This is a genomic window from Chromobacterium alkanivorans (genome assembly GCF_016937655.1).
In the GTDB taxonomy this organism is placed as follows: domain Bacteria; phylum Pseudomonadota; class Gammaproteobacteria; order Burkholderiales; family Chromobacteriaceae; genus Chromobacterium; species Chromobacterium alkanivorans.
This window is the reverse complement of record NZ_JAFHKL010000018.1, coordinates 1-56,939: the sequence shown is the minus strand read 5'-3', so window position 1 is coordinate 56,939 and position 56,939 is coordinate 1. Positions and strand designations below refer to the sequence as shown.

The following is a 56,939-nucleotide window of genomic DNA, read 5'->3' as shown; positions in this document are numbered from 1 at the left end:
CGCGCAATCCAACCTCAAGCGCGTCTGGCTGGAGCTGGGCGGCAAATCGCCCAACATCATCCTGCCGGACTGCCCGGACGTCGCCCAGGCGGCGCGCGCCGCCGCCGGCGGCATCTTCTACAATATGGGCGAAGTCTGCACCGCCGGCTCCCGCGTGCTGGTCCACCGCGACATCAAGGCGCGCTTCCTGCAGGAGCTGGAAGCGGCGGCCGCCCGCTATTACCCGCAAGATCCGCTGGACCCGGCCACCAATATGGGCGCCATCGTGGACCGCATCCAGTACGACAAGGTGCTGTCCTACATCGGCAAGGGCGACAGCGAAGGCGCGAAGAAGCTGTTCGGCGGCAAGCCGGCCCACGCCGACACCGGCCTGTTCATCGAACCGACGGCGTTTGACTGCCCCAGCGCCGACCTGACCATCTGCCGCGAGGAAATCTTCGGCCCGGTGCTGTCGGTGATCACCTTCGACGACGTGGAAGACGCCATCCGCATCGCCAACGACACCGAATACGGCCTGGCGGCCGCGGTGTGGACCTCCAACGTCAGCACCGCTCACCAGGTGGCGCGCCGCCTGCGCGCCGGCACGGTGTGGGTGAATTGCTATGATGAAGGCGGGGACATGAACTTCCCCTTCGGCGGCTTCAAGCAATCCGGCAACGGCCGCGACAAATCGCTGCACGCGCTGGAAAAATACACTGAGCTGAAGAGCACGCTGATCAAGCTGTAAACCGCGCGTACAGCGCCGCCGACAGGCTGCCCCTCCGGCAGCCTGTCTTGTTTTCATCCACCCTCGGCAAGGATGCGCCATGAGCAAGTACCTGCCCGCCCTCCTCTGCCTTTGCGCCGCCGCCGCGCATGCCGCTTCCGCGCCGCCCGCCTGCCCGGCGGAAGGGCTGAAGGTTGGATACTACCCAACGGCCACCGCCTATGAAAACGGCAAGGGCTACGACGTGGACCTGGTCCACGAACTGGCGCGCCGCTTGGGCTGCAAGATCCGCGAGGAGCGCGAATATCCGCGCTTGCGCGTGCTGCTGCTGGTGCAGCACGGCAAGCTCAATCTGGCCACCTCCACCATCCCCCTGCAAAAGCGGCTGCGCTACGCCTGGGTGCTGCCCTATACCCGCGACCGCAATATGACCCTGCTCAGTCCGGCGGTGCAGGGCAAGACGCCGGAACAATGGCTGAACGACCCCAAGCTGAAATGGGGCGCCGTCATCGGCTACCGCAACAGCCCGCTGCAGGACTATTTCCTGCAGCAGATGGCCAAGCGCGACAAGCTGATCTGCGCCGCCAACGAAGAAGACCTGCTGGACATGCTGCGCAGCGGCTCCATCTCCGCCGCCTTCTCCCAACCCCAGGTCTACGACCACTGGGTCAGCGGCCAGCCGCGCGCCCGGCTGCAAGTCAAAGTCATGGACCCCTTCGGCGACAGCAGCCTGGAGAACGGCCTGGTGCTGTCCCACCGCGGCTTCAGCGAGCCCCAGATGCGCCTCTGGCGGGCGGAGCTGGAAAAAATGCGCGCGGACGGCAGCCTGCAACGCATTCTGCGCAAATACCTGAGCGAAGACAGCGTGCGCGGCATGCTGGAATAACAATCACTCTCACGCGGCAAGACCCGTCGAATCCGGCTATAGCTAAACGGAACGCGTACGGGAGAACGGCATGAAAGCACACTGGGCGGCGCTGCTTGGCGGCGCGCTGGCCTCGGCGGCGGCGCTGGGCGATTCGCCCTGCCCGGCGGACGGCCTGAAAGTGGGTTATTACCTGATCGGCAGCGCCTACGAGAACGGCCACGGCTACGACGTGGACCTGGTGCACGAGCTGGCGCGCCGCTTGGGCTGCAAAATCGCCCAGGAAGACGTCTATCCGCGCATCCGCGTGCTGAAAATGCTGGAGCACGGCCAATTGAATCTGGGCACCTCCGCCGTCCCCACCGCGGACCGCCGCAAGTATTCGTGGATCTACCCCTACTTCTACAGCAAGAACATGATCTTGCTGTCCAAACAGATAGGCGCGCGCACGCTGGAGCAGCTGCTGGCCGAACCGGCCGTCAAATGGGGCGTGATCCGCGGCTACCGCCACAGCCCGGAGCAGGACGCCTTCATCGAGCAATTGGCCAAACGCGGCAAGGTGGTGATGGCCAACGACGAGCGCGACCTCTACGCCATGCTGTCCCAGAGCATCGTCACCGCCGCCTTCGCCCATCCTTTCAGCTACGACAGCTGGCTCAACTCCCCGGCGCTGTCCGGCCAGGTGACGGTGCTGGACCTGTTTCCCAGCTCGGAACGCATCGCCGGCGGCCTGATGCTGGCGCACAGCGCCTTCAACCAGCAACAGGCGGAGCAATGGCAGGCCGAGCTGCAGCAAATGGCCAAGGACGGCTCCCTGCGCAAGATTTTCGGCAAATACCTGAGCGCGGACGGCGTGGCCCAATTGCAACTGCTGCCCTGATCCTTGTCCCAGCTTGCGCCGCCGCCGCCCGCTGCGGGACACTAGCCGGGTTTCGACCCAACGGACCCCTCGATGAAACTCTCCCGCCTCTGCCTGTTGCTGGCCATGCTGGCCAGTCCCCTGCTGCACGCCGCCCCGGCGCCGCAGACCCAGACGCTAATCATGCTGCGCCACGGCGAAAAACCCGAAGGCGGCTACGGCCAGCTCAATTGCAAGGGCTTCAACCGCTCGCTGGAACTGGCCAAGCTGCTGCCCAAAAAATACGGCCGGGCCGACCAGATCTTCGCGCCCTCCACCGCCAGCCAGACCCGGGACCCCGCGGGCACCTTCAACTACATCCGCCCGCTGGCCACCATAGAACCCACCGCCATCGCGCTGGGCCTGCCGGTGAACAGCAACTTCGACATGGAAGCCGTCGCCGCGCTGCAACAGCAGCTGGTCAACCCGCTGCAGCACGGCAAAATCGTCTATATCGCCTGGGAACACAAGCTGCTGCGCGAACTCGCCGTCAATCTGATGCAGGATTACGGCGACAAGGGCGCGGCGGACAAGGTGCCCAAATGGGACAAGAACGACTTCGACAGCCTCTACGTCGTCACCCTCGACTACGGCCGCAATCCGCCCAAGGCCAGTTTCCGCCACGAACAGCAGGGCCTGGACAAGCTGGCGGACAGCTGCAAACTCCCCTGAGAACCTGTTCCAAGCCCGCAGCGCGCGGACGCAAAACAGCCGGCCCATCCAGGGCCGGCTGTCTTCGTTTGCCGCGGGAGGATTACAGCGCCAGCTTGGCGATGGCGTCCTTGGCCGCGTGGAGGGCGGTGGCGCGCTTGTCTTCGCCCATATTCACCGCTTCGGCGCGGACGAAGGCCACGTCGTTCACGCCCAGGAAACCCATCACCGTCTTCAGGTAGTCTTCCTGGAAGTCCATCAGCTGGCCTTGCTCGGTGCTGTAAACGCCGCCGCGCGAGGACGCCACGATCACCTTCTTGCCGCCGGCCAGGCCCACCGGGCCGTTCTCGGTGTATTTGAAAGTGCGGCCGGAAGCGGCCACGCGGTCCACCCAGGCTTTCAGTTGCGACGGGATGGAGAAGTTGTACATCGGCGCGCCGATCACCACCACGTCCGCGGCCAGGAATTCTTCGATCAGCTCATTGCTCAGCGCGGCTTCGCTGCGCTGGGTGGCGGTCCAATCCGCCTCGGCGGTGAAGTTGGCGCCGATGATTTCGCCGGACAGGTGGGCGATGGGCTGGCTGGCCAGATCGCGGTAGGCGGTTTCCACATTGGCGTGGCGCTGACGCAGGGTGTCGGCGACAACGGCGGTCAGTTGGCGGGAAACCGAGTTGGCGGCGAGGATGCTGGAGTCGAGATGCAACAGTTTCATGGTCGGGTCCTTCGTGTCTTGGTAGAGAAAGTGATTGCATGATAGTTTTCCGAACCAATCCGCACTAGACTGCAAAAATCGGAAACATTGTTCCATCAGCGAGACAATCATGCAGGACCTGAACGATCTGCTCTACTTCGCCAAAGTGGTTGAACACGGCGGCTTCATGGCCGCCGGCCGCGTGCTGGGCATCCCCAAATCCCGGCTGTCCCGCCGCGTGGCGGAGCTGGAGCAGCGGCTGGGCGTGCGGCTGCTGCAAAGAACCACCCGCCGCCTGTCGCTGACCGAGATCGGCCAACAGTATTACCAGCACTGCCAGGCGATGCTGGAAGAGGCCGAGGCCGCCGACGAAGCCATCGCCCGCAGCAGCGCCGAGCCGCGCGGCCTGATCAAGGTCAGCTGCCCGGAACTGCTGTCCAAGACCCTGCTGGCCCCGGCGCTGCCCCGCTTCATGGCCCGCCACCCGCTGCTGCGGGTGCAGCTGGACTCCAGCAACCGACGGGTGGACTTGATAGAAGAAGGCGTGGACGTCGCCATTCGCGTGCGCAACGTGATAGAAGACAGCGCCAATCTGGTGGTGCGCCGGCTGGCCACCGCCCAGACCTCGCTGGTGGCCAGCCCGGCCTTGCTGGCCGAGCGCCCGGCTCCCAGGCATCCGGCCGACATGGCCGGCTGGCCGGCGCTGACCATGAGCCGCCCCGACGGCCGCGGCCAATGGGCCTTGCTGGACCAGGCCGGCCACGCCTACACCGTGCAGATAGACAGCCCGCGGCTGATGACCGACGACCTGATCGTGCTGCGCGACGCCGCCATCGCCGGCCTGGGCGTGGCCGCGCTGCCGGAACTGGTCTGTCACGAGGCGCTGCAGGCCGGCCAGTTGGTGCGGCTGCTGCCGGACTACGACATCCCCTGGGGCATTCTGCACGCCGCCTTCCCCACCCGCCGCGGCCTGCTGCCGGCGGTGCGCGCCTTCATCGACTTCCTCGCCAACGAGCTGATTCCGCCGGACCACCCGGTTTATCAGGTCGCGCCTTAGAACCTGTTTACGATCTGCCGCGCGTCGTAAGACGTGACACTTCGAAATGCTCATGCACCACTCGTACATTCCGCTTTCTCAGCCGCAACGCCTTATCTCGCTCTTGCTCGCGAGATCGTAAACACGTTCTTAAGGCCTGCTCGAAGTCTCGCGAGCTAAAGCGTTTGAACCGATGCTCAGCCCAGCATCCACGGCCGTCTCCCGACGGCCGCCCCTCCGGACGGGCGCTCCCCGGCGGACGCCGCGCAGCCAGGATGATGACAGGCCCGCTCATTGCGCGCCGCGGCCCGGCTGGCCGCGCCCGGCAAGCTCAGCGCAGGCGCCGACAGCAGACGCTCCAGGCTGGACTGGCCGCAGCCGGGACAAACCGCCGGCTCGGCGCGTGCCGCCACCGCGCGCAGCAGCACGAAAGGACCGCAAACCGGACAACGGTATTCATAGCTTGGCATCGCGGCGTCCTCAGTTCCGGTCATAAGACAGCGGCAACGGCACGCCGTCCAACGGCCGCCGTTGCGGCCCGCCGGCCTGCGGCCGGATGTCGAAATCGAAGATGTCCGTCGGCAACCACAAGGTGGCGCAGGCATTGGGCACGTCCACCACCCCGCTGATATGCCCCTGCACCGGCGCGCAGCCTAAAATGCTGTAGGCCTGGGCGCGCGAATAGCCGAACTTGCCCAGATACTCGATGGCGTTCAGACAGGCCTGGCGATAGGCCACTTGCACGTCCAGATAATGCTGGCTGCCATGCTCGTCCACCGACACCCCCTCGAAAATCAGGTAGTCGCCGTGCCGCGGCGCCAACGGGCTGGGCTGGAACACCGGGTTGCGGATGCCGTAGGCCGCCACGCCGCCCTTGATCAGGTCCACCTTCAAATGGGCCCAGCCGGCCATCTCGATGGCGCCGCAGAAGGTGATTTCCCCGTCGCCCTGGCTGAAATGCAGATCGCCCACCGACAGGCCGGCGCCGTCGACGTAGACCGGCAGGAACACGCGGGCGCCGCGCGACAGATCCTTGATGTCGCAGTTGCCGCCATGCTCGCGCGGCGGCACCGTGCGCGCGGCTTCTTCCGCCGCCTCCCGCGCCGCTGCGCCGGCCAATTGCCCCAGATGGGCGCTGGAGGCGAAAGGCAGGTGGGCCACCGCGCGCGGATTGTCGCGCAGCAGCTCGGCCTCGCGCCGGTTCCATTCCCGCAGCAGCGGCCGGCTAGGCAGGCAGCCGATCAGCCCGGGATGGATCAAGCCGGCGAAACGCACGCCGGGGATGTGGCGGCTGCGGGCGTAAAGCCCCTGGAAATCCCATACCGTCTTTTGCGCGTGCTGAAAGTGCTCGCTGAGGAAACCGCCGCCGTTGCTGCGCGAAAAAATGCCGTTGAAGCCCCATTGCCGTTCCGGCAAGGCGCCGATGTCCAGCAAATCCACCACCAGCAGGTCGCCGGGCTGCGCGCCGGTCACGCCCACCGGGCCGGACAGGAAATGCACGGTGCTCAGGTCCAGGTCGCGGATGTCGTCGGCGCAATCGTCGTTGCGCACATAGCCTCCGGTCCAGTCGTAGCACTCCAGCACGAAATCGTCGCCGGGCCGCACCCAGCACGCCATCGGAATGTCCGGATGCCAGCGGTTGTGAATCTGCGGATTGTCGTACGGGGATTGATCGAGATCGATCTTGATCAGGGTGGTCGCCATGACGCTTGCTCCTGCACGGTCGGGGCCACGCGGGCCCCGATTGCGAATGCCCGCAACCGGCGGCCGCCGGTTACGGTCCGTCCCCGCGCCGATGGCGCTGACGCCACGGCAATCCGCGGCCTGCGCCGCCTTGTTTTCTTTGTCGTTCGCGCAGCCCAGCAGACAGGCTGGCGCCAAGCCTAACAAACCACGACTTATCGCGCCGCCTTGCCTGGCGAGTCCTCCAGACACGCCAAGGCCCGCGCCGCCAGCGGCGTCAAACCGCTGTCCCCGCCGGCGGCGCGCCAGTGCGCCAGCAGGGCTTCCCGCATCGCCGGCGTCCAGAAGCGCCGCAGATGCTGGGCGACTTCGGCCGCCGCGTCGTCGCCCTGCGTGTTCTCGAAGAAGCGCGCGATTTCGTTGGCCATCTTCACCAGCGGCTGCGGCCTCATTCCGCCTCGCTCCCCGCCCGCCTGGCGGCGGCCAGCAGCTTTTGCTGCTCGTCGCCGAAACCATGGAAGCGGCGCTGCCAGTCCGACGGCCGCCCGGTCTTGTTCACCTCCACCGCGGTGACCTTGTATTCCGGGCAGTTGGTGGCCCAGTCCGAGTTGTCGGTGGTCACCACATTGGCGCCGGACTCCGGATGGTGAAAAGTGGTGTACACCACGCCCGGCGCCACCCGCTCCGTCACCTTGGCGCGCAAGGCGGTGTCGCCGGCGCGGCTGCGCACCGCCACCCAGTCGCCGTCGACGATGCCGCGGTCCTCGGCGTCGGTCGGATGGATTTCCAGCCTGTCCTCGGCGTGCCAGACCCGGTTATCGGTGCGCCGCGTCTGCGCGCCGACATTGTACTGGCTGAGAATCCGCCCGGTGGTCAGCAGCAAGGGAAAACGCTTGCCGGCCCGCTCCGTCGTGGCCACGTAGCGGGTGAGCACGAAGCGCCCCAGCCCGCGGGAAAAACTGTCGACGTGCATCACCGGCGTGCCCTCGGGCGCCGCCTCGTTGCACGGCCATTGCAGGCTGCCCAGCCGGTCCAGCTTGTCGTAGCTGACCCCGGCGAAGCTGGGCGTCAGCCGCGCGATCTCGTCCATGATCTCGGACGGGTGCGCATAAGCCATCGGATAGCCCAGCGCCGCCGCCAGCGCCGCGGTCACCTCCCAGTCCGCCTTGCCGGCCAAGGGGCGCATCGCCCGACGCACCCGCGAGATGCGCCGCTCGGCATTGGTGAAGGTGCCGTCCTTTTCCAGGAAGGAGCTGCCCGGCAGGAAGACGTGGGCGTACTTGGCGGTTTCGTTCAGGAACAGATCCTGCACCACCACGCACTCCATCGCCGTCAGCGCGGCGGCCACGTGCTGGGTGTTGGGATCGCTCTGCGCGATGTCCTCGCCCTGGCAGTACAGGCCCTTGAAACCACCGTCCAGCGCCGCGTCCAGCATATTGGGAATCCGCAGCCCCGGCTCCGGCTGCAGCGAGACGCCCCAGTCCGCCTCGAAGCGCGCGCGCACGCCGTCGTCGGACACATGGCGGTAGCCGGGCAGCTCGTGCGGGAAGGAGCCCATGTCGCAGGAGCCTTGCACATTGTTCTGGCCGCGCAGCGGGTTGACGCCGACGCCGGCGCGGCCGAGGTTGCCGGTGGCCATGGCCAGATTGGCGATGGCCATCACCGCGGTGCTGCCCTGGCTGTGCTCGGTGACGCCCAGGCCGTAGTAGATGGCGGCGTTGCCGCCGCCGGCGTACAGCCGCGCCGCCTCGCGGATCAGCGCCGCCGGCACGCCGCAGACTTCGGCGACGCGCTCCGGCGCGTTGTCCGGTTCGGCGACGAAATCGCGCCAACGCCGGAAGGCCTCGGCCTCGCAGCGCCGGTCGATGAAGTCCTGATCCAGCAGCCCCTCGCTCACCACTACGTGGGCCAGCGCGTTAAGCACCGCCACATTGCTGCCGGGCCGCAGCGCCAGGTGCAGCGCCGGCGCCGCGTGCGGCGAATCCGCCAGATCAATGCGGCGCGGGTCGACGACGATCAGCCGCGCGCCCTCGCGCAACCGCCGTCGCAGCAGCGAGCCGAACACCGGGTGGGCGTCGCTGGGATTGGCGCCTATCACCAGGATCACGTCCGCGCTCAGCGCCGAATCGAAATCCTGGGTGCCAGCGGATTCGCCCAGGGTCTGCTTGAGACCGTAGCCGGTGGGCGAATGGCAGACACGGGCGCAGGTGTCGATATTGTTGTTGCCGAAGGCGGCGCGCACCAGCTTCTGCACCAGATAGGTTTCCTCATTGGTGCAGCGGCTGGAGCTGATGCCGCCGACGGCGTCCCGACCATAGCGCGATTGCAGCCGGCGGAACTCGCTGGCCACATGCTCCAGCGCCTGCTCCCAGCTCACTTCCCGCCAGGGTTCGTGAATGCCGGCGCGCAGCATGGGTTTGACGATGCGGTCCGGGTGGGTGGCGTAGCCCCAGGCGAAGCGGCCCTTGACGCAGGAATGGCCGTGATTGGCGCGGCCGTCCCGGTCCGGCGTCATCCTCACCACCCGCTCGCCCTTGAGTTCGGCGCGGAAGCCGCAGCCCACGCCGCAATAAGCGCAGGTGGTCGCCACGCTGCGCTCCGGCTGCCCCTGCGCGATCACGCTTTTCTCCACCAGCGTGGCGGTGGGACAGGCTTGCACGCAAGCGCCGCAGGACACGCACTCCGAGCCGAGGAAGTCCTCGCCGCCGGCGGCGCGGACGCGGGCATCGAAGCCGCGTCCGACGATGCTCAAAGCGAAAGTGCCCTGGGTTTCCTCGCAGGCGCGCACGCAGCGGTTGCAGACGATGCACTTGGCCGGATCGTAATCGAAATAAGGGTTGGACTCGTCCTTGGCCTCGGCCAGGTGGTTGGCGCCGGCCAGGCCGTAACGCACTTCGCGCAGCCCCACCTGGCCGGCCACGGTCTGCAGTTCGCAAGCGCCGTTGGCGGCGCAGCCCAGGCAATCCAAGGGGTGATCGGACACGTACAGCTCCATCACCCCGCGCCGCAGCCTGGCCAGCGCCTCGCTCTGGGTGCGCACCATCATGCCCGCGCTCACCGGCGTGGTGCAGGCGGCCGGATAGCCGCGCTGGCCTTCTATCTCCACCAGGCACATGCGACAGGAGCCGAACGGCTCCAGGCTGTCGGTGGCGCACAGCCTGGGCAGGCGCGCGCCCTGCAGCGCGGCGGCGCGCAGCACCGAGGTGCCGGCCGGCACGGTGATGTCGACGCCGTCTATGCTCAGGCTCACCGGCGCGCCCTCTCGCGCCGGCGTGCCCAGGTCCTCCGTCGGAACAAGCGTGGGGTCAAACTGGCAGCTCATGGCGCCTCCTCCTCGACGATGGCCGGGTCCAGGCCGAAATCCGCGGGAAAGCCCCGCGCCGCGCTCAGCACCGGCAAGGGCGTCAAGCCGCCCAGCGCGCACAGCGAACCGTGCCGCATGATCTCGCACAAATCGCGCAGCAAGGACCACTGCCTCCCTCGCTCCGCCGCGTCGCCGGCCGTCAGCAGCCGGTCTATCACCTCGACGCCGCGGGTGGAGCCGATGCGACAGGGCGTGCATTTGCCGCAGGACTCCTCTGCGCAAAACCGCATGGCGAAACGCGCCATGCGCGCCATGTCGACGCTGTCGTCGCACACCACCACGCCGCCGTGGCCCAACATGGCGCCAACGGCGGCGAAGGCTTCGTAGTCCAGCGCGGTGTCGAACTGCTCCGGCCTCAGCCAGGCGCCCAGCGGCCCGCCCACCTGCGCCGCCTTGACCGGCCGGCCGCTGGCGCAGCCGCCGCCGTAGTCCTCGATCAACTCGCGCAGGCTCAGGCCGAAGCCGCGCTCCACCAGGCCGCCGCGCCGCACATTGCCGGCCAGCTGAAACGCCATGGTGCCGCGCGAGCGGCCGACGCCAAAGTCTCGATAAAACGGCGCGCCGCGGGCCAGGATGGTCGGCACCGAGGCCAGCGTCAGCACGTTGTGCACCAGGGTGGGACGGCCGAACAGGCCGCTGACCGCGGGCAGCGGCGGCTTGGCCCTGACTTCGCCGCGCCGGCCCTCCAGCGACTCCAGCATGGACGTTTCTTCGCCGCAGATATACGCGCCCGCGCCCAGGCGGACTTCCAGCTCCAGCTCGCGGCCGCTGCCCTGCAGATCGGGGCCCAGGTAGCCGCGCTGGCGGGCGATCGCCAGCGCCTGTTCCAGCGTCGCCGCCGCCGCCGCGTATTCGGAGCGAACATAGATGTAGCCGCGGCTCGCGCCCACCGCCAGCGCCGCGATGGTAATGCCCTCGATCAGCAGGAAGGGGTCGCCCTCCATCAGCATGCGGTCGGCGAAACTGCCGGAATCGCCTTCGTCGGCGTTGCATACCACGTATTTGCGGTCCGCCGCCGCCTCGCGGACGGTTCGCCATTTGAGGCCGGCGGGAAAGGCCGCGCCGCCGCGGCCGCGCAGGCCGGACTCCAGCACGCAGTCCAGCGCGCCCTCTTCGCCCAGCTCCAGCGCGTGGGACAGGCCGCGATAGCCGCCGTGGTCCAGATAATCGTCCAGCGACAGCGGCCGGGTCAGCCCGGCGCGCGCGAACAGCAAACGCTGCTGGCCGGCCAGATAGGGCAAGCTCTCCAGCAGACCCAGCGCCAGCGGGTGCTTGCCGTCCGCGTGCAGCACGGCGCCCAGCACGCTGTCCGCCTGTTCCGCCGTCAGCGGGCCGAAGCCGACGCGGCCTTGCGGCGTGTCCAGTTCCAGCAAGGGCTCCAGCCAGTACAGGCCGCGCGAACTATTGCGCCGGATCTCCACTTCCAGGCCGCGTCGCGCCGCGGCGTCGGCCAGCGCCTGCGCGCTCAGGTCCGCGCCCACCGCCCGCGCCGCGGAATCACAGGGCAGATGGAAGCTCAGCATCCGTCGCCCTCCTCCAGACAGCCGGCCAGCAAGGCGTCCAACGCGGCGGCGTCGACGCGCGCGTGCAATTCGCCGTCCAGCAACAAGGCCGGCGCGCAGGCGCAGGCGCCCAGACAGTACACCGGCCGCAGTTCCAGGCCACCGTCGGCGCTGCGGCCGGAGTCGTCCAGGCCGGTGCGCGCGCGCAGCCTTTGCGCCAGCGCCTCCGAGCCCATGCTCTGACAGGCCTCCGCCCGGCATAGCCGCAGCTCATGGCGCGCCGGCGGCTCGCCGCGGAAATCGTGGTAGAAGCTGAGCACGCCGCGCACCTCGGCCTGGCTCAGACGAAAGGCGCGGGCGATGTCCGGCGTCGCCGCGTCCGGCACATGGCCCAACTCGTCCTGCACGGCGTGCAGCAAGGGCAGCAAACCGCCCGGCTGCGCTTGGTGATCCGATACCAGCGCGGCGATGCGCGACTGTTGTTCTGTAGTCAAGGGCATGGCGATTCCCAGTGAGTGCAAGCTGGCCCCCTGCTTCGCTTACCTGATCTGCTCGGCCAGACGCAGCAGCCAAGCCGAATTATAGGTTTACCGCGCATCGGGGCCGACCTCGTCCCATACTTTGAGGCTGTAAAGCTTTTGCCGGCTGGCCCAGCTCAGCTCGGACACCCGCTTGCCGGAGGGGGTGCTCCGGAGCTGAAAGCGGGCAGGATGGCCTCGCACGCTCATATTCATGTCTTCCCGCAGCGCCAGCACGCCGCCGCCGTCGGCGACGAAATCCCATTCGCTCAACACCAGCAACACGCCGTCGGGCCGGGTGAACACCCAGTCGAAGCTGCTCCAGGGCCCGCGCCGCTTCGGTCCCTGCGGCACGATGCCCTCGAGGCGGTAAGCGCTCAACTCGCTGGCGCGGATGTCGCTGAGCCGGGATTCAGCATGCGCCCGAATCGCCTCGGGATTCAAGAGGCGGCTCCGGTAGGCCCCGTAGACCAGCGCGGCTTCGTCCTCAGGCGGAGTGACGTCGCTCGTCAAGGGCGTTGACGGCAGCCCGGGACCCAGGCTCGCCCTTGGCGCCACAATGCGCTGCCCGGGCGCGATGCCGCCCGGCAGCGGGCTGGTCGCGGACAGGTCCCAGGCATTCGCGTCCAGGACCAGGCCGCCCATCCCCAGCCAACAAAGCAGACTAACGCAGCTGCCCATGCGGATCGATGACGAATTTCTTCGGCGCGCCGCCGTCGAATTCGGCGTAGCCCCTGGGCGCGTTGTCCAGGCTGATGATCTCCACGCCCACCACTTCGGCGATGGGGATGCGGTCCCACAGAATCGCCTGCATCAGCGCGCGGTTGTACTTCATCACCGGAGTCTGGCCGGTGAAGAAGCTGTGCGACTTGGCCCAGCCCAGGCCAAAGCGCACCGACAGGCTGCCCTGCTTGGCCGCCTCGTCCGCGGCGCCGGGGTCGTCGGTGACGTAGAGGCCGGGTATGCCGATGCGTCCGGCCTCGCGCGTCACTTCCATCAAGGCGTTGAGCACGGTGGCCGGAGCCTCCTGCCGCGAACCGGCGTGGCCGTGGCCGCGCGCCTCGAAACCGACGGCGTCGATCGCGCAATCCACTTCCGGCGCGCCCAGGATGGCGGCGATCTGCTCGCCCAGCGTCGCGTCCAGCGACAGATCCGCGGTTTCAAAACCGACGGCGCGGGCGTGGGCCAGCCGCGCCGGGTTGACGTCGCCGACGATGACCACCGCCGCGCCCAGCAGGCGCGCGGAAGCCGCCGCCGCCAAGCCCACCGGGCCGGCGCCGGCCACATAGACGGTGCTGCCCGGCCCGACGCCGGCCGACACCGCGCCGTGATAGCCGGTGGGCAGGATGTCGGACAGGCAGGTCAGGTCTCGGATCTTGTCCAGCGCCTGGTTCCGGTCCGGAAACTTCAACAGATTGAAGTCGGCGTAAGGCACCATCACGTATTCCGCCTGGCCGCCCACCCAGCCGCCCATGTCGACATAGCCGTAAGCGCCGCCGGCCCGCGCCGGATTCACCGACAGGCACACCCCGGTGTGCTGCTCCTTGCAGCAGCGGCAGCGGCCGCAGGCCACGTTGAACGGCACCGACACCAGATCGCCGATGCGCAGCGTTTCCACATCGCCGCCCGCCTCGATCACCTCGCCGGTGATTTCATGCCCCAGCACCAGCCCGGCCGGCGCCGTGGTGCGGCCGCGCACCATATGCTGATCCGAGCCGCAGATATTGGTGCTCAGCACCTTGAGAATGACGCCGTGGCCGAGCTTGCGCCCGGCCGGGGACGCCAGTTCCGGAAAGGGAATCGGCCGCACCTCCACCTGGCCCGGCGCCATGTACACCACTCCGCGATTGCCTGTCATCACTGTCTCCTCGCTGCCGCGCCGGCACGGCCGGCGTTCCGGCCGCCGCCCATCGTCACTGCCGGGCTCCAGCGGCATCTGCTCCCGATGCTAGGAAAAAACCCGCCGCCGGCCTTGAGTCAAAGCGACCTCTTTGCGATCAATCGCGCCATGCCGGCTCGGAACCGCTTCAAAGTCTCGCGAGCAAGGGCGAGACCAGGCGAGAGCCGCTGAGCAAGCGGCGTTTACAAGCGGCAAATGAGCAAAGCCGCAGCCATTCGCAACGCCGTATCGCCAACGCGCAGCCGCGCGTAAACAGCTTCTCAGAACATGTTTACGATCTCGCGAGCTAAGGCGAGACAAGGCGAAAACAGCTGAGAAAGCGGAATGTACATAAGGTACATGAGCATTTCGAAGTTGGTTTCAACGCGGTATCGCCGACGCGCAGCAGATCGTAAACAGGCTCTCAGCGCGCCAGCGCCTGGCCGACGACGCTCAGCCCCGGCCGGCCATCGAAAGTGTTGACCCCCGCCAGCCAGCCGGCCAGCGCGGCCGGATTCTTTTTCAGATAATCCCGCGCCGCGGTCTCCGGCCTGATCTTGTCCATGATCGGCCCCATCACCCGGTTCTCCATATCGGTGCTGAAGCGCAGATTGCGCAGCAGCCGGCCGACATTGGGACAGCGCGCCTCGTAATCCGGCGGCACCGCGGTAAACACCTTCGCCGCGCCGAAATTGGGGCCGAACACCGCGTCGCCGCCGGACAGATAGCGCAGCTTGTGCCTGACGTTCATCGGATGCGGCTCCCAAGCCAGGAACACCATCCACTTTTTCTGACGCACCGCGCGTTCCAGTTCGGCCAGCATGCCGGCCTCGCTGGATTCCACCAGCCTGAAGCCGCCCAACCCGTACTGCCGCGCGCGGATCATGCCGTCTATCAGCCGATTGCCGTCGTTGCCGGCTTCGATGCCGTAGATCTTGCCGTCCAGCTGCGCCTTGAAGCGGGCGATGTCCTTGAAGTCGCGCAGGCCGGCGGCGGCGACGTAGTCCGGCACCGCCAGCGTGTACTTGGCCCCGGTCAGATTGGGCTCGGCCAGCACCTTGACCTGGCCCGCCTTGAGGAAGGGCTCGATCAGCGGCGTCATCGACGGGTTCCAATACCCCAGGAAGACGTCGATCTGCTTGCTCTTGAGGCCGGAAAACGCGATGGGCACCGAGGCGATGGTGGTGACCGGGCGATAGCCCAAGGCCTCCAGCACCACACTGGCCAGCCCGGTGGTGGCGGCGATGTCGGTCCAGCCCACGTCGACGAAACGCACATTGCGGCATGCGGCCGGCTCCTGGGCCAGCGCGCCGCCGCAGGCGGCCAGCAACAACGCCGCGAACATGGCTTTGATTCTGTTCATGCATTCACTCCCCGGCAGCGAAGATGGCGAAAATCCGCGCGGCGGCCGCTGCCTCGCCGCGATGCGGCCGACCGTCGACAAGGCCTTAGAGCCTGTTCAAAATCTTGCGAGCAAGAGCGAGACAAGGCGAAAACGGCTGAGAAAGCGGAATGTACGCGTGGTACATGAGCATTTCGAAGAGGTTTTCAACGCCGTATCGCCGCAGCGCAGCAGATTATGAACAGACTCTTAGGCGATCGCGCCCGCCGCCACCAGATATTGCTGTCGCTCGCGGCTGGGCGGGTAGCCGAACAGCCCGCGATAGGACTTGGAAAAATGCGAGGAGGACAGGAAGCCGCAGGCCACGGTGACCTCCATCACGCTCATATTGGTTTGCAACAGCAGTTCCCGCGCCCGGCGCAGGCGGAGATCCAGGTAGTACTGCGCCGGCGTGGTGCTCAGATAGCGCTTGAACAGCCGCTCCAGATGGCGCAGCGACACCCCCAGCTCCGCCGCCAGATGTTCCAGCGAGCGCGGGTTCTCGATATTGCTCTCCATCGACAGCGCGGCGTCCAGCAAGGCCTCGTGTCCGGTGCCGATGCGCGCCAGCAGCGGGATGTGCTGGCGGTCACCGTCGTCGCGGAGCCGGTCCACGATGAATTGCACCGAGACATCGGCCGCCAGGCTCTTGCCGCCCTTGTGGCGGATCAAATGGCACATGAAGTCCAGCGGCGCGGTGCCGCCGCTACAGGTGAAGCGGTCCCGGTCCAGCACGAACAGGTCCGAGGTGAACTGGGTGCGGGGAAACTCCTCGCTGATGGACAGCAGGTTTTCCCAATGGATGGCGCAACGGTAGCCGTTCAGCACCCCGGCCCGGGCCAGCGCAAAGGTGCCGGTGCAGATGGCGCCCAAGGGCACGCCCTGGGCGGCGAAGCGGCGGATCAGCGACTGCACCTTGTCGGTGGCCGCGTCGCGCACCTGGCAACCGCCGCAGACGATGAGCATGTCGTACTGCTGCGGGCTGCCCGGCACCGCCACCGGCGACAGGCTCAGGCCGTTGCTGGCGCTGACCGGCTCGCCGTCCGCCGACAGCAGGCTCCAGCGGTACAATTTCTTGCGCGACAGGTAGTTGGCCATGCGCAGCGGCTCCACCGCGTTGGAGAACGCGATCATGGAGAATTGATCGAGCAGCAAAAAGGCGATATGCGACAACGAGGCGATCTGTTGCGGTCCCATCACGACCTCCAGGGTATGCGTTGCAAGGAGTGTTGCCGGCTCCCAAGCTGCTCGCGGCCTGCCGCGCGCGGTGGAGCCTGATACGGTGAGTACGCCTTCGGAACTGCTCATGCGCCACTTGATCGAAGCCGCTTTCTCGGCGGTTCTTGTCTCTCGCTCTCTCCGCTCGCGAACTGGCGAACAGGCTCTCAGCCGTCGGCATCGGCGCCCGCCGCCGGCGCGCGGCCGAAGCTTTCGGTGATCCGGTCCAGGATGATGGCCAACAACACCACCGCCAGCCCGCTCTCGAAGCCCAGGCCCACGTCCAGCCGCTGGATGCTGGCCAAGACATCGTTGCCCAGGCCGCCGGCGCCCACCATGGACGCGATGATCACCATGGACAGCGCCATCATGATGGTCTGGTTGACGCCCGCCATGATGGACGGCAGCGCGATGGGCAGCTGCACCTTGAACAGCAGCTGCCAGGAGGTGCAGCCAAACGCGTTGCCGGCCTCCACCTGTTCCTTGTTCACTTGGCGGATGCCCAGGCTGGTCAGCCGCACCGCCGGCGGCACTGCGAACACCACGGTGGCCAGAATGCCCGGCACCCGCCCCAGTCCGAAGAACATTGCCGCGGGAATCAGATAAACGAAAGCCGGCATGGTCTGCATGAAGTCCAGCGCCGGACGCACCAAGGCGTTGACCAGCCGCCGGCGCGCGCAGCAGATGCCCACCGGCACCCCCAGCAGCAGGCTGACGCAGGTGGCGGACAAGGTCAGCGCCAGCGTGGAGACGGTCTGGCTCCAGAAGCCGGTGGCCCAGATCAGGCCCAGCGCGGCGCAGACGAAGACGGCGAACTTCCAGCCCAGCCGCCACAGGCCGACGCCAGCGAACAGGCCGGCCAGCGCCAGCGGCGGCACGCCCAGCAACAGGGCCTCCACCTGGGTGGCGAACCAGTCGATGCCGCCGCCGATGGCGTCGAAGGCGCCGGCGTTGTTTTCCAGCAGAAAGTGGATGATCTGGTTGACCCAGCTGCCTATCGGCAGCGGAGTCTGGGGGCTGGTCTCGGCCATGCGGCGTGTTCCTCGTCTCGCCGGGCGCGTCCGGAACCGCGAAGGCCGTTCCGCCTCCGTGGCCGCGGCGCCCCTTGGGTTCAGTGATGGGCGGCCGCGCTCAGGCGGTGCTGGGACAGCTTGTTGAGCACGCTGCTGGGCGTGATCACCCCCAGACAGCGGCCGTCGTCGTCGCGCACCAGCAAGGGCTCGGTCTGGCCCAATAGCCGCTGCAACACGTCGGACAGGCTACAGGATGGCGCCACGTGCGGCGCGCCGTCGACGCGCGACGGCGACGCGGCCTCGATCAGGTCCTTGGCCTGCAGATAGCGCGAGGTGTCCACGCTCTTGAAGAAGTCGCGCACGTAATCGTCGGCCGGACGTTCGATGATTTCGCGCGGGCTGCCCACTTGCACCAGCCGGCCGCCCTCCATGATGGCGATGCGGCTGCCTATGCGCAGCGCCTCTTCCAGATCATGGGAAACGAAGACGATGGTGCGGCGCTGCTCGCGCTGCAATTGCAGCAGCAGGTCCTGCATCTCGGCGCGCTTGAGCGGATCCAGCGCCGAGAAAGCCTCGTCCATCAGCATCAGCGAGGGGTTGACCGCCAGCGCGCGCACCAGGCCCACGCGCTGCTGCATGCCGCCGGAGAGTTCGTACGGGTGCTTGCCGGCAAACGGCGCCAGCCCCACTTGCTCCAGCACTTCCAGCGCCCGCGCCTCGCGCGCCTTGCGCGCGACGCCGGCGATTTCCAGGCCGAAGGCGGCGTTGTCCAACACCGTCCGGTGCGGCATCAGCGCAAAGCTCTGGAACACCATGCTCATGTCGCGGCGGCGCAGCGCCACCAGCTGCCTGGGCGTCAGCCGGGTCAGATCCTGGCCGTCCAGCAGGATTTGGCCGGCGCTAGGCTCCAGCAGACGGTTGATCAGGCGGATCAGCGTGGACTTGCCGGAGCCGGACAAGCCCATCAGCACGAAGATTTCGCCGGCCTGCACCGAGAAGGACACGTCGTTGACGCCCACCACCGCCCCGGTACGCCGGAACACTTCGTCCTTGCGTTCCCCGGTCCGCAGCAGGCGCATCACTTCCGCCGTCTTGCCGCCGAATACCTTGTAGAGATTCCTGACCTCGATCTTGCCCGACTGCATCCCTGTCTCCTTCGGCGCGGCCGCTGACGCGGCGACGGTGGATAAAGCGACGAATGTTTAATGTAAATCAAGGTTCACGATAGGAAGTAAGGGCTGCGCCAAATAACGGTATTCCGACAACAAGCCGTCTGAATCCGACATCCGCCCGCAAAACCAGCCGCTGCGGGCCTCATCGCCCGCTTTCATCGCCGTCGCGGTCCTTGCGGCAGCCGACAGTGTCGTAAAAAAACCGCAATCCGCCGCCCGCTGCGCAAAAAGCAAACGCCTGCCGCGGCCGGAGCGGGCAGGCGTGGAAGCGGAGCGGCGGCGAACGCGTTCTCTACGCCTCGCCAAAGTCTCGCGAGCGGGAGCGGAGTCAGATGAAAACCGCGGAGGAGGCGAAACGTAGTCGTGGCAGATAGCGTTTCGAAGCCTGACTCTCCGCGCCAGGCTCCACGACGCGCAGCAGATCGTCAACGGCTTCTCAGAGCCTGTTTACGATCTCGCGAGCTAAGGCGAGACAAGGCGAAAACAAGCGAAAAAGCGGAGTGTACATACGGTACATGAGCATTTTGAGTTTGTTTTTAACGCCGTATCGCCGACGCGCAGCAGATCGTAAACAGGTTCTCAGGGCCTAGCGGTCGATCACCAAATCGCTCAACGGCAAGCTGCAGCAAGGCAGGAAATAGCCCTGCTCCACTTCGCGCGGCCGGATGCCGCCCTGATGCCGCATGTCCACCCGCCCCTCCAGCAGGCGAGTCTTGCAGCTGCCGCACACGCCGCGGGTGCAGGAGGACGGCAGCCGCATGCCCTGGGCCAGCGCCGCCGCCAACACCGTCTGCCCCGGCGCCACCGCCAACTCGTCCCCCATTTTGGCGAAACGAACCTTGAAGCCGCCGCCCTCGGCGCCGACCGGCGGCGTCCGCGCCGGCTGGTCCGGCTGCGCGGCGCCGAGTTCGGCGAAGCTGAAGCTTTCCTCGTGATAGCGGGCCATATCGAAACCGCACTGGCGCAACAGCTCGCGCACCGCGGCCATATAGGGCGCGGGGCCGCAGCAGAACACCTGGCGCGCGTGCAGGTCCGGCGCCAGGCGTTCGATCAGCGCCCGATCCAGCCGGCCGATCAGGCCGGCCCAGTCCGGCTCGCCCGTCCTGTGCTCGCAAATCACCGCCTGGCGGAAGCCGGGGTGGGCGCTGGCCAGCAGGCTCAGCTCCTTGCGGAACACGATGTCGCGCGGCGAGCGGGCGCTGTGCACGAACAGGATATCGGCGTCGGCGGCCAGATCGGTCAACGCCCGGCTCATCGACATCAGCGGGGTGATGCCGCTGCCGGCGGACAAAAAAAGATACGGCGCGCCGGCGTGGCGCGCATAGCTGAATTCGCCGGCAGGCCCCAGCGCCCGCAGCGTCATCCCCGGCCGCAAATGCTCGTGCAGCCAGCCGGAGACGACGCCGCCGGGAATGCGCTTGACGGTGATGGACACCCGGTCCGGCCGGGTGGGCGTGGACGACAGCGTATAGCAGCGGTTGACCGCGACGCCGGCGATGTCCAGCTCCAGCGTGACGAACTGGCCGGGCTGGTAGTGGAAACGACGCGGCGGCTCGGCGCGGAACACGAAGGTTTTCACGTCATAGGTTTCTTCCCGCGCCTGCACGCAGACGAGCGCGCTGTCTTCGCCGGCCCGCCACAGCGGCGGGTCGGCGGGCATTGGCCGATAATCCGGCTGGCCGGCCGACTGCACATGGTCCGTGCTCACGTTATCCTCGCTCCAGGCCATGGCCCAGCCGCTGCACATACCAGTCGGTGAATTTTTCCACCAGCGCCTCGGTGTACGGCGAGTAAGGCCCGGGGCGATAAGCGGAGCCGTTGACGCCGCGCTGCGACTCCTCCACTAGCCGGCGGTCCTGCAGATTGGTAGCCCGCCACACCCGGGTGAGATTGTCCACCTCGTAGTCCACGCCCTCGACCGCGTCCTTGTGCACCAGCCAGCTGGTGCGCACCAGCGTGCTTTCCGCCGACAGCGGCAAGGCGGCGAAAGTAACGATGTGGTCGGCCATGAAATGGTGCCAGGAGTTGGGCTGGGTCCAGAACGACAGGCCGCCAGACGCCGGGTCGCGCAGCTCGCCCAGCAGCTTGCGGCAAGCCGCGCCGGTGTCCACGGTCTGGGACTGGCCCTTGCGGTCCAGCGGCATGCGCATCGCGCGATAACCGGACGTCTCGGACAGGCGGTCGATTTCGGCCGACGGCAGCCCGCCGGCCTCCCAGCGCGCGTGGCTATCGGCGACGACGCGCTGGTAATCGGCCAGCCCGGCCGCCTGTTCCGCCCTGGGCGCGAAGCCGTAGCTGTAGGCGTACAGCGAGACGGTCAGCTCCGGATGGTTGCTGGTGCAGTGATAGCACTCGCGGTTGTTCTCCATCGTCAGCTTCCAGTTGCCGGTCTCGACGATGTCCACCTGGGCCGCCACCTTGCAGTCGTCGATGCGGTGCGGCGCGAGATAAGGCGCCATCCGGCCCATCATCTCGTCGATGTCCTCCGGCGGCTGTTCGGCCAGACAGATGAACAGCAGCCCTTCCAGGTTTTTCAGCGCCACCGGCTTGAGGCTGTGATGCGAGGGGTCGAAACCGTCCGCCATGTGGTCGGCGAAGATCAGCCGGCCGGACAGATCGTAAGTCCATTGATGATAGGGGCAGACCAGATTGCCCACCGAGCCCTGGCGCTCGGCGCACAGCCGCGAGCCGCGGTGGCGGCAGACATTGTGAAAGGCCCGGACGGCCATGTCGTCGTCGCGCAGGATCAGGATGGGGTCGCGGCCCAGTTCCACGGTCAGGTAGTCGCCCGGCTCCGGTATTTCCGCGCTGACGCCGACGTAAATCCAGTGACGGCGGAAGATGTATTCGAGGTCGGCTTCGAACACCTGCGGCGAATGGTAGAACGGCGCCTCCAGGCTGAAGCCGGGCCGGCGGCGGGCCAGCAGTTCGCGCAGCGGGGCCGCGGAAGGAACGGAAATGACGCTGTGGGACATGTATCTCACCTCCAAGGCGGGCCGCTCAAAAATCGACGAGCTGATGTTGCCGCAGGTAATCCAGCACCGCTTGCGCTTTCTCGACGGAATCCCCCTGTTTTACGACGCGCCCGCCGCCGGCCGCCTCGCCGGCGATCGCCCCCAGCAGACGCTCCAGGCCGCTGCCGCGCTGCGCCGCCAGCGCCCGCGCGCGCCGCGCCGGCTCCAGCCTGGGCGCGGGCATGGGCGCCCCCGCCGCCGTCCGCCGCGTCAGCACGCCGCGCTGCAAGCCGGCCCAGGACCAGCGCGGCTCCGCGCCGTCCGGCTTGACGCTGGCCAGCAGCGGCGCCTGGGCCGCCAGCCGCCGCCGCCGGCCCTTGGCCAGGCCCTGCAGCGCCCGCCACTCCCCGTCCGCCTCGCTCAGTTCCAGCACCCCGGGCAGCAAGGGACGGTCCAGGCCTTCCGCCAGCAGATAGGGCAGCAGCGCCGACGCCTCGCCGCCGCCGGAACGCTCGCCGCACAGAATCAGTTCGAAGCCGCCCAGCGCGGCGATCAGCGCCGGCGTCGGGTCGCTGTCCGCCGGCAAGTCCAGCACGGTGATGGCCGCCGCGCCCTGGGCCAGGTAGTCGGCCAGCGCGTCCTTGTCCGCGGCCCCGGCGTGCAGCACGACGAAGGCGCGGCCCAGGCGGCGCGCCAGCGCCAGCGCGGCCAGGTCGCCCGCGCCGGCGCAGGGCCGCCCGCTGACCGGATGCGCCGCCGGCGCCACCAACACCGCCGTTTTCGCTTCCGCGCCGGCGGCAAAGACTGTCTGGTTCATGAGCGCGCCTCCTTGCCTTCTCGCTCCAACAAGGCCTGCAAGGCGTGGATGAAGGACTGGCAGTCGTCGATGACGCTCAGGTCCGCCCGTTTGACCATGGGCGCGGCCGCGTCCAGATTGACCGCGATCACGTGGCGACAGGCCTTGATGCCTTGCAGATGCTGCACCGCGCCGGAGATGCCCAGCGCCAGATAGGCGCTGGCCTGCACGCTGCGGCCGGTGGCGCCCACTTGCTGCTCGCGGCGGAAGCGCCCGTCGTCCACCGCCACCCGCGACGCGCCCACCGCCGCGCCCATGGTTGCCGCCAGCCGCAGGAAGGCCGGCACGTCGCTGACCCCGTTGCCGGCGGCCAGAATCAGGTCCGCCTCCTCCAGCGCCAGCTGCGAGGCCGGGCTGACGACGCTGCCCAGATCCCTCACCCGCTCCGCCGCCGCCTCCGTCGCGCCGGCCTGCCGGCGTCCCAGCCCGACGAAGGGCAGCCGGGCATCGGCGACGCCGCGCGCCAGCAGCAGCGTCTCGGCGGGGGCGTGCACGCTGAAGCCCGCGCCCGGCCGGCGGCGGCGCGCGCCGTCGGCGGCGATTTCCACGATGTCGGTCAACACCGACAAGCGCTCGCGGCAGGCGAAGCGCCGGCCCAGGTCGGCGTCGTCGCCGCGGTCGGCGAACAGGATGTGACGCGGCGTCTCTTGCCGCCACAGCCGCCGCAGCAAGGCCAGCTTGGCCTCCGGCGCGAAGCCCGGGTCGGCCGGCGTCAGCGCGCGGTCCAGCGCCAGTTCGGCCAGTTCGGCGTCGGCGCAGCCGTCCATGCCGAACAAGACCGCCAGCACCTCCTCCCGCGGGCCGGCCAACAGGGCGGCGGCGGCGATGGCCTCGCGCGCCGCCTCGTCCAGCTGGCCGCGTTCGGCGTGCGCCACCACCAGCACCCGGCCGTCGAACGGCCCGGCGCTGCGCAAGGGCTTGGCCGCCGCCATGCTTGCCGCGGGCGGCGCGTCGCGCCGGCCGCCGTCCTCGCCCAGCACGATGCGCTTGAGCCCGCCCGGCGAGCGCACCCAGGGCCGCCGCGGGTCCACCCGCGGCGCGGTTTGCGTCCTGCTCTTCATACCACCTCCCTCTCGACCGCGCCTTGCCCTTGCGCCGGCTCATGGCCGGCGTCCAGCAGGCGCTCCGCCACCAGTTCCGCCAATTCCACCACCTCCGCCCGCGCGCCGCCGACGCCTTCCAGCATCGCGGTGCAATTGGGGCAGGCCACCGCCACGCGGTCGGCGCCGGCGGCGCGGACATCGTCCATGCGCATGTCCGGCACGCGGCGCGCCCCGGGAATATCGGTGAAGGCCGCGCCGCCGCCCCAGCCGCAACAGCGGGCGTCGCGGCCGGAACGCTCCATCTCCAGCACCTGGATGCCGATGCAGGCCAAAACGCGGCGCGGCGCGTCGTAAGCGTCGTTGTAGCGGCCGAGATAACAGGGATCGTGATAGCTCAGCGGCGCGGCCGAGGCGCGGGGCCGCACCCTGATCGCCCGCGTCTCCAGCAGCCGCGCCAGCAGCCGGCTGTGGTGCCAGACTTCGTAACGGCCGCCCAGCGTCGGATATTCATTAGCCAGGCAATGGAAGACATGCGGGTCCGGCGTGACGATGCGGGCGAAGCGATAGCGGGCCAGCGTGGCGATATTGGCTTGCGCCAGCCGCTGAAAACCGGCCTCGTCGCCCAGCCGGCGCGCCAGGTCGCCGCAGTCGCGCTCGGCCTCGCCCAGCGCCGCCACGCGCAGGCCGGCGGCCTTGAGTACGGTCAGCAAGGCGCGCAAGGCGCGCTGATAGCGCATGTCGAACGCGCCCTCGCCCGCCAGCAGCAGCCAATCGACGGCCTCGCCCTCGCGCAGCAAGGGCAGATCCAGATCCGCCGCCCAGTGGTAGCGGGCGCGCAGCGGATGGCCGCCGACGGTGTCGGTATGGCGCAGATTGGCCAGCGCCGCCGCGCCCTTGCCCGGCAGCTCGCCGCGCGCCAGGGTCAGATGCCGGCGCAGATCGATCACCGCGTCGACGTGCTCTATCAGCATCGGGCAGCTTTCCACGCAAGCGCGGCAGGTGGTGCAGGACCACAAGGTGTCCGCCGCCAGCGCGCTGCCGACGATGTCCCGGTCCGCGCTCGCGGCCGCCGGCCGACCCGGATGCGGGCTGCCGGCGTAGGCCGGGCCGCCGCCGCCCATCGCCGCCACCAGATCCTGGATCAGGCGCTTGGGGTTCAGCGGCTGGCCGGCGGCGAAGGCCGGACAGGCGGCTTCGCACTTGCCGCATTGCACGCAGGCGTCGAAGGACAGCAGGCGGTTCCAGGCGAAATCCTCCGCCCGCGCCGCGCCCAGCTCGCCGGCGGCCAGGTTCAAGGGCTTCAGGTCGGCGGACTTGCCGGCGAAGCGCTCGGCGCGCGGGTGGAAGGCCAGGTGCAGCAAGCCGGCCACCGCGTGCTTCATCGGCCGGCCCAGGCCTATGCCCAGCGCCAGCTCCGCGCCGCCCAGCGTCAGCAGCAGCAGAGCGACCGCGGCCAGACCTTGCCCGGCGGCGCTCAGCCAGAGCTCGCCGCCGGCCAGCGCCGCGGCCAACAGCGCGCCCAAGGCGAAACAGGCCAGCAAGGCCGGCAATTGCTGCCACGCGCCCTGCGACAGCCGGGCCGGCGGCGGGCGGCGGCGGGCACGCATCAGCGCCGCGCCGGCCAGCATCAGCGCCGCCGCCGTCGCCAGCAGCAGATCCAGCCAGCGCTGGTGCAGCAACAGGCCGTAATTGAGCGCGATCAGCAGCAGCGCCGCCGTTCCGCCGCCGGCCGCCGCCACGTGGGCGCGCGCCGCGGCCGGATCGCGGGCCACCACGCGGTGCAGATCGACGAAGTAGCGCCTGGGCGCGGCCAGCAGGCCGAGCCAGGACGCCGGCGCGGCGCGCCCCCGCCGCCACAGCCGCGCGCGCCGGAGCAGCCCGGCGGCCAGCAACAAGGCGCCCAGCCAGAACAGGCCGCTGAGGAGATGGGGAAAACTCATGTCAGAAATCCTTGACCAGCCGCAGCGCGTCGTAGAGCGCGCCGTGGATATTGTGCATGGACACGCAATCGCCTACGCGGAACAGCAGGAACTCCCCGTCCTCCAGCGGCCAGTCCAGACAGGGTTGCGGCTCGGCGGCGAACAGCGCCCGCACATCGGTCTGGCCGCGGTTCCTGGCCAGCGGCTTCAGTTGCCGGTACAAGGCGTCGTCGGGCAGCACGCCGTTGTCTATCACCACCTGGTCCACTTCCCGCTCCTCCAGCGCCTCGGTGTATTCATTGCGCAGCACGGCGATTCTCTTGTCGCCCTCGGCGTACACTCCTTCCAGCCAGACATTGGGGGTGGGGATGATGCCTTGCGCGTACAGCCGCCGGTAGAAAATGGGAAAGGTGGTGCCGCCGGTGTCCTCGCCCACTTTCACCTCCGGGGTGGCGATTTCCACCAGGCTGCCGCGGCTGGCCAGATAGTCGGCGACGCCGAAGCCGGCGTGGCCGCCCAGCGCGTCGTAAACCAGCACCTTGCCGGCCGGTTCCACTTGGCCGGACAGAATGTCCCAGCTACTAACGGCCAGCCCCTCGGCCACGCCCCAGGCCGGCACCTGGCCGGTGTGCGGACGGCCGCCGGTGGCCAGCACCACGATGTCCGGCCGCTGGTCCATGATCATGGAGCGGTCCGCCGCCGCGCCCAGCCTGCGGTCCACCCCCAGACGCTGGATTTCCATGTCCAGCCAACGCACGATGCCGGCCATCTGTTCGCGCTGCGGCGCCCGGGCCGCCAGCAGGATCTGGCCGCCCACCTGCGGCTGCCGCTCGAACAGCACCACCTCGTGGCCGCGCTCGCGCGCCACCCGCGCCGCCTCCAGACCGGCCGGCCCGGCGCCCACCACCACGACCCGGCGCTGCCTCGGCGCCGGGGCGATGAGATGCGGCATGCTGGCCTCGCGGCTGGTGGCGGCGTTCTGGATGCACAGCACGTCCTGGCCGTAGTACTGGCGGTCTATGCAGTAGTTGGCGCCCACGCACTGGCGGATCTGGTCCTCCCTGCCGTCGCGGATCTTGATCACCAGGTGCGGATCGGCCATGTGGGCGCGGGTCATGCCCACCATGTCCACCATGCCGGCGGCCAGGATGCGCTCCGCCTGCACCGGGTCGCGTATGCTCTGCGCGTGCATCACCGGCACCTTGGACACCGCCTTGATGCCGGCGGCCAGGTGCACGAAAGGCTCCGGCGGCAAGGCCATAGGCGGCATGCAGTTGGCCAGGCTGTTGTGGGTGTCCGCGCCGGAGCCTATCACCGACAGGTAGTCGATCAACCCGGTTTCGGACATGCGGGCGGCGATCTCCTTGAGCATGTCGTGGCTGAGGCCGTCTTCGTGGAATTCGTCGCCGCACATGCGCAGGCCAACGCAGAAGTCCGCGCCCACCTCGGCGCGCACCGCCTGCAGCACTTCCATGCCGAAACGCAGCCGGTTTTCCAGGCTGCCGCCCCATTCGTCGTCGCGCTGATTGGTGCGCGGGCTCCAGAACTGATCGATCAGGTGCTGGTGGGCGGCGGCGATCTCGACGCCGTCCAGGCCGGCGGCCTTGACCCGCCGCGCCGCCAGCGCGAAATCGGCGATCACGCGGCGGATGTCCTCCACCTCCATGATCTTGGCGTTGCCGCGGTGCACCGGTTCGCGCACGCCCGAGGGGCTGAGCAGATGCGGCCAGTGTTCGCCCTGATAGCTGGAGCGTCGCCCCATATGGGTGGCCTGGATCATGATCTTGGCGCCGTGGCGGTGCATGGCCTCGGCCAGCCGCGCCAGCGGCTCGATCACCGCGTCGCTGGCCAGGTTCACCGACTTCCACCAGCTCTGCGGGCTGTCGATGGACACCGGGCTGGAGCCGCCGCAAATCGCCAGCCCCAGCCCGCCCTTGGCTTTCTCCTCGTAATAGCGGATGTAGCGCTCCCCCGGCAGGCCGCCGGTTTCGGCGTAGACCTCGGCGTGGGCGGTGCTGACGATGCGGTTGCGCAAGGTCAGCCGGTTCAGGGTGATGGGTTCGAACAAATGCGGGTAAGACATGGCCGGCTCCTAAGGGTCTGTTGACGTATGTTTTCCCCGCCGCGCTGACCGAGAAAAGTGCGCTCTACAAGGGGTGGACCGTGAACGCGCAATGCGGCGCGTCCTGTCCGGCGCACTGGCTTTCGCGGCAGACGGTGCGGTAATCGCGCCCCAGGTCTTCCCCCACCCAGTCCATCGCGCCGGCGAACCAGCCGGCGAACAGATAGCAGGCCATGTGTTCGCTTTGCGGCGCGCCGGCCTCGCCCTGGGCCAGCACGAAACAGGAGTGGTCCAGCCGGATGTGAGCGTTGCCGCTGGCGGCGTCGGCCTCCAGAAGGCGGAAACGGCCCCAACCGCGCAAGGACAGCCGGCTCAGGTAGTGCTCGAACACCGCCAGGCCGGACAGGCCGTGGGTGGCCGCCTCGCTGGCGCACCAGAAATGAGCGGAGCGATAACCGGCCTGGTAGAGCGCGTCCGCGTACTGGCGGCGGCCCAGCGCCGCCTCCATGGCCAGGTGGTTGTTGATGAAGAAATGGCGCGGCACGTACAGCATGGGCAGGCCGTTGGTGCGCCAGACGCCGCTGTCCGGGTCCACGTCGATGGGAAGTTGCGGTTGCATGCCGTTCTCCTGTGCAAGCCGGGCGCAGCCCGTCATTGCCGGCATGTTGCCGCAGCCCATCCCGAGCCGGAGCCGCGGGCGCGACCGGTTTTTGCCCATGGCCGACACCGCGCGGCGCGAACGCAAAAAAGGCGGACCGCGGTCCGCCAAGGGGAGGAAGAACATTGAACACGCCCGGCTCAGGGCGCCCATTCGGCCACCCGCGCCGGGTGGGCCTGCACCCAGGACGCCGCCGCCGCGGCCGGCTTGTCGCCGGTTTCCACCGCCAGCATCAGCGAACCGATTTCCTCCGGCCGCCAGCGGAAACGCTGCAGAAAGGCCAGCACCTGCGGCGCTTTGGCGCTGAGGCCGGGGTGGGCCACGCTGTTGACGCGCTCGGCTTCGCCGAACACCTTTTGCGGATCGTCGAGAAAGCGCAGCTTCCATTTGGCGAACATCCAGTGCGGCACCCAGCCGGTGACCACGATGGGCTTGCGGGCGTTGATCGCGCGCGCCAGCTCCGCCGTCATGCCCGGCCCGGAACTGGGCATCAGCGTCAAATTCAGCCGGTAGGCCTTGATCGCCTCTTCGGTCTTTTGCATCACCCCGGCGCCGGCGTCGATGCCGACGATGCGGCCCAGCAGCGCCGTCCGGGCGGCGTTGAGATCGCCGATGGCGCGGGCGGCGACATAGTCCGGCACAACCAGGCCGATGCGGGCGTCGGCGTAATTGGGTCCCAGGTCCAGCACCTTGCCCTTGAACTGCCGGTAATACGCGCCCTGGGTCACCGGCAGCCAGGCCGACAGCGTGGCGTCCAGATCGCCCCGCGCCACGCCCTGCCACATGATGCCGGCGGCCACCGGCACCAGCTCCACCGGGTGGCCCAACCGGCCGCGAATGATCTGGGCCGCCACTTGAGTGGTGACCACGCTGTCGGCCCAGCCTTCGACGTAGCCGATCTTGATGACGGGCTTGCCGGGCGGGGCCTCCGCCGCCTGGGCCGGCGCGCATAAGAGCAGCAGGATGATGCAACACCATTGCCTCAACATATTTGTTTCCTCCCTTAAGAACCTGTTTACGATCTGCTGCGCGTCGGCGATACAAGCTTGCAAGCGGCGTGAGAATGCTCATGTCCCCCATTCCGCGTCTTCCAGCGCTTATTGAATCTGCTCTGGCTTCACCACCAGCCAGTTGCGGTCCGCCGTCGCCGGCAGGCCCAGCTTGCGCTGCTGCCTGGCCGCTTCCCGGCTCCAGCTGCGGATCTGATCCCAATAGCCCGCTTTGCGGTCGACCCAGATCCTCAAGCCGCCCTTGGCCGCATCGACGCCGTTCAGCAGCATGTAGCCATCGGACTGCGGCGTGTCGCCGGCCACCAGCACCGGCTTGCGCCACTGGTCTATCCAGCCCAGCATGGTCCCGGCCTTGCCCTCGTACCAAGTCATGGGGTTCATCAGATAGGGGGTCAGCTCCAGGTCCAAATTGCGTTCCGGCTCATAGCCGCCGCGCTTGATCTGCAAACGCGAGGTGGTCAGCGCGCCGCTGCTTCGATCTTTCAGCAGCAGATTGACGCCCAGCACATTCTGCGGCGGCACCCGGTAGCCGTAACGCGGGTCGCTGGCCACCATACGCACCAGTTCTTCGCTGGCCGCAGTCATCACGTAGACGGCGATGCCGTTCTCCCGCAGCTTGGTGTAGAGCTCGACCATGCCGGTGAACACGCGCGGCGCCGGCACGCTGCCCTCCACCGGCTTGCCCTGATGGAAATACCTGACCGGCACCGGGGCGCCGCTGGCCATCAGCGCGTCCACCTGGGTCTTGAGTTGGCGCAGCGTCAGCCCGGAAAACACCTGCGCCGCCCAGGGGTAGCAGATCAGTTCGTCTATCTCACACAGCCGCAGATAGTAGCTGTACAGGCTCTCCGGCCGGTCCGGCTCGTCGCGGAAGGGAATCAGTTTCAAGGACGGGTCCAGCCGCTCGCGGCTGAGCAAGCCCTTGGCTTCCATATAAGGCAGCAGCGCTTCTTCCAGATCGTAGCGGTAACTGGTGTTGTCCATGTCGAACACCGCGTATTCGCCCTTATGAGCATTGGCCTTGATCATGGCGTTCAGCCGTTCCGCGATCTTGGGCGGCCAGTGCTTCAGCTCGGTCTCCGCCGCCGCCGGCTGGGCCCAAAGCGCGGCCGACAACAACAAAGCCCCCAAGACTTTAAGTTGCGTCATAAATCCTCCTGAATGCGCCCCGGATGCGGCGGGCCCGCCTTAGAACCTGTTTAAAGTCTGCTGCGCTTCAGCGATACGGCGTTAAAAACAAGCTCAAAATGCTCATGTACCAAACGTACATTCCGCTTTTTCGCTCGTTTTCGCCTTGTCTCGCCCTTGCTCGCGAGACTTTGAACAGGCTCATAGAACCACCCATGCGCCGCTTGCACGCAAGGCGGCTCAACGCAGGAGCAGCGCTTTTGTCAGGGGGCTAAGCCCCCCACACCTCGCCGAACACCCGCAGCCAGTTCTCGCCCAGCACTTTGCGTATCTTGCGTTCCGGCCAGCCGGCCCGCTGCATCGCCGCGGTCAGATTGGGCGTTTCGCCTATGGTGCGGATGCCCTCCGGGTTGAGGATGGGGCCGAAATCGGTCAGCCGGCGATAGCGGCCTTTGTCGTGGGTGATCCAGTCGAAGAAGCGCTGGTCGTAACCCTGGGTGAAATCGGTGCCGTAGCCGACGCAATCTTCGCCGACCAGCGCGATCACGTAATCCATGGCCTCCACGTAATCGTCCACGGTGGCGGCGGTCCCCCGGCGCAGAAAGGGCGGAAACATGGTGACGCCGATGAAGCCGTCGTGATCGGCGATGAAACGCAGTTCCTCGTCGCTCTTGTTGCGCGGATGCGGCTTGAGACCGGAAGGCAGGCAATGGGAATAACAGACCGGCTTCGTCGACGCCAGAATGGCTTCGCGCGAGGTGAGACCGCCCACATGGGACAGGTCCACCATGATGCCGACGCGGTTCATTTCGGCGATGACTTCGCGGCCGAAGCCGGACAGGCCGCCGTCGCGCTCGTAACAGCCGGTGCCGATCAGGTTCTGCGTGTTGTAGCACAGCTGCACCACGCGCACCCCCATGTCGGCGAAGGCTTCGACATATTCCAGCCTGTCCTCGAAAGCGTGGGCGTTCTGGAAGCCCAGGATGATGCCGGTGCGGCCCTCCGCCTTGGCGTGGCGGATGTCCGCGACGCTGCGCGCCAGCGTCAGCAGCTCGTCGTGCTCGCGGATCAGCCGCTTCATCTCGGCGATATTGTTCATGGTGTCCTGAAAGCCCTCCCACACCGACACGGTGCAGTTGGCGGCGCTCAGCCCGCCGCGGCGCATGTCCTCGAACACCGGGCGCGCCCATTTGGCGATGATCAGCCCGTCTATCACCAGCGCGTCTGCGTGCAAATCCATTGCCGTCTCCTTCTAGCTTGTCCACGCCTCGGTCCAACTGTCCCGCCGCAGCGCCGCGGACTTTGAATAACTTTTTAAGTGCTCTCGCTCAGGACCGCCGCCAACGCCGGCTGCGCCAGTTGCGCCCACAGCGGATGGCCGGCGTCCTCCGGCAGCTCGCACACCGCGAAGCCGTAAGGACGCGCCGCGCGCCGCAACAGCAGCCAGACGTAGTCGGCAAAGCTGCGGCGGCACACCACGAACACGCCGTCGCCGTCCAGGCGCAGCACCTGAACCACCGCCTTGCCCAGCAAGGTGCCGACGCCCTGACCCGCCCGCAGCGCTTCGAAATCGTAAGCGCCCAGATGGCGCAGCACTGCCAGATGCGGCTCGCCGCACAGGTAGACGGCGGTGAAGCCGCCGCTGACATCCAGCGCCTGGGCGAACACCCGCCGCTCGGCGAAACCCCGCTCCAGCGCCGGCAGCCAGGCGGCCAGCCGCTGGCGGCTGCTGATCAGCAGCCATTCGTCCGGCGACAGCCACAGCAGCGCGCCGCCCTCGCCCTGGCTCAAGGCCTTGGGCCGGCGCGGCGGCTCAAGGCCGGTGATCCGCGCCGTCAGTTCCAGGAAGCCGGCCTCGGCGCCGTCGCCGCGCAGCAGCGCGTAGCCCAGATTGGGCGCCTCATTGCCCCAGGCGCGGCTGTCGGCGCGGCGCGGCTCGGCCTCGTCCCCCAAGGCGAAACGATGCAAGGGCGATTCCAGCCAGGGCTTGAACGCGGACTCAGGCATGTTGACGCTCCCCTTCCTTGTCGACGAAAACCGCGGACGCCACCCGCGCCGGCTCGCAGCGGCCGCGCCACCACACTTGCACGGTGTCGCCTTCGCGGCGGCTGCCGTCCTTCAACACCGCCATGGCGATGGAGCGGCCCAGGCATTCGCTGTGATAGCTGGAGGTGACGTGGCCCTGCATCGCCGCCGGCGCGGCGTCGTCGCGGTCGTTGAGGATTTGCGCGCCTTCCGGCAGCACCAGCCGCGGGTCCTCCGTCAGCAGGCCCACCAGCTGCTTGCGGCCTGCGCCGGCGGTGTCGGCGCGCAACAAGGAGCGGCGGCCGAGAAAGCTGAACGGTTTTTTCATGCCCACCGCCCAGCCCATGGCCAGATCGTTGGGGCTCATCGAGCCGTCGCTGTCCTGGCCGACGATGATGAAGCCCTTTTCGGCGCGCAATACATGCATGGCCTCGGTGCCGTAGGGCGTGATGCCGAATTCGGCCCCGGCCCGCATCACCTCTTCCCACAGATAGCGGCCGTAGCCGGCGTCCACATTGATTTCATAAGCCAGTTCGCCGGAAAAACTGATGCGGAACACTCGCGCCGGCACGCCGGCCACGGTGCCGACGCGGCCCTCCATGAACTGGAAGGCCTGAGGGTCGAAATCAATATCCGTGCACAGCTTGCGCAACACCTCCCGGCTTTGCGGGCCCACCAGCGCCGCGGTGGCCCAGTGATCGGTGATGGAGCTGAAGCGCACCTTGAGCTCCGGCCACTCGGTCTGGTGCCAGCGTTCCAGCCAGCTGTAAACCCGGGCCGCGCCGCCGGTGGTGGTGGTCATGTGGAAATGGTCGTCCGCCAGGCAGGCGGTGACGCCGTCGTCCATCACCATGCCGTTTTCGTCCAGCATCAGGCCGTAGCGGCATTTGCCCGGCTCCAGCTTGCTCCAGGCGTTGCTGTAGACGCGGTTTAGAAATTCGCGCGCGTCCGGGCCGCGCACGTCGATCTTGCCCAGGGTGGAGGCGTCCATCGCCGCCACTCCCTGGCGCGCGGCGCGGCATTCGCGACGCACCGCCGCGTGCAGGTCTTCGCCCGGCTGCGGGAAATACCAGGGCCGCAGCCACTGGCCCACCAGTTCGTATTCGGCGCCGCGCGCCGCGTGGCTGTCGTGCATGGCGGTGTAACGGCGCGGATCGAAAGTGTCTCCGACGTTGGCGCCGGCCAGCGCGCCGAAGCTGACCGGGGTGTAGGCCGGCCGGTAGGTGGTGGTGCCCACCTCGACGATGGGCTTGCCCAGCGCCTCGGCGGCGATGGCGAAGCCGTTGACGTTGGACAGCTTGCCCTGATCGGTGCCGAAGCCCAGCGCGGTGTAGCGCTTGACGTGCTCGATGGAACGATAGTTCTCGCGCACCGCCAGATGGATGTCGGCGGCGGCCACGTCGTTCTGGTAATCGACGAAGGCCTTGGCGCCGACGCCTTCGCGCCGGCCGTCCGGCAGCCGGAAGATTTCGCGCGGCGCGGCGAGTTCCTCCGCCTCCACCCGCGGCGCGGCGCCCTGGCCGCCGGCGGCCAGGCCGAGCTGGGCCAGCATGGCGGCGTGGGTCTGGGCCAGGGCCTCGCCCAAATCCCAACGCCCGGTGACCGCGCCGACGCAGGCGACGCCGGGCCGGCCCTCGTCCGGGCAGACAAAGGACAGGCAGTCCTGACGCCACAGCGGGCGGCCGCCGTTGTGGCAGAACAAATGCACGGTGGCGCTGAGCCCGCCGGAGGACAGCACCCCGTCCGCCTCCAGCCGCGGCCCCTTGCCGGCCACGCTCCGGCCGTCCGCGGCCAGCTTCACCAGTTCCGCGCCGCTGACGCCGGCGCCGCCGTTCACCCGGGCGATGCCGTAACCGGTCAGCAGTTCCACGCCGGCATTCCGCGCGGCGCGGCCGCGCCAGGCCGCCGCGCCGTCGGGGCGAACGTCGGCCAGCGTCACCGCCACGCCGGACAGGGCCAGTTCCAGCGCCGCGTCGTAGGCGGCGTCGTTCTGGGTCTGCAACAGCAGCCGGCGCCCCACCGCCACGCCGTAGCGGTTCAGATAGCTGTGGCCGGCGGCGGCGGTCATCACCCCGGGCAGGTCGTTGTTGCCGAACACCAGCGGTCGTTCGATGGCGCCGCTGGCCAGCGCCAGCTGGCGCGCGCGGATCTTGTGCAGGCGCTGGCGCGGTCGGTCCGGATCGCGCTCGGACGGCGGCAGATGGTCTTGCAGCAATTCCACCGCCAGCGCCAGATTGCCCTCGTGCAGCGCGAAAACGGTGGCGCGCGGCAGCAGCTGGACATTGGGCAGCGCCGCCAGCTCGCTCAGCCGTTGCCGCGCCCAGTCCATCGCCTCCAGGCCGTCGATGCGCTGCCGGCGCTCGCTCAGCAGCCAGCCGCCCATCTCCGCCTGCTCGTCCAGCAACAGCGTTTTCAGGCCGGCGCGCCCCGCCAGCGTGGCCGCCCACAAGCCGGCCGCGCCGCCGCCCACCACCAGCACGTCCACATGGTGGTGCAGGTGATCGTAATGCTCGGCATCCGGCAGCCGCGGCGCTTCGCCGTAGCCGGCGGCTTCGCGGATGCGCCGCTCGTAGAACGGCCAGGCGCTCGCCGGCCGCATGAAGGTCTTGTAATAAAAGCCCGCCGGCAGGAAGCGCTCCAACCTGCCCAGCGCGCCCTTGAGCCGCATTCCCCAGGAGGCGTCCCCCAGGCCGCTGCTGGCCTGCAAGCCCTGGTACAGCTCCACCTGGGTGGCCTTGAGATCCGGCGTGCTCAAGGCTCCGCTCTCCAGCTGGACCAGCGCGTTGGGTTCCTCCGCGCCGAAGCCAACGATGCCGCGCGGTCTGCCGTACTTGAAGCTGCGGCCCAGCAGCCGCACGCCGTTGGCCAGCAGCGCCGAGGCCAGGGTGTCGCCGGCGAAGCCGTGATAGGCCGCGCGGTCGAAGTTAAAGGCCAGCGGCCGATTGCGGTCGATGCGCTCGCCGGGGCGATGGATGCGGTAGCCGCTCACGCCTGATCCTCCTGCCGATAGCGGGCCTTGCCCTCGGCCAGCGTCCAGCTGCCGGCGATCTCGTAACTGACGGTGTGGCGCCGGACGGCGAACACCTTGCGGCAGCCGGCGGCGTGCTGCCATTGCTCCCAATGCCAGCCGCGCGGGTTCTTGCGGCCAAACAGATAATCGCCCCAGGTCTCGTCGTCCACCTGCTCCGGCGCCGCCGGGCGGACGATGAAGGCCTCCCCGGCGTAGGCGAATTCCTCCTCCTCCCGCGCCTCCCCGCAGTGCGGGCAGTGAATCAGCAGCATAAGCCTCCCCCTCAATGGGCCACGGCGGCGGCGCCGTGCTCGTCTATCAAGCGGCCGGAGGCGAAGCGCTCCAGCGCAAAAGCCGCGTTCAACGGGTGCGGCTGGTCATTAGCGATGGTGTGGGCGAACACATGGCCGGAGCCGGGCGTGGCCTTGAAGCCGCCGGTGCCCCAGCCGCAATTGAAATACAGGCCCTTGATCCGGGTCTTGCCGATGATGGGACAGGCGTCCGGCGACACATCGACGATGCCGCCCCACTGCCGGTTCATCCTCACTCGCGAAAACGAGGGAAACAGCTCGATGATGGCCGCCGCCGTGTGTTCGATCACATGCGGGCTGCCGCGCTGGCCATAGCCCAGATAGCTGTCTATGCCGGCGCCTATCACCAGTTCGCCCTTGTCCGACTGGCTGATGTAGCCGTGCACCGCGCCGGACATCACCACCGTGTCCAGGCAGGGTTTCAGCGATTCGGAAACGAAAGCCTGCAGGGGGTGGCTCTCCAGCGGCAGCCGCAAGCCGGCCATCCGCGCCAGCACGGCGCTGTTGCCGGCGGCCACGCAGCCCACCTTGTCGGCGCGGATCTCGCCGCGCCCGGTTTGCACCCCGCGCACCCGGCCGTCCTCGATCAACAGGCCGGTGACCTCGCATTCCTCGATGATGTCCACGCCCAACTCGCTGGCGGCGCGGGCGAAGCCCCAGGCCACCGCGTCATGGCGCGCCACCCCGCCGCGCGGCTGGTAGCTGGCGCCCAGGATCGGGTAACGGGCGTGTCCGCCGGTGGCGATCAAGGGCACCCGCTCCTTGATCTCCCGCGGCGACAGCAGCTCGGCGTCCACGCCGTTGAGCAGGTTGGCGTTGACCCGGCGCTCGATGTCACGCATGTCCTGCAGGCTGTGGCCCAGGTTCATCACCCCGCGCTGGCTGAACATCACATTGAAGTTCAGCTCCTGGGACAGCCCCTCCCACAGCTTGAGCGCGTGCTCGTACAGCAGCGCGGATTCGTCCCACAGATAGTTGGAACGGATGATGGTGGTGTTGCGCGCGGTGTTGCCGCCGCCCAGATAGCCTTTTTCCAGCACCGCCACCTTGCGGATGCCGTGCACGCGGGCCAGGTAATAGGCGGTGGCCAGGCCGTGCCCGCCGCCGCCGACGATGATCACCTCGTAGTTTTTTTCAGGCTGCGGACTGCGCCAGGCCGGCTGCCAGCCCTGATGGTGGCTGAGTCCGTGCCGGATCAGGCTCCACAGCGAGTATCGGTTTGCCATCTGAGCTCCCGCTGCCGGGCCGCCATGGGCCCGCGCCGGTGATATCGGGGTTGAAGGAAGCCTCATTCTCAACGCGGCGCGGCCGGCGCATTTGGCTGAAAAGGACGGGCTCTTGCCCGCAGACGACACCGCGATGTCCGGAATCCACGCAAAGCGGACGCATCGTGAACAGCGCCCGAGCAGGGCCGCGTCTAGATTGGGACGCCATGCCGCCCATCACAAGGAAACGCCCATGAACGCAGACCTCCCCTCCTATGTGCTCAGCTTCGCCTGCCGCAGCGCCTCCGGCCAGGTGGCCGGCTTCTCCGCGCTGCTGGAACAGCAAGGCTGCTATATCGACGAGCTGGCGGTGTTCGACGACGCCCGCAGCCAACGCTTCTTCGTGCGCTGCGTATTCCACCCGCAGCTTCCGGACTTTGCCCCGGAACGGCTGAACGAGGGCATGGCGCGGATGGGCGGCCACTATCAAGAATTGGAATGGCGGTTGCACGACCGGCGCCAGCGCGCGCGGGTGCTGATCATGGTGTCCCGGCTGGATCACTGCCTGAACGACCTGCTCTACCGCCAGAAGATGGGCGATCTGGACATGACGGTGGCCGCCGTCGTCTCCAACCACCGCGACCTCGCCCCCATCGCCGCGGCTTACGGCCTGCCCTTCCATCACCTGCCGGTCAGCGCGGACAACAAGCCGCAACAGGAAGCCGCGCTGCTGGCGTTGATGGAAGACTGCCGCGCGGAGCTGCTGGTGCTGGCCCGCTACATGCAGGTGCTGTCCAGCGCCGCGGCCGCCAGGCTGGCCGGCCGCGCCATCAACATCCACCACTCCTTCCTGCCCGGCTTCAAGGGCGCGCGGCCGTATCAGCAGGCGCACGAGCGCGGCGTCAAGCTGATAGGCGCCACCGCCCACTACATCACCGACGATCTGGACGAAGGCCCGATCATCGAACAAGTGGTGGAACGGGTGGACCACGCCTACAGCCCGGAGCAATTGCAAGCCGCCGGCCGGGACATGGAATGCCAGGCGCTGGCGCGCGCGGTGCGCTGCCATCTGGAGCGGCGCGTCTTCATCACCGAGCGGCGCACTGTGGTATTACGCTGACACTTGAGCGGCCAAGCGACTGTCCACGATCCGCCGCGCGTCGTCAGGCGTGATACGGTGGGTGCCCCTTCGAAATGCTCATGTACCGCGGGTACATCGCGCTTTCTCAGCCGCAACGCCTTATCTCGCTCTTGCTCGCGGGGACGTGAACAGGCTCTGACAGGAACTTTGTCTATTGCAATGCAACAAAAGCAGGGTACAGTAGACAGTTATCCGTCATACCAACCATGAGGTGCCGTATGTGGTCGCAAACAGCCGTCTGGTCCAAGCTTTTCTCCTCCAACCCTGTCGCCGACTACTGGCGCGACGCCTGCGAGCGCAGCATCCTCTACTGGGACGTGCTGCATGACCGCGGCGCGGACTACCTGAAACACGTGCAAAGCGGCAAACCGCCGGTATTGGTGTTCGACTACAAGATCATCCTGGACGGCCGCAGCCTGCCGGACCCGGCCAACTACGCGCTGGCCGCCATCCTGCCCCCGGCCGGCTGCCCGGCCACCAATCCGGCACTGCGCCCCTTCGTGGTAATAGACCCGCGCGCCGGCCACGGCCCCGGCATCGGCGGCTTCAAGATGGACAGCGAGATCGGCATCGCGCTGCAACAGGGCCACCCCTGCTACTTCATCATGTTCTTCCCCCAGCCGGTGCCCAGCCAGACCATAGAAAGCGTCAGCCGCGCCGAATACGTCTTCCTCAGCAAGGTCAACGAACTGCACCCGGACAGCGACGGCAAGCCCTTCGTCATCGGCAACTGTCAGGGCGGCTGGGCCGTAGCCATGATCGCCTCGGTGGCGCCGGAACTGTTCGGTCCCATCCTGCTGGCGGGCACCCCGCTGTCCTACTGGGCCGGCGTCACCGGCAAAAACCCGATGCGCTACTCCGGCGGCATGCTGGGCGGCACCTGGACCGCCTCGCTGGCCGGCGACCTGGGCCACGGCAAGTTCGACGGCGCCCACCTGGTCAACAACTTTGAAAAGCTGGACCCGGCCAACACCCTGTGGAAGAAGCCCTACAATCTGTACGCCAAGGTGGACACCGAGCGCGAACGCTTCCTGGGCTTCGAACGCTGGTGGGGCGGTCACTACCTGTTGAACAAGCAGGAAATGGAATGGATCTCCCAGCAGCTGTTCGTCGGCAACCACCTGGTGGAAGGCAAGATCGTCAGCAGCGACCAGCACCGCGTGGACATGCGCAACATCCGCTCCCCCATCATCGTGTTCGCCTCCTGGGGCGACAACATCACCCCGCCGCAACAGGCGCTGAACTGGATACCGGACCTGTACGACAACGCGGACGACATCCGCGACAACGAACAAACCATCATCTACTGCCTGCACAATAAAGTGGGCCACCTCGGCATCTTCGTTTCCGCCGGCATCGCCAACCGCGAGCACAGCGAATTCGCCAGCGCGCTGGACCTGATCGACGTGCTGGCCCCCGGCCTGTACGAAGCCGTCATCGAAGACGTGGCCCCTGGCACCCCGGGACAGGAATACATCAAGGGCCGCTACATCATCCGTTTCGAAGCGCGCGAAGTGGCCGACATCCTGGCGCTGGACGACGGCCGCGCGGACGAGCGCGCTTTCGAAGTGGTGCGCCGCGTCTCCGAAATCAACCAGGGCATCTACAACCGCTTCATCTCCCCGGCGCTGCAGGCCGTCAGCAGCGAAGCCGGCGCCCAATGCCAACGCCAGCTCAACCCGGCGCGGCTGGAACGCACGCTGATCTCCCCGCTCAACCCCTGGCTCAGCTGGCTCAAGCCCGCCGCCGAATACGTGCGCGCCCATCGCCAGCCGGTGAGCGCGGACAACCCGCTGTGGAAGCTGCAAGAACAATGGTCCGGCTGGATCGCCCAAAGCCTGGACCGCTGCCGCGATCTGCGCGACGCCGCCACCGAACACTGCTTCAAGGCCGTCTACGAATCCCCGTGGCTGGCCTCCGTCGTGGGCGTCCAGCCCGCGCGCGAGGCGCGCGCCGCCCGCAGCGACAGCTGGGACAAGCAGGAAAGGCTGCAACTCAAGCGCCAAGTGCTGGACCCCGCCTATGAAAGCGGCACCCTGGCCGACGGCTTCGTGCGTCTGCTCACCTATGTGGCGATTGGCCGCGGCATCATAGACGAGCGCCCGTTCAACGCCATCCGCCGCATCATGCACGACATCCGCCACGAACATCCGATGACCCTGATGCAGCTGAAGGAAGTCGCCCGCAAACAGGTCTTCCTGGTGCGGCTGGACGAGGCGCGCGCGCTGGCCGGCCTGCCCAAGCTGCTGCCGGAAGAACACCGCCGCCGCCAGGCCTGGCAGCTGGCGCACGAACTGCTGGCGCTGAGCGGCAATATCGCGCCGGAACAGCAGCAGCGGCTGGACCAAGTGGCCCACGCGCTGCAACTGGACACCCGCGCACCGGCGGCCCCGGCCATCCTGCCGCCCGCAGAGCCGGCAATAGCGACAGCCGCGGCCGCTCCTGCCGCGGTCCCCGCCGCCCAGGCCAGCGCGCCGGCCAAGAAAGCGGCGGCCCCGCGCAAACCGGCCGCCAAAGCCCCGGCCAAGACCACCGCCGGCAAGCCCAGCGCCGCCGCCAAACCCTCGCCGGCCGCCAAACCGGCCAGCGGCAAACCGGCTGCGGCCAAGGCGGCCCCAAGCAAGCCCGCGGCGGCCAAAACCGCCAAAATGACCGCACCCAAAGCCAGCGTGGCCAAGGCCCCCGCAGCCAAAACCCCGGCCACGGGCAAACCCGCCGCCGGCAACGGCGCGACCAAGCCCAAAACGCCTAGCAACTAAGCATCAAGCAGCGCAAAAACGCCCGGACAGCCAAACCGCCGTCCGGGCGTTTTTGTGTCGATATCGCACTGCAACATTTTTGCCTCGCCCCATGTATACAGTCGTTGACTGAACAATACAGCAAACGCTAATATCCTTGCCTGCTGCGGGAGAGAGGGGCATGCGCCCCCGCCGAAGACGCAAACTCCCATAATCGCTCAGGCAACAGTACCGCAGCCCATGGATACCAGCCGATTGGAGAGAGGCCCTAAGCGCTCGTTCATCATCTGCTACGCTTCAGCAACAGCGCGTCAGATTATGCGACCGGCCCTTAGCCGCCCACCGAAGGGGCAAGTGACATCCGGCAAGGCCCGCACACCGGCTGCGCCCGTCATCTAACTCTCAGGTAAAAGGACAAGGGGAGAGGCAATGCCGGCAGCGTCGCGCCCATGCGCGGTCCGTCGGCCATGCTCAGAATGTGTTCACGATCTCGCGAGCAAGGACGAGACAAGGCGAAAACAGCTGAGAAAGCGGAATGTACAAATGGTACATGAGCATTTCGAAGCGGTACTCACCGCGTCACGTCTCACGCAACGCAGCAGATCGTGCACCAGCTCTCAAGGAAAACCCATGTTCGAAACTCTCGCCCAGGCTGCGCGCCACCTGGCATGGCCCGCCCATTGCCAACCCATTTTCCCACCCGGCTTCGCCGCTCATCTCGGCGCCAGCCTGTTTGACCACTGCAACTACATGCTTACCCTGATCTATCTGATCGCCATCACCGCGGAAGCGATGACCGGCGCGCTCGCGGCCGGCCGCCGCAATATGGACATCTTCGGCGTTACAGTCATCGCCTTCCTCACCGCCCTGGGCGGCGGCACCGTGCGCGACATCGTGCTGGGCCGCTACCCGATAGGCTGGACCCAGCACCCGGAATACGTCGGCCTCGTCATCGCCGGCGGCCTGGCCGCCGTGTTCGTGGCCCGCTACATGAAACGCCTCAGCCGCGTCTTCCTGGTGCTGGACGCGCTGGGCCTGATCGCCTTCACCATCATAGGCTGCGGCGTGGCCCAGTCCATGGACTACCACCCGGTGGTGGTGGTGATGGCCGGCATGATCACCGGCATCGCCGGCGGCATCCTGCGCGACGTGCTGTGCAACCGCGTGCCGGTGGTGTTCCGCCAGGAGCTGTACGCCAGCGTCTCCTTCGCCGTGGCCCTGCTCTACCTGGGCCTGATCAAACTGGGCGTGCCGCATGACCTCAACGTGCTGGCCAGCTTCGCCGTCGGCCTCACCATCCGCCTGGCCGCCATCTGGCGCGAATGGCGACTGCCGGTGTTCATGTATCGGCACGATCTGCACTGAACACGCGGACAACGCCCGGCAAAGGCACCGCCAGCCGGGCCGCGCGGTAGCGCTTTACCCTGCGCCGCCCGCTAGATAAAATCAGCTTTTTTACCCCGTAACTGAAAGGAACACCCCATGCGTAACCGCTCTCCGCTCACCAACAAGGAACCCTTCATGACCAGACATTCCATAGGCATTGAGCTGAATGCGTACACTAAACTTGGGAATTCTCGCGCACATCGACGCTGGAAAAACTAGCCTTAGCGAACAACTGCTCTACACCACCGGAGCCATCCAGGCCGCCGGCAGCGTAGACCAGGGCAATACCCATACCGACACGCTCGCGCAAGAACGCCAGCGCGGCATCACCATCAAATCCTCCGTGGCGTCCTTCGCCATCGAAGACCTGTCCGTCAACCTGATCGACACCCCAGGCCACCCCGACTTCATCGCCGAAGTGGATCGCGTGCTGGACGTGTTGGACGGGATCATCCTCGTCGTCTCCGCCGTGGAAGGCGTACAGGCGCAAACCCGCATCCTGATGCGCGCCATCCAGCGCCAAGGGCTGCCCTGCCTGATTTTCGTCAACAAGATAGACCGCCGGGGCGCGCAACACGACAGCCTGCTGCGGCAAATCGCCCACAAGCTCAGCCCATCCGCCATCGCCATAGGCGAACCGCGGGACATCGGCACGCCTGGCGCCGGCTACCACGCCTATGACGCGGACCACATCGCCTTTCGCGCCCGACTGACCGAAACCCTGGCGGAAAACAACGACCGCATCCTGGCCGCCTATCTGGGCCAAAGCGCGCCGCCCTCCTACCAACGGCTGCGCGCGGAGCTGGCGCGGCAAACCCGGCGGGGCCAGGCGCACCCGGTGCTGTTTGGCTCCGCGGCCACCGGCGCCGGCTTGCCCGGCTTGCTGGCGGCCATCGCGGAACTATTGCCGGCAGCCGCCGGCGACGCAGACGGACCGCCGTCCGGCGCGGTGTTCAAGATAGAACGCGGGCGCGGCGGCGAAAAGATCGCCTATGCGCGGCTGTTTACCGGCAGCCTGCGGCTGCGCGAGCGGCTGTCGCTGGGCGGCCGCCAGGACAAGATCGCCGCCATCAAGGTGTTCGATCGCGGCGAAGCGCGCGTCGCCGCGTCCGTCCAGGCCGGCCAGATCGCCCTGCTGCACGGCCTGGAGGCCGCGCGCATCGGCGACGTCTTTGGCCCGGCGCGGCCGCGTGCCGCGCGCGCCTTCTCCCCGCCCACGCTGGAAACCCGAGTGAGCGCGCGCCATCCGGCGGACGCGCGGCGGCTATACGCCGCGCTGAGCCAGCTGGCGGAGCAAGACCCGCTGATCAATCTGCGGCAGGACGACGGCCTCCAGGAAGTGGCGCTGTCGCTGTACGGCGAAGTGCAAAAGGAGGTGATTCAGGAAACTCTGGCCAGCGACTACGGCATAGCGGCGGAATTCCGGGAGACCACCACGCTCTGCGTGGAGCGGCCGTCCGGCGTAGGTTTCGCGCTGATGGAAGCGCCCAACCCCTTCGTCGCCACCATCGGTTTGCGCCTGGAACCCGCGCCGGCCGGCAGCGGCGTCGAATTCCGCCTGGCCATGCATGAAGGCATGCTGCCGCCCGCCTACTTCAAAGCGGTGGAAGACGGAGTGCGCGCCGCCTTGCGCAACGGCCTGTACGGCTGGGAAGTCACGGATTGCCGCGTCACCATGACCCACTCCATCCGCCGCCGGCACTGGGGGCCGCTGACCACCGCGGCGGAGCACCGCGGCCTGGCGCCGCTGGTGCTCGCGGAGGCGCTACGCCTGGCCGGCAGCCATGTGTGCGAGCCCATCCAGCGCTTCCGGCTGGAGGTGCCGGCCGACGCGCTCAGCGCAATACTGTCCGCGTTGGCCTCGCTGCAAGCGCAGCCGGAACCACCGCAACAGCAGGCCGGCGGCTACCTGCTGACCGGCTGCATCCGCGCCGCAAAGCTGCAGCAATTGCAAGGACTGCTGCCGCCGTTGACCGGCGGCGAAGGCCTGCTGGAAACCATGTTCGACCGCTACGAGGCGGTGCAAGGGCCGCCGCCCAAGCGTCCACGCCCCGCCTCCGGCCCTCAGCTTCGGCCAGTAACGGCAGCGTCCCGCTAAACCCGCCCATCCCGGCGCTCCGGACTGCCCGCCTGGCGGGCAGTCTTTTTCATCCAGGGAAACTTCCTCGCCACCGGCCAGCCTATTCACCAGCCCCTCGCTATCAGCAAGCACTGCATGACACTCAAATCCAACACACCTCAGGCCCAGCGCCTGAACGCCGCCATTGCCTGGGCGCAAAGCCGTACTGACGTGGACGCGCTGATCCTCACCGGCTCCTTTGCCCGCGACGACGGCAGCGCCGACATTCATTCGGACCTGGACCTGGAAATCATCGGACCGGCCCCAACAACGCTGGCCGACAACGACGGCTGGCTGCGCGACATCGGCCCCCTGCTCACCGTGCTGCGCCTGGGCGAAGGCCAGGCCTGGCCCACCCGCCTGGCCATCTACGCCGACGGCGTCAAAATCGACTTCACCCTGGCCGGCCCCGCCCGGCTGCAAGCCATGCGCGAGCATGGGCTGGACCCGCTGTACCAACGCGGCTACCGCGTGCTGCTGGACAAAACCGGCGTGACCCAAGACCTGCCCGCGCCGCAAGGCCGCCCCGCCGCGCCGGCGCAGCCCACGGCGGAAGTATTTCGCGAGAGAGTGGAGGAATTCTGGTTCGAGGCCTTTCACATCCCCAAATACCTTGCGCGCGGCGAGCTGTTTGTCGTCAAACACCGCGACTGGACCATGAAGGAACTGCTGCTGGAAATGCTGGAATGGCACGCCCGCAGCCGCCCCGGCGCGGCGGCGGACTGCTGGCATATCGGCGCCCGGCTGCAACACTGGGCCGAGCCGGAACACTGGCAGGCGCTGCAACAGGTGTTTGGCCGCTTCGACGCCGCCGACACCGAACGCGCCTTCCACGCCACCCTGCGGCTATACAGCCAAGCGGCGCGCGAAGTGGCCGCCCGCGCCGGCTTCGACTACCCGGAAGCGGTGGAAGCCGGTATCCGCGACTTGATCCACGCGCCGTCCTAAGAGTCTGTTTACGATCTGCTGCGCTGCGGCGATACGGCGTTGAAAACACCTTCGAAATGCTCATGTACCATTTGTACACTCCGCTTTCTCAGCCGTTTTCGCCTTGTCTCGCTCTAGCTCGCGAGATCGTAAACAGGCTCTAAACCAACAGCGGCGCGGCGGCCCCACGCGTCGCGCCAGGCGGGAATGGTCCTTGGGCTTGACCTTTGGGCATGGTTAGATAGAATTCCCTATCTTTTAGGCGTTCGCTGCCGTTCGCCTATCTTCCCAGCCACGCGCCTCCTCTCAACGGAAGCACGCCAGCCAAGCCATACCGCAAACCGCCACGCCCCGTGGCCAGAGACTTTGTCAGGAACAAGATGCGTATCCACGCCCTTCTGCTGCCGCTAACGCTTTACAGTGCGGCCGTCAGCGCAGATTCACTCTCACCCTCCCACCCGGCGTTTACCCAAATCAACAAGGCCATGACGGATAGTTTTCGCATGCAGCAACAACTGATGCGAATGCCAACCCCGCCCGAGATGTTCAAAAGAGAGAAGCAGGAAGCGCCGCCGCTTCAGGACGAGGCGGAGGCAGTTGATCGCCGGCAGGCTGAATCTGCGAGTACGCCGCAACCGCAGCCAGGCCCTGATCAGCAGGCCGATAGCGATTAAAACCAGAGCGGGCTTGGCCCTGTCCCACTTGGCCGCCTCGACGCCGGCACAGGGCTAAAGCCGCCACAAACGGGCTGTTACAGCGGAGTGATCTCGCTGACCTCATGCTGAAACACATAAGGATCGGACAACAGGCCAAACTGCTCATCATCCGGATAAATGACGGCGATATGGTAGTTGTCGCCGGCAAACGCCTTGACCGCCTCCAGGTCCTCCCAATAAGTGGCCAAAAAGAAATGCATCCACTCCCCCTGCACTTCCTGACGGACAAACGCGCCTAAATTGCCCTTGATGCTTCTGGAGTGCTGGATGCCGGTTTGCTCCAAATGCGCGGCAAACCCCGCCTCATGCCACCGCGGTACACAGCCATGCCATGTTCTGACAATCATTTTCACGCTCCGTCTGAAATAGAACGATCGATTCTAGTCCGCCATAGCTGGCAACCCCAGCCGGCGTGTTCCGCTCCACATGCCGGCTGAAGCACAACCACCGCGCCTTGACCCTGCCCGCATAGTCGGCAACAATCCCCGCGTGCCGCAAAACACGGCACCGAGATTGGCATCTCGAAACGCCTGATGACCCAGGCATGCGCATCAACGCGCATGCTTGCGCTTTGCCATGCTTTAACGGCAGGCGCTTGGAGGGAGAGTGCTATGCGCTCGCCGGGGTTCGTCAGGCTCGGTAATGCCAATCCCATCACGCGCCTGCCAAATCCTCTCTCGGATAGGCAGCTTGTTAATCTTGTTTCATCGCAGGAGTAACGACATGCCGCAATCCCCCTTCCCGCGCCGACGGCGCTACCGCACCCCTGGCCTCGAAACCCAGGAAATCCTGCTCCCCTTCGTCAGCCGCCTACCCGGACGCACCTACCCGCACTACTGGCAAATGCCGCCGGCACCGCCCACCCCCGCCGAAGCCCACGCCTACGGCCGGGAATGCGCCGCCCACCTGCTGCAATGGTTCAAGGACAACCCCACCTACGTGGGCCAGGGCCTGATCAGCCGCATCGCTCGCGACATCGACTTCAGCCTTACCGAGCAGCGCGGCTACTGGCTGGGCTTCTTCAACCATCTGGAGCTGCTGATCTCGCTCAGCGCGCGACGGATGAATGTCTACGCCTACACCGACCATCAACACCAGATGATGGAGGCGCAGGTGGAGCGCTCCTTGCTGGAGCGACGGGTGTTGAAGAAGAGTAAGTAAAGGGAGCCCCCCGGCGAGAGCCGGGGGTTTGGTGTTATGGGGTGGGGGGTGGCTTGTCGGCCAAAGCGGACGTTTTCCCCAGCTGATTGAGCTGTCAGCTTCCGAATGTTGATCTACTAATCTTCCAGGGACTACTTCGTGGAATCAATTGGCTTGTGTTTATTCGAATGGAATATTATCTTATTGGCATGCATAGTACGATGATAGCCATCTAGAACGAACAGTAATCCACGGAGCCTAAGGGAGAGACCAATGCGCTTAAAGGCTGTTACGCTGAAAAACTTCCGCTGCTATGAGAGCGAAATCAATGTTGACTTTGCTGATCTCACTACCTTTGTTGGCCGGAACGACATTGGTAAGTCATCGGTTCTGGAGGCCTTGGAGATCTTTTTCAATAATGATGTTGTCTCAATTGAACAAAGCGATGCGAATGTACGCAGCGGAATCGAAACAGTCGAAATCACCTGTGAGTTTACTGATTTTCCCGATTCGCTAATCCTCGATGCTGGTGCTGAAACATCCCTTGCAGAGGAATTCCTGTTAACGGACATGGGAACTTTGAAGCTTCAAAAGGTTTATAACTGTGGCAACAAGAAGCCATCGCTTGAAATATTCGTGATTGCCAATCACCCTTCTGCACCCGGTTTTCAAAATCTTCTCGAGCTCAAAGAAAAAGACCTACAGACAAAAGTCAAAGAGTTGAAGCTGAATGTGCCGCTAAAGGGCAATCCCGGAATGCGTAAGGCGATCTGGGCCGCGGGAGGCGATTTAAAGCTCATGGAAACGGCAATCCCTGTTAGTAAGGCCAAAGAAGATGCGAAGAGACTCTGGGACCAGATCGAGAGTTACCTTCCAATATTCGCTCTCTTTCAAAGCGACAGAAGCAGCAAAGATTCCGATGACGAAGTGCAAAGCCCGATGAAAGCGGCTGTTGCTGCTGCATTGGCCGAGGTTCAGGCAGATATTGCTAAGATTCAGCAACGTGTCCAAGAGAAAGCTGAGGAAATCGCTAAAAATACCCACGAAGCATTGAAAACAATAGATCCTGGGTTAGCCAGCGAATTGAGTCCAGAATTCACCCCCCCAACAACTGCCAAATGGCAGGGGTTGTTCTCCGTCGGACTTAACACTGATTCCGGCATTCCGCTGAACAAACGTGGCAGCGGCGTTCGAAGGCTTGTTCTCGTTAGTTTTTTCAAGGCCGAGGCCGAACGCCGTCTACGCATTAGCAACCGTCGCAGCATCATCTACGCAATCGAAGAGCCGGAAACTGCCCAGCATCCCAACAACCAGCGGATATTGATCGAGTCGTTCAAGTATCTCTCCTTGGAAGCAGGATGTCAGGTCATCCTTACGACCCACAGTCCAGGGTTTGCCGCGGATCTTCCAAATGACAGCATTCGCTATATCTTCCGGGATAGCAAGACAGACAAGCCTGTTATTCAGGCTGGTGCAGACGTTTTCGGTGTTGTTGCAGAAGCTCTTGGGGTGACACCGGATAGCCGCGTCAAGGTACTGCTATGTGTAGAAGGTCCCACTGACGTATCCGCGTTAAAGGCCCTCAGCAAGGCGCTGCACGCCGAAGACAGTTCACTGCCAAACCTAGATAACGATGGGCGAATCGCGTTCGTTGTGCTGGGTGGTGGAACCTTGAAACATTGGGTTGATGAATACTACTTGCGAGCTCTAAACAAAAAAGAGTTTCATATCTACGACCGTGATGTTGCGAGTTACGCCGAAGCCGCTGCTAGGGTGAATGCGAGGCAGGATGGTTCTTGGGCCGTACAAACAGAAAAGCACGAAATTGAAAGCTATCTTCATTCGGACGCTATCTTCGAAGCCTTCAATGTTAAAGTCGAGGTGACTGATCATCCAGTAGATAGAAAGGCGACGCCAAAACGATTTTCGGAAGCTTATTCTGAGCTCCAGGGATTCGACGCGGTGATGGGCGATACGAAGGCAAAGCTCCGCCTCGCTGAACGAGCGTTCCCACTGATGACTGCGGCAAGGATTCATGAGCGAGACCCTCAAGGTGAGGTTCTTGGATGGATGACCAAAATTCGAGACATGATCCAGTAACCTATGCTTGTCCATCATGCAGGAGTAGTTTTATTCAGAGCCATTTGAAATGGAGCACAACGCGCTCCTTGCTTATTGAACGCCAGCTTTCCTCGCATCAAGATGGTTGAGATTCCGTAAGCTTATTATCTAGCATTCTGTTTAATATACTCAGGAAACGTCAAATTTTTATGTCAACTTCATTTGATTTACATCTGCTAGGTTGGAAGGCCTTTGAGGACCTTGTTGGTTGTATTTTTCGAGATATCCTCGGACAGACATTGCAGGTTTTTGCTGAGGGTGCAGACGGTGGTCGTGATGCAGCATTTTGTGGTTCGTGGACACAAAAGGATAAATCTCAAGCTTTCTTGGGAAGTTTTTGCATTCAATGCAAGCATACCAGTAAGCCATCCAATAACTTGCCGATCTCTATCGTTAATGATGAACTCGATAAAGTTAAACGACTTTCTTCTGCAGGTCTTTGCGACAATTATTTTCTATTGACAAACCATACACTGCCGGCAGGTGTTACTGAGGAAGCAGAAAAACGAATCATCGCCTCAGGAGCAAAGACTGCTCTTATTTTTGGCAATGAGTGGATAGGGAGAACGATTGCGGAGAACCCGAAACTTCGACGTTTGGTACCACGAATCTATGGGCTAGGAGATTTGACCCAGATCGTTACACATCAAGCCTATCGGCAAGCACGGGAGGTTCTAGACTCAATTGCACCAGATCTGGGATGTTTTGTTCCAACTGGAGCTTATCGTCAATGTGCTCATGCACTCCGGGAGCATGGTTTCGTTCTACTTTTGGGAGAGCCGGCTAGCGGAAAAACAATGATTGCCAATCTAATGGCTTTATCTGCGGCAGATGAATGGAAGCTTCAAACCCTGATGATTAGTAGCCCAGCAGATTTTTCCAAACTATGGAATCCAGATGATCCTGGGCAGTTTCTGTGGGTAGATGATGCTTTTGGTACCACTCAATACGATGCCAATCGCTCCAGCGAGTGGAACCAACTTTTACCGAAACTAAAAGCCGCGATTAAATCAGGGGCTCGTGTTGTTTTCACCTCAAGGGATTATATTTTTACAGCCGCGAAGCGGGATCTCAAAATAAGCGCATTTGAATTATTTGACGATAGTCGTGTTGTTATTCAAGTCGAAAAGCTTACTGATGTCGAGCGACAGATGATCCTGTACGGTCACTTAAAGGCTGGTTCTCAACCTTTTCAATTTAAGACCGATGTAAAAGCCTTCCTTGAGGATGCTGCGAAAACTCGAAAATTTCTGCCAGAGATCGCTCGTAGATTTGGAAATCCAAAATTCACTGGACAGTTGAGCCCCACAAGAGAGGGGGTTCTGGATTTTTTTGAAAAGCCTGTAAAGGTACTTTTTGATGTCGTAAGCAGCCTGGCTGCAGCCGAGAAAGCTGCGATTGGTCTTGTATTCATTGCAGGTGGAAGGCTGCCGATCCCCGTAAGCGCTGACCATAAGGTAACTGGCACACTCGATCTAATGGGTGTAACTTTGGGTGAGGTAAAAGCGGCACTAATCAGCTTGGATGACTCGCTACTAAAAAAGATTCGGGATGGCTCTTTTGAGTATTGGACATTCCGACATCCAACCATTCGCGATGCATACGCAACATTAGTGGGTAGTAATCCTGAATTGATTGATGTTTATCTTGCTGGAGTAAGTACTGAGCAAATGCTTTTAGAAGTAAGCTGCGGCACAGCATCCATTCAAGGCTCCAAGATTATAGTTCCTCCAGATCGGTATGATGTAATCATAAAAAAATTAAATGAATATAATCCTCCTTGGACTCCTTGGTCTGATCCAATAAAAGCTTTTCTGGCCACGCGCTGCCCTCCAGACCTTATTGCAGAGTATTTCTCTGGGAAGGACATTTCCTCATGCATCCCACAATCGGCATGGCGCATCACCCCCCATAATGCTGGAATGATAATCTTGTCAAGATTAGGTCAAGCCGGCCTGCTCTCGAATGAAATCCGGCAAGTGGCAGTCAATAAAATTATCAAAATTTCAGAGCGAGAGTATTCATGCCGATTTGCTATGAATTTTGGCGTTGGCGGGCTACTTACCACCGAAGAGGAAACTACTACAATCGACAATATTTCGCAGTCTATTTTGGAGAATAGCGATTTTATTCTCGAAGAACTGAAGGACGACTGGGATAGAGAGAGTGATCCTGAAGAATTATTTTCAGAAGTAGATGGAACACTTGCTTTCATTGAGATGAATGAAAGATTCGATGAGGATAGCCAGAAAAAGGCTACTTCCCTTCGCAACTTAATAAAAGAACTGGTTCGAGAACTTGGAAATGAGATAGAAGATGCCGAATATGAAAAGCTAGATACGGAGGAGGCTATTGAGGTGGATAGCACAACAGGGCGTAGCGTCTTCGATGATGTAGATCAGTAAGAAAGTGCATCACCCTTCGTTTACTAGATTCTTTTGTGGCTGTTTCCTATGCGAAAACAGCCACCTTGTATCATGCATGCGGATGTCAACAATGGCCGATTTCGAGACTCTGAGCAACAACTACTAGGCTTAATCCCCCCCTCAAAAAAACTTCAGCCCACCTAGCGACAAGCATCCACAATAGCGAAACAGAACAAATTATCATGCCGGCAACAAGCAAAGGCAGGCACTAATTCAATTGACTCCTCTGTCTGGATTCTAGAAGCGAACATGTAGCCATAAGCATTGGCACAAGGCTGGGCGTTACCACCACAGCCTCGCCCCGCCCTCCCATAACAGCCCCTCACTCTCCCCGCTTAAGCTGCTCCAACATCTCCTGCCACAGCTCCCGGTACACCGGATTGCTGGCGCCTTCGCCATGTCCGGGGTTGTCGGCATTGGGGCGGCGTATCGGCTTGTTCAGCGCGAACTGGTGGTCCGCCGGGATGCGCATGGCGTTGTAGGAGAGGCGGATGGCCGAGGCGAAGTTTTCCTGCACGTGATAGGTGCCGAACAATCTGTCCGGCGGCGTTGCGCCGGGGGAGGAGTACCAGGAGGCGATGCGGTTGTTGGCGCGCATGTCCCAGCCGCCGGAAAAGTCGATCACGCCCCGGACCGCCACGCGCTTGGCGATGTAGGCGGCCATGCCGCCGCCTTGGGATTGCCCGGACAGCACGATCTTGCTCCAGTCTATCGCTTGCTTGTCCAGATACTGTTCCCAACGGCCTTGGGGATCGGTCTTGGCCAGGTAGCGCAGCAGAGCGGCCAGTCTATGGACAATGGCGTCTTTGGGTTTGTCCTGAATCAGCGCGGTGGTGTTTTCGCCAAAGGCGCGCTTCTGGCGCAGTTGCTCCGCGCAGTCTGGGTTGGTCGCCAGCACCGGCCGGGTGCAGACTTGAGAAACCGCCGGCGTGTCGATGTAGGACAGGATAATGAAGCGGTAGCCCTGGGCCAGCGCGGTGTCGATAAGGGCCTGTTCTCCCACCACGGTGCGCGTGGTTTCGCCGCCGGTTCCGGGCAGGAAAACCAGCAACGGCGCCCGCCCGCCCCTCTCCGTTGAAAAAACGATGTGCGGCCCGCTGTTCGCCACAATCCGGCCATCGGTGTCCGCGGGGAGAATGTCCTTGCGGACGGCGTCCGCCCATGCCGCCGTGGCGGTGCTAAGCAGCAATGCCGCCGCGGCTGTCTTGCCGGCCCATTTGACCCAGTCTGTCATCGCATTCCTCGCATCTTGATAAGTGGATTGAATTGCCCCGACGGCCTGGGTTTGCATGAACCCTTGGCTAATTTGCTCAGACTCTACTCGCCATACTCTGCGCGCAAAAGCGTGGCATGGCGGGTTTAGGCCAAGAGTTTGTTTACGATTGTTTCCATGAACAAGTTTAAGGTCTCGCGAGCCAGCGCCAGACAAGGCGAGAACCGATGAGCATGTGGAATGCGCACGCGGGGAAGCTGCCCTGGGGCTTAATCAAGACCTCAGGCGCACATCCCAAGGCACGTCCCGCACGCTGAGTATGCGGCAGGCGCCGGCGTCGGGATGGAGGGGGTTGAGCAGGTAGTTGTGGGCGTTGGGGGCCACTGCGCTGGGCACTTGCAACGCGGCGGAGGCCTGGCGTTGCAGCCAGTGATGGCCCAGGCTCTGGGTGAGCGCGGGTTGCAGCGTCCAGTCCTCCGGCAGGCTGGCCTGGTCCAGCGTCTGCACCAGGCGGTCCGGCAGCTCCACTTGCAGCAAGGTGAAGGTGGCCGGGAGGATGGACACTTCCAGATGCACCAGCGCTTCCAGCATGGCGCTGGCCGGGTGGTCCGCCAGATAGACGATGGGCTGGCCGGCGGGGTGCCAGCGGCCGGGCCAGCGCAGCCCGCCCAGGCCGTTGAGGTCTGCGTAGCGGCTGATGCGCCAGACGATCACGCGGCGTAGCCTTCGTTGGCCTGGGCGATCAGTTGCTCCACCAGCCGCGCGCCGGGTTCGGTATGGGCCATGTCCAGCGGCGATTTGCCCTCAAAGCGATGCAGCGGCTTGCGCAGCCATTGGGCGGCGGCGTCCTTGTCGCCGAACAGCTCTTCCGCCAGCAGCAGCAGCTTGGCCACGCGCACGCCGCGTTCGGATTCCTCGGTGTTCAGCGTCTGGCCCTTCTTGATGCGATGGGACAGGGTGCGCGGCGGGATGACGAACTCCAGTTCGCCGCGGCTGAGGCCGGCGTCCACCAGGCGCTCCAGCATGCCGGTGTCCACGCCCAGTTCCACCACTTTGGCCACGTCGAAATCGTTGAGCATTTCCTGCCCCACCAACACGCTCAGTTCCTGCAACAGGCTGTGTTCCACCATGGGCGGGACCGGCGTCTCCGGCACGAATACTTGCAGCGCTTTCATGGTCCCTCCTTGTATTTGGCAATTTGCCCGTTAATTATCGGCATTTTGCTCAAACAAAACAAGGGCGTGGCTTGCCCGGCGGCGCCCAAGCCTTGCTCTAAATGCAACAGCGCATGCAAACCGGATGCTTTGATTGCGCCGGCCTGATTTTTGACGTTTGAAAACGGCAATGCGGATTTTATGCCTTTTACATTGCCGTGGACATGAAAAAACCTCATATCGACCCCATGCCCGGCCTTTGTCCCCCGCCTTGCCCGGCTTGACCCGGCATACACCCTATGTTCCCGTTTTGCGATGCAAAAATAACCATTAGGACTATCGGTACGGCGTGAATTATGATTGCGCCTATTCAATGAAGTCGCTCCGCTTCCCCTTCGTCACGAGGAGAGGCGCTGGCATTGAAACACTCCGTCGTTCCGGCCTGTGGGCCCATTCCTGATGTTCCAGAGTCCCGGCCAAGCTGGAGTCCATGCCAGCACGAAGCGCTGCGTCTTCACACATTGATGCAATCGCCAATTCATATGCGTTTGCTATGAAAAAAGATGAATATCAGCACCAATGGGGGGCATTATGTTAAGTCAATTCACGATTGGCCAGCGCATCGCCGCGCTGGCGGGCAGCTTGCTGTTTGCCGTGGCTTTGGTGGGCGGTTCCGGCTGGTGGTCCTTGAACCAGATGGATGGCGAGCTGACCTCGCTGTTTGACCAGAAAATCGCGTTCCGCTACCAGATGAACGCCATGCAGAGCAGCATGCTGCACATCCGCCAGGATGAGAAGAACATCTTCATCAGCATCGGCAACCCGGACAATTCGGACCAGAGCATCCAGACCAACAAGCAGTTGCTGGACAAGCACATCGCCGAGTTCAAGAACCAGGCCGGCGCCGCCAAGTCCATGGCCATGGCGGCGGATCACCAGAGAACCTTCGACAGCATGCTGACCGGCCTCTCCGGCTACGAGCAGGGCATGAACGGTCTGTATCAGAAGATCGCCAGCGGCGAAATCAGCCGGGCCAATGTCGGCGACGCCGGCATCGCGCCGTTCAAGCCCAAGCTGTACGAGGCGCGCGACGCGCTCAACAGCCTGAGCAAGCTGGCCGACGAGTCCGCGCAGGCCGCCGAGGACGCGCTGGCGGTCAGCATGAAGAACACCCGCAACATGATGCTGACCATCCTGGGCCTGGCCCTGGTGCTAGGCGTAGCCCTGGCTTTCGCCATCGTCCGCTCCATCACCCGCCCCTTGCAGGCCATGCAGCAGACCATGCGCCATGCGGCGGAGAAAAACGACCTAACGGTGACGGTGGATCAGACCGGCCGCGACGAGGTCAGCGAAACCGGCCGCGCGCTGGCGCAGCTGCTGGGCAATCTGCGCGCCTTCCTGCAACAGACCCGCGAGGACGCCAAGCAGGTGAACGACACCGCCCACGCGCTGTCCGGCGTGTCCCAGCGCATTGCCGAGGCGTCCCAGGTGCAAACCGACGCGTCTTCGTCCACCGCCGCCGCGGTGGAGGAGATGACGGTGAGCATCAACCTGGTGGCCGAGCACGCGGTGGAAATGGCCGGCGAGGCCAAGAGCAGCATGAACGAGGCGGTCAGCGGCAGCGAGGTGGCCGGCCAGGCCGCGCAGCAGATGTCCGAGATCGCCAGCGTGATCAGCCGCTCCGAAACCATCATCATTGGCCTGAACCAGCGTTCCGATGAGATCGGCAATATCGTGGACGTGATCCACGACATCGCCGAGCAGACCAATCTGCTGGCCTTGAACGCGGCCATCGAGGCGGCGCGCGCCGGCGAAACCGGCCGCGGCTTCGCGGTGGTGGCGGATGAGGTGCGCAAGCTGGCGGAGCGCACCGCGCAGGCCACCGGCGAAATCTCCGAGAAGATCAAGGCGGTGCAAGGCGACACCACCACGGCGGTGGCCAGCATGCGCGAAGCCACCGAGCGGGTGGAGGCCGGCGTGGCGCTGAGCGGCACGCTGTCCGAGCGGCTGGCGCAGATCCGGGTGCTGTCCACCCGCCTGCTGGAGAAAACCAGCGAGATCGCCGAGGCGATGCGCGAGCAGAGCACGGCCAGCAACGACGCCGCCAAGAACGTGGAGCGCATCGCCAATATGGGCACGGAAAACGGCTTGTCGGTGGAGGAGTCCTCCGCGATGGCGCAGCAGTTGTCCGGCCTGGCGCATGGGCTGGATGCGGCGATCAACCGCTTCCGCGCCGATTAAAAATAAGAAGGCTCAAACCTTGAACGCCTTCTAAAACCCAGCCTCTCAAACTTGAGGGCGCGTCCGGCTTGGTCCGGCCGCGCCCTCATGCCACAATCCGGGTTTTCGCCCGCCCTCTTCTCCACATGTCCGCCCTAGAACCGCTGTACGCGCCGTTCGCCGCCTCTCCCGCCGTGCTGCTGTGGCCGGCGCTATTCCTGTTGCTGAGCCGCCAGTTGCGCCGCCGCGCGTGGTTCTGGCCCTATGTGGCGCTGTCGCTGCCGGGCACGGTGTTGCACGAACTCTGTCATTTTCTGGTGGGCTTGCTGCTGCGGGCGCGGCCCAGCCGCTTCAGCGTGTGGCCCAGCCGCAACGGCCGGCAGCTGACGCTGGGCCAGGTGGGCTTCAGCCGGCTGACGTGGTGGAACGCGCTGCCCATCGGCATCGCGCCCTTGCTGTTGCTGCCGCTGGGCTGGGGCTTGCTGGCGCTGGCGGCGCGCTGGCCGTGGCTGAGCCCGGCGGCGGCCGGCCTGGGTTTTCTGGCGGCGCAGTGCTGGGACGGCTGCCTGCCCAGCAGTACGGACTTGAGCCACGCCGGCCGCTCCGCGCTGGCTTACGGCGCGCTGGCCTGCGGTTTGTTCGGCGCTTACGCGCTGCTGCATTACGGTTTCCGCGCGCTGGCCGGGCAATAAAAAACCGCCGGGAAACCGGCGGTTTTTAGCTGAGGCAAACGCGGATTTAGGCCGGCGCCATCCCCACCCAGCCCTGCGGGATGGACTCCAACAGCTTGCGGGTATAGCTCTGCCGCGGCTCGCGGTAGATCTGGTCCGCGTCCGCCTGCTCCACCACCTCGCCCTTATTCATCACCATCACCTGGTCA

The 56,939-nt window shown here is 65.4% G+C and carries 49 protein-coding genes and 2 riboswitches (1 of these 51 running past the window's edge); of the genes, 17 read left to right on the top strand and 32 right to left on the bottom strand.

The features are described 5' to 3' along the window. The 4 genes from JW897_RS22530 to JW897_RS22515 all read left to right on the top strand — a co-directional run. Positions 1–727, top strand: the 3' end of a protein-coding gene (locus tag JW897_RS22530; RefSeq protein ID WP_205467719.1) for an aldehyde dehydrogenase. It extends 761 nt beyond the left edge of the window; only the last 727 of its 1,488 coding nucleotides appear in the window; the start codon falls outside the window, past its left edge; the stop codon is at positions 725–727. Positions 728–806: 79 nt separating this feature from the next. Next, positions 807–1,592: a substrate-binding periplasmic protein gene (locus tag JW897_RS22525; protein ID WP_205467718.1), complete on the top strand. Its 786-nt coding sequence runs from the start codon at positions 807–809 to the stop codon at positions 1,590–1,592. 70 nt (positions 1,593–1,662) lie between these two features. Then, positions 1,663–2,451, top strand: a complete 789-nt coding sequence (locus JW897_RS22520) for a substrate-binding periplasmic protein (RefSeq protein ID WP_205467717.1) — start codon at positions 1,663–1,665, stop codon at positions 2,449–2,451. Between the two features lie 72 nt (positions 2,452–2,523). Beyond that, on the top strand, positions 2,524–3,141 hold the full coding sequence (locus tag JW897_RS22515; RefSeq protein ID WP_240352339.1) for a hypothetical protein: 618 nt from the start codon (positions 2,524–2,526) through the stop codon (positions 3,139–3,141). Between the two features lie 82 nt (positions 3,142–3,223). Here the strand turns inward: JW897_RS22515 and JW897_RS22510 are convergent, their stop codons facing one another. After that, positions 3,224–3,832, bottom strand: a complete 609-nt coding sequence (locus JW897_RS22510) for an FMN-dependent NADH-azoreductase (RefSeq protein WP_205467716.1) — start codon at positions 3,830–3,832, stop codon at positions 3,224–3,226. Positions 3,833–3,941: 109 nt separating this feature from the next. On the opposite strand from JW897_RS22510, the gene JW897_RS22505 reads away from it, so the two are divergent. Then, a complete protein-coding gene (locus JW897_RS22505; protein ID WP_048412310.1) occupies positions 3,942–4,868 on the top strand; it encodes a LysR substrate-binding domain-containing protein in 927 nt (308 codons plus the stop codon). A gap of 176 nt (positions 4,869–5,044) precedes the next feature. On the opposite strand, the gene JW897_RS22500 is transcribed toward JW897_RS22505, so the two are convergent. The 9 genes from JW897_RS22500 to JW897_RS22460 form a co-directional block, all read right to left on the bottom strand. Then, complete coding sequence (locus JW897_RS22500) at positions 5,045–5,317, bottom strand: FmdB family zinc ribbon protein (RefSeq protein ID WP_205467715.1); 273 nt, start codon at positions 5,315–5,317, stop codon at positions 5,045–5,047. A gap of 10 nt (positions 5,318–5,327) precedes the next feature. Continuing rightward, positions 5,328–6,551 carry a formamidase gene (fmdA, locus tag JW897_RS22495; protein ID WP_205467714.1) on the bottom strand — a complete coding sequence of 408 codons (1,224 nt, stop codon included), beginning with the start codon at positions 6,549–6,551 and terminating at the stop codon, positions 5,328–5,330. Between the two features lie 194 nt (positions 6,552–6,745). Beyond that, positions 6,746–6,982 carry a formate dehydrogenase subunit delta gene (locus JW897_RS22490; RefSeq protein ID WP_205467713.1) on the bottom strand — a complete coding sequence of 79 codons (237 nt, stop codon included), beginning with the start codon at positions 6,980–6,982 and terminating at the stop codon, positions 6,746–6,748. After that, a complete protein-coding gene (fdhF, locus tag JW897_RS22485) occupies positions 6,979–9,852 on the bottom strand; it encodes a formate dehydrogenase subunit alpha (RefSeq protein WP_205467712.1) in 2,874 nt (957 codons plus the stop codon). Before fdhF ends, JW897_RS22490 begins: the two co-directional genes overlap by 4 nt. Beyond that, complete coding sequence (locus JW897_RS22480; protein WP_205467711.1) at positions 9,849–11,417, bottom strand: formate dehydrogenase beta subunit; 1,569 nt, start codon at positions 11,415–11,417, stop codon at positions 9,849–9,851. The genes fdhF and JW897_RS22480 overlap by 4 nt, the downstream gene beginning before the upstream one ends. After that, positions 11,411–11,896 (bottom strand): formate dehydrogenase subunit gamma, encoded by a 486-nt coding sequence (locus tag JW897_RS22475; protein ID WP_240352338.1) that lies wholly within the window; start codon positions 11,894–11,896, stop codon positions 11,411–11,413. Before JW897_RS22475 ends, JW897_RS22480 begins: the two co-directional genes overlap by 7 nt. 87 nt (positions 11,897–11,983) lie before the next feature. Continuing rightward, positions 11,984–12,427, bottom strand: coding sequence for a hypothetical protein (locus tag JW897_RS22470; RefSeq protein ID WP_205467710.1), 444 nt, complete (start codon positions 12,425–12,427; stop codon positions 11,984–11,986). Positions 12,428–12,578: 151 nt separating this feature from the next. Beyond that, on the bottom strand, positions 12,579–13,772 hold the full coding sequence (fdhA, locus tag JW897_RS22465; protein ID WP_205467709.1) for a formaldehyde dehydrogenase, glutathione-independent: 1,194 nt from the start codon (positions 13,770–13,772) through the stop codon (positions 12,579–12,581). Between the two features lie 445 nt (positions 13,773–14,217). Continuing rightward, on the bottom strand, positions 14,218–15,156 hold the full coding sequence (locus JW897_RS22460) for a choline ABC transporter substrate-binding protein (protein ID WP_205467708.1): 939 nt from the start codon (positions 15,154–15,156) through the stop codon (positions 14,218–14,220). Between JW897_RS22460 and JW897_RS22455 the strand changes: the two genes are divergently transcribed. Then, positions 15,137–15,376: a hypothetical protein gene (locus JW897_RS22455; protein WP_205467707.1), complete on the top strand. Its 240-nt coding sequence runs from the start codon at positions 15,137–15,139 to the stop codon at positions 15,374–15,376. The genes JW897_RS22460 and JW897_RS22455 overlap by 20 nt on opposite strands. Positions 15,377–15,384: 8 nt before the next feature. On the opposite strand, the gene JW897_RS22450 is transcribed toward JW897_RS22455, so the two are convergent. The 17 genes from JW897_RS22450 to JW897_RS22370 all read right to left on the bottom strand — a co-directional run bounded on the left by JW897_RS22450 (position 15,385) and on the right by JW897_RS22370 (position 36,779). Continuing rightward, positions 15,385–16,371 carry a GlxA family transcriptional regulator gene (locus JW897_RS22450; RefSeq protein ID WP_048412300.1) on the bottom strand — a complete coding sequence of 329 codons (987 nt, stop codon included), beginning with the start codon at positions 16,369–16,371 and terminating at the stop codon, positions 15,385–15,387. A gap of 188 nt (positions 16,372–16,559) precedes the next feature. Beyond that, entirely contained in the window at positions 16,560–17,423 is an 864-nt protein-coding gene (locus JW897_RS22445) for an ABC transporter permease (protein WP_205467706.1), read from the bottom strand. 80 nt (positions 17,424–17,503) lie between these two features. Then, positions 17,504–18,550, bottom strand: a complete 1,047-nt coding sequence (locus JW897_RS22440) for a quaternary amine ABC transporter ATP-binding protein (protein WP_205467705.1) — start codon at positions 18,548–18,550, stop codon at positions 17,504–17,506. A gap of 613 nt (positions 18,551–19,163) precedes the next feature. Continuing rightward, positions 19,164–20,285: an FAD-binding oxidoreductase gene (locus JW897_RS22435; RefSeq protein ID WP_338030585.1), complete on the bottom strand. Its 1,122-nt coding sequence runs from the start codon at positions 20,283–20,285 to the stop codon at positions 19,164–19,166. Position 20,286: 1 nt separating this feature from the next. Continuing rightward, the gene (locus JW897_RS22430) at positions 20,287–21,552 is read right to left on the bottom strand and encodes an aromatic ring-hydroxylating oxygenase subunit alpha (protein ID WP_205467704.1); all 1,266 of its coding nucleotides are present in this window, start codon (positions 21,550–21,552) and stop codon (positions 20,287–20,289) included. Positions 21,553–21,577: 25 nt separating this feature from the next. Continuing rightward, positions 21,578–22,348 carry an electron transfer flavoprotein subunit beta gene (locus JW897_RS22425; RefSeq protein WP_205467703.1) on the bottom strand — a complete coding sequence of 257 codons (771 nt, stop codon included), beginning with the start codon at positions 22,346–22,348 and terminating at the stop codon, positions 21,578–21,580. Further along, the gene (locus tag JW897_RS22420; RefSeq protein ID WP_205467702.1) at positions 22,345–23,448 is read right to left on the bottom strand and encodes an electron transfer flavoprotein subunit alpha/FixB family protein; all 1,104 of its coding nucleotides are present in this window, start codon (positions 23,446–23,448) and stop codon (positions 22,345–22,347) included. Before JW897_RS22420 ends, JW897_RS22425 begins: the two co-directional genes overlap by 4 nt. After that, entirely contained in the window at positions 23,445–25,370 is a 1,926-nt protein-coding gene (locus JW897_RS22415) for a DUF3483 domain-containing protein (RefSeq protein WP_205467701.1), read from the bottom strand. The genes JW897_RS22420 and JW897_RS22415 overlap by 4 nt, the downstream gene beginning before the upstream one ends. A 1-nt stretch (position 25,371) precedes the next feature. Next, positions 25,372–27,432: an NADH:flavin oxidoreductase gene (locus JW897_RS22410; RefSeq protein WP_205467700.1), complete on the bottom strand. Its 2,061-nt coding sequence runs from the start codon at positions 27,430–27,432 to the stop codon at positions 25,372–25,374. 64 nt (positions 27,433–27,496) lie between these two features. Beyond that, complete coding sequence (locus JW897_RS22405; protein ID WP_205467699.1) at positions 27,497–28,030, bottom strand: DUF5943 domain-containing protein; 534 nt, start codon at positions 28,028–28,030, stop codon at positions 27,497–27,499. Positions 28,031–28,209: 179 nt separating this feature from the next. Continuing rightward, on the bottom strand, positions 28,210–29,058 hold the full coding sequence (locus JW897_RS22400; protein ID WP_107732013.1) for a glycine betaine ABC transporter substrate-binding protein: 849 nt from the start codon (positions 29,056–29,058) through the stop codon (positions 28,210–28,212). A 108-nt stretch (positions 29,059–29,166) separates the two neighbouring features. After that, positions 29,167–30,228 (bottom strand): HAD family hydrolase, encoded by a 1,062-nt coding sequence (locus JW897_RS22395; protein WP_118267032.1) that lies wholly within the window; start codon positions 30,226–30,228, stop codon positions 29,167–29,169. A gap of 250 nt (positions 30,229–30,478) precedes the next feature. Then, positions 30,479–31,447, bottom strand: a complete 969-nt coding sequence (locus JW897_RS22390; RefSeq protein WP_205467698.1) for a dipeptidase — start codon at positions 31,445–31,447, stop codon at positions 30,479–30,481. Positions 31,448–31,521: 74 nt separating this feature from the next. Further along, positions 31,522–32,214, bottom strand: a complete 693-nt coding sequence (locus tag JW897_RS22385; protein WP_205467697.1) for a sarcosine oxidase subunit gamma — start codon at positions 32,212–32,214, stop codon at positions 31,522–31,524. After that, positions 32,207–35,221, bottom strand: coding sequence for a sarcosine oxidase subunit alpha family protein (locus JW897_RS22380; protein ID WP_205467696.1), 3,015 nt, complete (start codon positions 35,219–35,221; stop codon positions 32,207–32,209). The genes JW897_RS22385 and JW897_RS22380 overlap by 8 nt, the downstream gene beginning before the upstream one ends. After that, on the bottom strand, positions 35,218–35,514 hold the full coding sequence (locus tag JW897_RS22375; protein ID WP_048412286.1) for a sarcosine oxidase subunit delta: 297 nt from the start codon (positions 35,512–35,514) through the stop codon (positions 35,218–35,220). Before JW897_RS22375 ends, JW897_RS22380 begins: the two co-directional genes overlap by 4 nt. 11 nt (positions 35,515–35,525) lie before the next feature. Further along, positions 35,526–36,779 carry a sarcosine oxidase subunit beta family protein gene (locus tag JW897_RS22370; RefSeq protein WP_048412285.1) on the bottom strand — a complete coding sequence of 418 codons (1,254 nt, stop codon included), beginning with the start codon at positions 36,777–36,779 and terminating at the stop codon, positions 35,526–35,528. Between the two features lie 232 nt (positions 36,780–37,011). On the opposite strand from JW897_RS22370, the gene purU reads away from it, so the two are divergent. The 6 genes from purU to JW897_RS22340 all read left to right on the top strand — a co-directional run bounded on the left by purU (position 37,012) and on the right by JW897_RS22340 (position 45,743). Beyond that, positions 37,012–37,878 (top strand): formyltetrahydrofolate deformylase, encoded by an 867-nt coding sequence (gene purU, locus JW897_RS22365; protein ID WP_205467695.1) that lies wholly within the window; start codon positions 37,012–37,014, stop codon positions 37,876–37,878. Between the two features lie 239 nt (positions 37,879–38,117). Continuing rightward, positions 38,118–40,658, top strand: coding sequence for a DUF3141 domain-containing protein (locus tag JW897_RS22360; RefSeq protein ID WP_205467694.1), 2,541 nt, complete (start codon positions 38,118–38,120; stop codon positions 40,656–40,658). Positions 40,659–40,794: 136 nt separating this feature from the next. Further along, a riboswitch (glycine riboswitch) is annotated at positions 40,795–40,881 on the top strand. A gap of 1 nt (position 40,882) precedes the next feature. Continuing rightward, a riboswitch (glycine riboswitch) is annotated at positions 40,883–41,065 on the top strand. A gap of 202 nt (positions 41,066–41,267) precedes the next feature. After that, a complete protein-coding gene (locus JW897_RS22355) occupies positions 41,268–42,002 on the top strand; it encodes a trimeric intracellular cation channel family protein (protein ID WP_231589184.1) in 735 nt (244 codons plus the stop codon). Between the two features lie 187 nt (positions 42,003–42,189). Further along, positions 42,190–44,121: an elongation factor G gene (locus JW897_RS22350; protein ID WP_205467693.1), complete on the top strand. Its 1,932-nt coding sequence runs from the start codon at positions 42,190–42,192 to the stop codon at positions 44,119–44,121. Positions 44,122–44,238: 117 nt separating this feature from the next. Beyond that, positions 44,239–45,090 carry an aminoglycoside 6-adenylyltransferase gene (locus JW897_RS22345; RefSeq protein ID WP_205467692.1) on the top strand — a complete coding sequence of 284 codons (852 nt, stop codon included), beginning with the start codon at positions 44,239–44,241 and terminating at the stop codon, positions 45,088–45,090. A gap of 359 nt (positions 45,091–45,449) precedes the next feature. Continuing rightward, positions 45,450–45,743, top strand: a complete 294-nt coding sequence (locus JW897_RS22340; protein WP_205467691.1) for a hypothetical protein — start codon at positions 45,450–45,452, stop codon at positions 45,741–45,743. A gap of 77 nt (positions 45,744–45,820) precedes the next feature. On the opposite strand, the gene JW897_RS22335 is transcribed toward JW897_RS22340, so the two are convergent. After that, complete coding sequence (locus tag JW897_RS22335) at positions 45,821–46,132, bottom strand: hypothetical protein (RefSeq protein ID WP_107732003.1); 312 nt, start codon at positions 46,130–46,132, stop codon at positions 45,821–45,823. 376 nt (positions 46,133–46,508) lie between these two features. Here JW897_RS22335 and JW897_RS22330 point away from each other — a divergent pair, with 376 nt between their 5' ends. The 3 genes from JW897_RS22330 (at position 46,509) to JW897_RS22320 (ending at position 51,451) form a co-directional block, all read left to right on the top strand. Further along, complete coding sequence (locus JW897_RS22330) at positions 46,509–46,946, top strand: hypothetical protein (RefSeq protein ID WP_205467690.1); 438 nt, start codon at positions 46,509–46,511, stop codon at positions 46,944–46,946. A gap of 252 nt (positions 46,947–47,198) precedes the next feature. Beyond that, positions 47,199–49,025 carry an ATP-binding protein gene (locus JW897_RS22325; RefSeq protein WP_205467689.1) on the top strand — a complete coding sequence of 609 codons (1,827 nt, stop codon included), beginning with the start codon at positions 47,199–47,201 and terminating at the stop codon, positions 49,023–49,025. 170 nt (positions 49,026–49,195) lie between these two features. Continuing rightward, positions 49,196–51,451, top strand: coding sequence for an nSTAND3 domain-containing NTPase (locus JW897_RS22320; RefSeq protein WP_205467688.1), 2,256 nt, complete (start codon positions 49,196–49,198; stop codon positions 51,449–51,451). Positions 51,452–51,794: 343 nt separating this feature from the next. Here JW897_RS22320 and JW897_RS22315 read toward each other — a convergent pair whose 3' ends face one another. The 4 genes from JW897_RS22315 to JW897_RS22300 form a co-directional block, all read right to left on the bottom strand. Further along, positions 51,795–52,706 (bottom strand): BPSS1187 family protein, encoded by a 912-nt coding sequence (locus JW897_RS22315; RefSeq protein WP_205467687.1) that lies wholly within the window; start codon positions 52,704–52,706, stop codon positions 51,795–51,797. 252 nt (positions 52,707–52,958) lie between these two features. Continuing rightward, entirely contained in the window at positions 52,959–53,399 is a 441-nt protein-coding gene (locus tag JW897_RS22310) for a type II RES/Xre toxin-antitoxin system toxin (RefSeq protein WP_205467686.1), read from the bottom strand. Beyond that, the gene (gene parS / locus JW897_RS22305; protein WP_048412277.1) at positions 53,396–53,860 is read right to left on the bottom strand and encodes a type II RES/Xre toxin-antitoxin system antitoxin; all 465 of its coding nucleotides are present in this window, start codon (positions 53,858–53,860) and stop codon (positions 53,396–53,398) included. Before parS ends, JW897_RS22310 begins: the two co-directional genes overlap by 4 nt. Next, a complete protein-coding gene (locus tag JW897_RS22300; protein ID WP_205467685.1) occupies positions 53,857–54,078 on the bottom strand; it encodes a hypothetical protein in 222 nt (73 codons plus the stop codon). Before JW897_RS22300 ends, parS begins: the two co-directional genes overlap by 4 nt. Positions 54,079–54,430: 352 nt before the next feature. On the opposite strand from JW897_RS22300, the gene JW897_RS22295 reads away from it, so the two are divergent. After that, positions 54,431–56,080: a methyl-accepting chemotaxis protein gene (locus JW897_RS22295; RefSeq protein ID WP_205467684.1), complete on the top strand. Its 1,650-nt coding sequence runs from the start codon at positions 54,431–54,433 to the stop codon at positions 56,078–56,080. Between the two features lie 125 nt (positions 56,081–56,205). Further along, complete coding sequence (locus JW897_RS22290; RefSeq protein WP_205467683.1) at positions 56,206–56,751, top strand: hypothetical protein; 546 nt, start codon at positions 56,206–56,208, stop codon at positions 56,749–56,751. The last annotated feature ends 188 nt before the right edge of the window (positions 56,752–56,939 follow it).

Bases quoted from the DNA above. Each gene is read 5' to 3' on its own strand.
- JW897_RS22520 (WP_205467717.1), top strand. From the start codon at position 1,663: ATGAAAGCACACTGGGCGGCGCTGCTTGGCGGCGCGCTGGCCTCGGCG.
- JW897_RS22430 (WP_205467704.1), bottom strand. From the start codon at position 21,552: ATGTCCCACAGCGTCATTTCCGTTCCTTCCGCGGCCCCGCTGCGCGAA.
- JW897_RS22290 (WP_205467683.1), top strand. From the start codon at position 56,206: ATGTCCGCCCTAGAACCGCTGTACGCGCCGTTCGCCGCCTCTCCCGCC.
- JW897_RS22330 (WP_205467690.1), top strand. From the start codon at position 46,509: ATGCCGCAATCCCCCTTCCCGCGCCGACGGCGCTACCGCACCCCTGGC.
- JW897_RS22480 (WP_205467711.1), bottom strand. From the start codon at position 11,417: ATGCTGAGCTTCCATCTGCCCTGTGATTCCGCGGCGCGGGCGGTGGGC.
- JW897_RS22425 (WP_205467703.1), bottom strand. From the start codon at position 22,348: ATGAACCAGACAGTCTTTGCCGCCGGCGCGGAAGCGAAAACGGCGGTG.
- JW897_RS22400 (WP_107732013.1), bottom strand. From the start codon at position 29,058: ATGTTGAGGCAATGGTGTTGCATCATCCTGCTGCTCTTATGCGCGCCG.
- JW897_RS22355 (WP_231589184.1), top strand. From the start codon at position 41,268: ATGTTCGAAACTCTCGCCCAGGCTGCGCGCCACCTGGCATGGCCCGCC.
- JW897_RS22315 (WP_205467687.1), bottom strand. From the start codon at position 52,706: ATGACAGACTGGGTCAAATGGGCCGGCAAGACAGCCGCGGCGGCATTG.
- JW897_RS22345 (WP_205467692.1), top strand. From the start codon at position 44,239: ATGACACTCAAATCCAACACACCTCAGGCCCAGCGCCTGAACGCCGCC.
- JW897_RS22390 (WP_205467698.1), bottom strand. From the start codon at position 31,447: ATGGATTTGCACGCAGACGCGCTGGTGATAGACGGGCTGATCATCGCC.
- JW897_RS22395 (WP_118267032.1), bottom strand. From the start codon at position 30,228: ATGACGCAACTTAAAGTCTTGGGGGCTTTGTTGTTGTCGGCCGCGCTT.
- fdhA (WP_205467709.1), bottom strand. From the start codon at position 13,772: ATGACAGGCAATCGCGGAGTGGTGTACATGGCGCCGGGCCAGGTGGAG.
- JW897_RS22450 (WP_048412300.1), bottom strand. From the start codon at position 16,371: ATGGGACCGCAACAGATCGCCTCGTTGTCGCATATCGCCTTTTTGCTG.
- JW897_RS22460 (WP_205467708.1), bottom strand. From the start codon at position 15,156: ATGAACAGAATCAAAGCCATGTTCGCGGCGTTGTTGCTGGCCGCCTGC.
- JW897_RS22420 (WP_205467702.1), bottom strand. From the start codon at position 23,448: ATGAAGAGCAGGACGCAAACCGCGCCGCGGGTGGACCCGCGGCGGCCC.
- JW897_RS22340 (WP_205467691.1), top strand. From the start codon at position 45,450: ATGCGTATCCACGCCCTTCTGCTGCCGCTAACGCTTTACAGTGCGGCC.
- JW897_RS22385 (WP_205467697.1), bottom strand. From the start codon at position 32,214: ATGCCTGAGTCCGCGTTCAAGCCCTGGCTGGAATCGCCCTTGCATCGT.
- JW897_RS22525 (WP_205467718.1), top strand. From the start codon at position 807: ATGAGCAAGTACCTGCCCGCCCTCCTCTGCCTTTGCGCCGCCGCCGCG.
- parS (WP_048412277.1), bottom strand. From the start codon at position 53,860: ATGAAAGCGCTGCAAGTATTCGTGCCGGAGACGCCGGTCCCGCCCATG.
- JW897_RS22490 (WP_205467713.1), bottom strand. From the start codon at position 6,982: ATGAGGCCGCAGCCGCTGGTGAAGATGGCCAACGAAATCGCGCGCTTC.
- JW897_RS22440 (WP_205467705.1), bottom strand. From the start codon at position 18,550: ATGCAGTCGGGCAAGATCGAGGTCAGGAATCTCTACAAGGTATTCGGC.
- JW897_RS22320 (WP_205467688.1), top strand. From the start codon at position 49,196: ATGTCAACTTCATTTGATTTACATCTGCTAGGTTGGAAGGCCTTTGAG.
- JW897_RS22500 (WP_205467715.1), bottom strand. From the start codon at position 5,317: ATGCCAAGCTATGAATACCGTTGTCCGGTTTGCGGTCCTTTCGTGCTG.
- JW897_RS22505 (WP_048412310.1), top strand. From the start codon at position 3,942: ATGCAGGACCTGAACGATCTGCTCTACTTCGCCAAAGTGGTTGAACAC.
- JW897_RS22370 (WP_048412285.1), bottom strand. From the start codon at position 36,779: ATGGCAAACCGATACTCGCTGTGGAGCCTGATCCGGCACGGACTCAGC.
- purU (WP_205467695.1), top strand. From the start codon at position 37,012: ATGAACGCAGACCTCCCCTCCTATGTGCTCAGCTTCGCCTGCCGCAGC.
- JW897_RS22325 (WP_205467689.1), top strand. From the start codon at position 47,199: ATGCGCTTAAAGGCTGTTACGCTGAAAAACTTCCGCTGCTATGAGAGC.
- fdhF (WP_205467712.1), bottom strand. From the start codon at position 9,852: ATGAGCTGCCAGTTTGACCCCACGCTTGTTCCGACGGAGGACCTGGGC.
- JW897_RS22295 (WP_205467684.1), top strand. From the start codon at position 54,431: ATGTTAAGTCAATTCACGATTGGCCAGCGCATCGCCGCGCTGGCGGGC.
- JW897_RS22335 (WP_107732003.1), bottom strand. From the start codon at position 46,132: ATGATTGTCAGAACATGGCATGGCTGTGTACCGCGGTGGCATGAGGCG.
- JW897_RS22410 (WP_205467700.1), bottom strand. From the start codon at position 27,432: ATGTCTTACCCGCATTTGTTCGAACCCATCACCCTGAACCGGCTGACC.
- JW897_RS22300 (WP_205467685.1), bottom strand. From the start codon at position 54,078: ATGAGGTTTTTTCATGTCCACGGCAATGTAAAAGGCATAAAATCCGCA.
- JW897_RS22415 (WP_205467701.1), bottom strand. From the start codon at position 25,370: ATGAGTTTTCCCCATCTCCTCAGCGGCCTGTTCTGGCTGGGCGCCTTG.
- JW897_RS22510 (WP_205467716.1), bottom strand. From the start codon at position 3,832: ATGAAACTGTTGCATCTCGACTCCAGCATCCTCGCCGCCAACTCGGTT.
- JW897_RS22515 (WP_240352339.1), top strand. From the start codon at position 2,524: ATGAAACTCTCCCGCCTCTGCCTGTTGCTGGCCATGCTGGCCAGTCCC.
- JW897_RS22455 (WP_205467707.1), top strand. From the start codon at position 15,137: ATGGCTTTGATTCTGTTCATGCATTCACTCCCCGGCAGCGAAGATGGC.
- JW897_RS22475 (WP_240352338.1), bottom strand. From the start codon at position 11,896: ATGCCCTTGACTACAGAACAACAGTCGCGCATCGCCGCGCTGGTATCG.
- fmdA (WP_205467714.1), bottom strand. From the start codon at position 6,551: ATGGCGACCACCCTGATCAAGATCGATCTCGATCAATCCCCGTACGAC.
- JW897_RS22445 (WP_205467706.1), bottom strand. From the start codon at position 17,423: ATGGCCGAGACCAGCCCCCAGACTCCGCTGCCGATAGGCAGCTGGGTC.
- JW897_RS22350 (WP_205467693.1), top strand. From the start codon at position 42,190: ATGCGTACACTAAACTTGGGAATTCTCGCGCACATCGACGCTGGAAAA.
- JW897_RS22375 (WP_048412286.1), bottom strand. From the start codon at position 35,514: ATGCTGCTGATTCACTGCCCGCACTGCGGGGAGGCGCGGGAGGAGGAG.
- JW897_RS22405 (WP_205467699.1), bottom strand. From the start codon at position 28,030: ATGCAACCGCAACTTCCCATCGACGTGGACCCGGACAGCGGCGTCTGG.
- JW897_RS22360 (WP_205467694.1), top strand. From the start codon at position 38,118: ATGTGGTCGCAAACAGCCGTCTGGTCCAAGCTTTTCTCCTCCAACCCT.